Annotated in this window: 50 protein-coding genes and 1 pseudogene (2 of these 51 cut by a window edge); 37 read left to right on the top strand and 14 right to left on the bottom strand. The window is 53.1% G+C overall.

Going from position 1 to position 57671, the window contains the following annotated elements; genetic code table 11:
• From WC7_RS07400 to fucO, 7 genes are all read left to right on the top strand, one after another.
• A protein-coding gene (locus WC7_RS07400; protein WP_016154254.1) for a sugar ABC transporter ATP-binding protein crosses the window boundary here: on the top strand, positions 1–77 show its 3' end. 1423 nt of this gene lie to the left of the window's left edge; the window shows 77 of its 1500 coding nt (coding positions 1424–1500); the start codon falls outside the window, past its left edge; it ends in the stop codon at positions 75–77.
• A gap of 3 nt (positions 78–80) precedes the next feature.
• The gene (locus WC7_RS07405; protein WP_003034055.1) at positions 81–1064 is read left to right on the top strand and encodes an ABC transporter permease; all 984 of its coding nucleotides are present in this window, start codon (positions 81–83) and stop codon (positions 1062–1064) included.
• A 73-nt stretch (positions 1065–1137) separates the two neighbouring features.
• Complete coding sequence (locus WC7_RS07410) at positions 1138–2088, top strand: ABC transporter substrate-binding protein (RefSeq protein ID WP_016154253.1); 951 nt, start codon at positions 1138–1140, stop codon at positions 2086–2088.
• A gap of 53 nt (positions 2089–2141) precedes the next feature.
• Positions 2142–3722: an FGGY-family carbohydrate kinase gene (locus tag WC7_RS07415; RefSeq protein ID WP_016154252.1), complete on the top strand. Its 1581-nt coding sequence runs from the start codon at positions 2142–2144 to the stop codon at positions 3720–3722.
• Positions 3723–3788: 66 nt separating this feature from the next.
• Complete coding sequence (locus tag WC7_RS07420) at positions 3789–4787, top strand: LacI family DNA-binding transcriptional regulator (RefSeq protein ID WP_016154251.1); 999 nt, start codon at positions 3789–3791, stop codon at positions 4785–4787.
• A gap of 141 nt (positions 4788–4928) precedes the next feature.
• Positions 4929–5576 carry an L-fuculose-phosphate aldolase gene (gene fucA, locus WC7_RS07425; protein ID WP_003034062.1) on the top strand — a complete coding sequence of 216 codons (648 nt, stop codon included), beginning with the start codon at positions 4929–4931 and terminating at the stop codon, positions 5574–5576.
• Positions 5577–5603: 27 nt separating this feature from the next.
• Positions 5604–6752 carry a lactaldehyde reductase gene (gene fucO, locus WC7_RS07430; protein ID WP_016154250.1) on the top strand — a complete coding sequence of 383 codons (1149 nt, stop codon included), beginning with the start codon at positions 5604–5606 and terminating at the stop codon, positions 6750–6752.
• Between the two features lie 92 nt (positions 6753–6844).
• On the opposite strand, the gene xni is transcribed toward fucO, so the two are convergent.
• The 5 genes from xni to queF form a co-directional block, all read right to left on the bottom strand.
• Positions 6845–7600 (bottom strand): flap endonuclease Xni, encoded by a 756-nt coding sequence (gene xni, locus WC7_RS07435; RefSeq protein WP_016154249.1) that lies wholly within the window; start codon positions 7598–7600, stop codon positions 6845–6847.
• A gap of 137 nt (positions 7601–7737) precedes the next feature.
• Complete coding sequence (locus tag WC7_RS07440; protein WP_016154248.1) at positions 7738–9105, bottom strand: L-serine ammonia-lyase; 1368 nt, start codon at positions 9103–9105, stop codon at positions 7738–7740.
• Positions 9106–9158: 53 nt separating this feature from the next.
• Positions 9159–10448: an HAAAP family serine/threonine permease gene (locus WC7_RS07445; RefSeq protein ID WP_016154247.1), complete on the bottom strand. Its 1290-nt coding sequence runs from the start codon at positions 10446–10448 to the stop codon at positions 9159–9161.
• Between the two features lie 562 nt (positions 10449–11010).
• Complete coding sequence (gene ppnN / locus WC7_RS07450) at positions 11011–12375, bottom strand: nucleotide 5'-monophosphate nucleosidase PpnN (RefSeq protein ID WP_003840366.1); 1365 nt, start codon at positions 12373–12375, stop codon at positions 11011–11013.
• Between the two features lie 113 nt (positions 12376–12488).
• Positions 12489–13337: an NADPH-dependent 7-cyano-7-deazaguanine reductase QueF gene (gene queF / locus WC7_RS07455; RefSeq protein ID WP_016154246.1), complete on the bottom strand. Its 849-nt coding sequence runs from the start codon at positions 13335–13337 to the stop codon at positions 12489–12491.
• 68 nt (positions 13338–13405) lie between these two features.
• Between queF and syd the strand changes: the two genes are divergently transcribed.
• From syd to WC7_RS07495, 8 genes are all read left to right on the top strand, one after another.
• The gene (gene syd, locus WC7_RS07460) at positions 13406–13951 is read left to right on the top strand and encodes a SecY-interacting protein (protein ID WP_016154245.1); all 546 of its coding nucleotides are present in this window, start codon (positions 13406–13408) and stop codon (positions 13949–13951) included.
• Positions 13952–14582: 631 nt separating this feature from the next.
• On the top strand, positions 14583–14912 hold the full coding sequence (locus tag WC7_RS07465; RefSeq protein ID WP_016154244.1) for a YqcC family protein: 330 nt from the start codon (positions 14583–14585) through the stop codon (positions 14910–14912).
• The gene (gene truC / locus WC7_RS07470; RefSeq protein ID WP_016154243.1) at positions 14912–15694 is read left to right on the top strand and encodes a tRNA pseudouridine(65) synthase TruC; all 783 of its coding nucleotides are present in this window, start codon (positions 14912–14914) and stop codon (positions 15692–15694) included. Before WC7_RS07465 ends, truC begins: the two co-directional genes overlap by 1 nt.
• A 19-nt stretch (positions 15695–15713) precedes the next feature.
• The gene (locus WC7_RS07475) at positions 15714–16163 is read left to right on the top strand and encodes a flavodoxin (RefSeq protein ID WP_016154242.1); all 450 of its coding nucleotides are present in this window, start codon (positions 15714–15716) and stop codon (positions 16161–16163) included.
• Between the two features lie 365 nt (positions 16164–16528).
• Positions 16529–17881: a galactarate/glucarate/glycerate transporter GudP gene (gene gudP / locus WC7_RS07480; protein WP_016154241.1), complete on the top strand. Its 1353-nt coding sequence runs from the start codon at positions 16529–16531 to the stop codon at positions 17879–17881.
• Between the two features lie 2 nt (positions 17882–17883).
• On the top strand, positions 17884–19224 hold the full coding sequence (locus tag WC7_RS07485; protein WP_029139643.1) for an enolase C-terminal domain-like protein: 1341 nt from the start codon (positions 17884–17886) through the stop codon (positions 19222–19224).
• A gap of 20 nt (positions 19225–19244) precedes the next feature.
• Positions 19245–20585, top strand: coding sequence for a glucarate dehydratase (gene gudD, locus WC7_RS07490; protein WP_016154239.1), 1341 nt, complete (start codon positions 19245–19247; stop codon positions 20583–20585).
• An 81-nt stretch (positions 20586–20666) separates the two neighbouring features.
• The gene (locus WC7_RS07495) at positions 20667–21809 is read left to right on the top strand and encodes a glycerate kinase (RefSeq protein ID WP_016154238.1); all 1143 of its coding nucleotides are present in this window, start codon (positions 20667–20669) and stop codon (positions 21807–21809) included.
• 59 nt (positions 21810–21868) lie between these two features.
• Here WC7_RS07495 and barA read toward each other — a convergent pair whose 3' ends face one another.
• Entirely contained in the window at positions 21869–24616 is a 2748-nt protein-coding gene (gene barA / locus WC7_RS07500; RefSeq protein WP_016154237.1) for a two-component sensor histidine kinase BarA, read from the bottom strand.
• Positions 24617–24673: 57 nt separating this feature from the next.
• Between barA and rlmD the strand changes: the two genes are divergently transcribed.
• The 5 genes from rlmD to eno all read left to right on the top strand — a co-directional run bounded on the left by rlmD (position 24674) and on the right by eno (position 32477).
• Positions 24674–25972, top strand: coding sequence for a 23S rRNA (uracil(1939)-C(5))-methyltransferase RlmD (gene rlmD / locus WC7_RS07505; RefSeq protein ID WP_016154236.1), 1299 nt, complete (start codon positions 24674–24676; stop codon positions 25970–25972).
• Positions 25973–26072: 100 nt separating this feature from the next.
• The gene (gene relA / locus WC7_RS07510; RefSeq protein ID WP_016154235.1) at positions 26073–28307 is read left to right on the top strand and encodes a GTP diphosphokinase; all 2235 of its coding nucleotides are present in this window, start codon (positions 26073–26075) and stop codon (positions 28305–28307) included.
• Between the two features lie 130 nt (positions 28308–28437).
• Positions 28438–29229 (top strand): nucleoside triphosphate pyrophosphohydrolase, encoded by a 792-nt coding sequence (gene mazG, locus WC7_RS07515; RefSeq protein WP_016154234.1) that lies wholly within the window; start codon positions 28438–28440, stop codon positions 29227–29229.
• Positions 29230–29453: 224 nt separating this feature from the next.
• Positions 29454–31091, top strand: coding sequence for a glutamine hydrolyzing CTP synthase (pyrG, locus tag WC7_RS07520; protein ID WP_016154233.1), 1638 nt, complete (start codon positions 29454–29456; stop codon positions 31089–31091).
• 87 nt (positions 31092–31178) lie between these two features.
• The gene (gene eno / locus WC7_RS07525; RefSeq protein WP_003034129.1) at positions 31179–32477 is read left to right on the top strand and encodes a phosphopyruvate hydratase; all 1299 of its coding nucleotides are present in this window, start codon (positions 31179–31181) and stop codon (positions 32475–32477) included.
• Positions 32478–32532: 55 nt separating this feature from the next.
• Here the strand turns inward: eno and WC7_RS07530 are convergent, their stop codons facing one another.
• Entirely contained in the window at positions 32533–33357 is an 825-nt protein-coding gene (locus tag WC7_RS07530; protein WP_016154232.1) for a MurR/RpiR family transcriptional regulator, read from the bottom strand.
• 165 nt (positions 33358–33522) lie between these two features.
• Between WC7_RS07530 and WC7_RS07535 the strand changes: the two genes are divergently transcribed.
• From WC7_RS07535 to queE, 3 genes are all read left to right on the top strand, one after another.
• Complete coding sequence (locus WC7_RS07535) at positions 33523–35079, top strand: maltose/glucose-specific PTS transporter subunit IIC (RefSeq protein ID WP_016154231.1); 1557 nt, start codon at positions 33523–33525, stop codon at positions 35077–35079.
• Positions 35079–35768: an N-acetylmannosamine-6-phosphate 2-epimerase gene (locus WC7_RS07540; RefSeq protein WP_016154230.1), complete on the top strand. Its 690-nt coding sequence runs from the start codon at positions 35079–35081 to the stop codon at positions 35766–35768. Before WC7_RS07535 ends, WC7_RS07540 begins: the two co-directional genes overlap by 1 nt.
• A gap of 71 nt (positions 35769–35839) precedes the next feature.
• Positions 35840–36511 carry a 7-carboxy-7-deazaguanine synthase QueE gene (gene queE / locus WC7_RS07545; RefSeq protein ID WP_016154229.1) on the top strand — a complete coding sequence of 224 codons (672 nt, stop codon included), beginning with the start codon at positions 35840–35842 and terminating at the stop codon, positions 36509–36511.
• Positions 36512–36563: 52 nt separating this feature from the next.
• On the opposite strand, the gene WC7_RS07550 is transcribed toward queE, so the two are convergent.
• Positions 36564–38042, bottom strand: coding sequence for an FGGY-family carbohydrate kinase (locus tag WC7_RS07550; RefSeq protein WP_016154228.1), 1479 nt, complete (start codon positions 38040–38042; stop codon positions 36564–36566).
• Between the two features lie 26 nt (positions 38043–38068).
• Positions 38069–39367 carry an MFS transporter gene (locus tag WC7_RS07555; RefSeq protein ID WP_016154227.1) on the bottom strand — a complete coding sequence of 433 codons (1299 nt, stop codon included), beginning with the start codon at positions 39365–39367 and terminating at the stop codon, positions 38069–38071.
• Positions 39368–39685: 318 nt separating this feature from the next.
• Between WC7_RS07555 and WC7_RS07560 the strand changes: the two genes are divergently transcribed.
• From WC7_RS07560 to WC7_RS07580, 5 genes and pseudogenes are all read left to right on the top strand, one after another.
• Positions 39686–40471 carry an SDR family oxidoreductase gene (locus WC7_RS07560; RefSeq protein WP_016154226.1) on the top strand — a complete coding sequence of 262 codons (786 nt, stop codon included), beginning with the start codon at positions 39686–39688 and terminating at the stop codon, positions 40469–40471.
• A gap of 59 nt (positions 40472–40530) precedes the next feature.
• Positions 40531–41985, top strand: a complete 1455-nt coding sequence (locus WC7_RS07565) for an FAD-binding oxidoreductase (RefSeq protein WP_016154225.1) — start codon at positions 40531–40533, stop codon at positions 41983–41985.
• 45 nt (positions 41986–42030) lie between these two features.
• Positions 42031–43389: pseudogene (locus WC7_RS07570) on the top strand (MFS transporter); the annotation flags it as partial.
• The gene (locus WC7_RS07575) at positions 43367–44149 is read left to right on the top strand and encodes an adenine nucleotide alpha hydrolase family protein (protein WP_016154223.1); all 783 of its coding nucleotides are present in this window, start codon (positions 43367–43369) and stop codon (positions 44147–44149) included. The pseudogene WC7_RS07570 and the gene WC7_RS07575, both read left to right, overlap by 23 nt.
• Complete coding sequence (locus WC7_RS07580) at positions 44146–45000, top strand: FAD-binding protein (protein WP_016154222.1); 855 nt, start codon at positions 44146–44148, stop codon at positions 44998–45000. The genes WC7_RS07575 and WC7_RS07580 overlap by 4 nt, the downstream gene beginning before the upstream one ends.
• Before the next feature lie 50 nt (positions 45001–45050).
• Here the strand turns inward: WC7_RS07580 and WC7_RS07585 are convergent, their stop codons facing one another.
• The 4 genes from WC7_RS07585 to queD form a co-directional block, all read right to left on the bottom strand.
• Positions 45051–45626 (bottom strand): glycerol-3-phosphate responsive antiterminator, encoded by a 576-nt coding sequence (locus WC7_RS07585; RefSeq protein WP_016154221.1) that lies wholly within the window; start codon positions 45624–45626, stop codon positions 45051–45053.
• A 16-nt stretch (positions 45627–45642) separates the two neighbouring features.
• A complete protein-coding gene (locus WC7_RS07590; RefSeq protein ID WP_016154220.1) occupies positions 45643–45903 on the bottom strand; it encodes a ferredoxin family protein in 261 nt (86 codons plus the stop codon).
• Positions 45894–47165, bottom strand: a complete 1272-nt coding sequence (locus tag WC7_RS07595; RefSeq protein WP_016154219.1) for an FAD-dependent oxidoreductase — start codon at positions 47163–47165, stop codon at positions 45894–45896. The genes WC7_RS07590 and WC7_RS07595 overlap by 10 nt, the downstream gene beginning before the upstream one ends.
• An 81-nt stretch (positions 47166–47246) precedes the next feature.
• A complete protein-coding gene (gene queD / locus WC7_RS07600; protein ID WP_016154218.1) occupies positions 47247–47609 on the bottom strand; it encodes a 6-carboxytetrahydropterin synthase QueD in 363 nt (120 codons plus the stop codon).
• Positions 47610–47914: 305 nt separating this feature from the next.
• On the opposite strand from queD, the gene cysJ reads away from it, so the two are divergent.
• The 3 genes from cysJ to cysH are packed head-to-tail and all read left to right on the top strand — an operon-like array spanning position 47915 to position 52176.
• Complete coding sequence (gene cysJ / locus WC7_RS07605) at positions 47915–49714, top strand: NADPH-dependent assimilatory sulfite reductase flavoprotein subunit (protein WP_016154217.1); 1800 nt, start codon at positions 47915–47917, stop codon at positions 49712–49714.
• Positions 49714–51426: an assimilatory sulfite reductase (NADPH) hemoprotein subunit gene (cysI, locus tag WC7_RS07610; protein ID WP_016154216.1), complete on the top strand. Its 1713-nt coding sequence runs from the start codon at positions 49714–49716 to the stop codon at positions 51424–51426. Before cysJ ends, cysI begins: the two co-directional genes overlap by 1 nt.
• Before the next feature lie 15 nt (positions 51427–51441).
• Positions 51442–52176 (top strand): phosphoadenosine phosphosulfate reductase, encoded by a 735-nt coding sequence (gene cysH, locus WC7_RS07615; protein ID WP_016154215.1) that lies wholly within the window; start codon positions 51442–51444, stop codon positions 52174–52176.
• A 44-nt stretch (positions 52177–52220) separates the two neighbouring features.
• Here cysH and WC7_RS07620 read toward each other — a convergent pair whose 3' ends face one another.
• Positions 52221–53264: an aminopeptidase gene (locus tag WC7_RS07620; protein ID WP_016154214.1), complete on the bottom strand. Its 1044-nt coding sequence runs from the start codon at positions 53262–53264 to the stop codon at positions 52221–52223.
• Between the two features lie 254 nt (positions 53265–53518).
• On the opposite strand from WC7_RS07620, the gene cysD reads away from it, so the two are divergent.
• The 6 genes from cysD to ispD form a co-directional block, all read left to right on the top strand.
• The gene (cysD, locus tag WC7_RS07625; RefSeq protein WP_003034152.1) at positions 53519–54427 is read left to right on the top strand and encodes a sulfate adenylyltransferase subunit CysD; all 909 of its coding nucleotides are present in this window, start codon (positions 53519–53521) and stop codon (positions 54425–54427) included.
• Positions 54428–54436: 9 nt separating this feature from the next.
• The gene (gene cysN / locus WC7_RS07630; protein WP_016154213.1) at positions 54437–55864 is read left to right on the top strand and encodes a sulfate adenylyltransferase subunit CysN; all 1428 of its coding nucleotides are present in this window, start codon (positions 54437–54439) and stop codon (positions 55862–55864) included.
• The gene (gene cysC / locus WC7_RS07635) at positions 55864–56469 is read left to right on the top strand and encodes an adenylyl-sulfate kinase (protein WP_016154212.1); all 606 of its coding nucleotides are present in this window, start codon (positions 55864–55866) and stop codon (positions 56467–56469) included. Before cysN ends, cysC begins: the two co-directional genes overlap by 1 nt.
• A 47-nt stretch (positions 56470–56516) precedes the next feature.
• Positions 56517–56840 (top strand): DUF3561 family protein, encoded by a 324-nt coding sequence (locus WC7_RS07640; RefSeq protein WP_016154211.1) that lies wholly within the window; start codon positions 56517–56519, stop codon positions 56838–56840.
• Between the two features lie 215 nt (positions 56841–57055).
• Complete coding sequence (ftsB, locus tag WC7_RS07645) at positions 57056–57367, top strand: cell division protein FtsB (protein WP_003034163.1); 312 nt, start codon at positions 57056–57058, stop codon at positions 57365–57367.
• An 18-nt stretch (positions 57368–57385) separates the two neighbouring features.
• Positions 57386–57671, top strand: partial view of a 2-C-methyl-D-erythritol 4-phosphate cytidylyltransferase gene (ispD, locus tag WC7_RS07650; protein WP_016154210.1) — the 5' portion only. It continues 425 nt past the right edge of the window; the window shows 286 of its 711 coding nt (coding positions 1–286); its start codon is at positions 57386–57388; its stop codon lies beyond the right edge, outside the window.

Below are 57671 nucleotides of genomic sequence, written 5' to 3'. Positions count from 1 at the left end.
GACGTATTACCGGGGAGTTAGCTTCTGATGACGCCACACAAGAAAAAATCATGCAATATGCGACGTTAGAGGACTAATTTATGACTATCTCTGTAACCTCTTCAGACAGCAATAATAAGAAAATAAAAATTAACAAAGAACTTTTAATGCGCCTTGCGCCGCTTTTGAGTCTGATTATTTTAGTAATATTTTTTAGCTTTGGTTCGCCATTTTTCTTTAACACTGAAAACATCATGACAATCGCTCTGCAAACTTCAGTGATTGGCATTATGGCGATTGGCGTTACCTTCGTCATTATCACGTCAGGAATCGACCTTTCTCTTGGCTCGGTGGTGGCCTTTTCGGGTGTTGCGGTAGGCATCAGCGCCACGCTGGGATTGCCTCTGCCCGTATGTATTCTGGCCGGGGTGCTGGCCGGTGGATTATGCGGCTATATCAATGGTCTGCTGGTCACCAAAATGACTATCCCGCCTTTTATCGCCACGCTGGGCCTGATGATGTCCGTCAGAGGCATCAATATGGTGATGACAGATGGTCGTGCGATTTATTTCGCTGATTACCCCACCTTCAAAATGCTGGCCCAGGGACGTTTGTTCGATGTGTTGCCTTATCCCGTTTTTTACCTGGTGGTGGTGGCGCTAATCGCCGCCTACATCCTGAAGAAAACGGTGATTGGTCGCTATGTTTACGCTGTGGGTAGCAATGAGGTGGCCGCACACCTTTCCGGAATTAAAGTTCAACGCGTCAAAATTTTCGTCTACGCCTTTTGCGGTCTGCTGACCGGGATCGCCGGCGTTATTCTGGCCTCACGTCTGAACTCTGGTCAGCCAACGGTTGGCGTGGGTTATGAACTGGAAGCCATCGCAGCGGTTGTTATTGGTGGGACGAGCCTGATGGGGGGAATTGGCACCATCGGCGGGACTATCATCGGCGCATTCATTATGAGCGTGTTGAAAAACGGTCTGAACCTGATGGGGGTTTCCCAGTTCTGGCAAATGGTGGCCATGGGCGTGGTGGTCATTGCTGCGGTTTATCTCGATACATTACGCAAAAAAATTCGTTGATTTACGCTCCCGGAAGTCACGGGGCATCATAACCCTGACGTTTAGGGTGACTCACTCAGAACGGAGTAAAACAATGAGAACCAGGAATTTTGTCTATGCGTTATCCCTGCTGGCCTGTATGACATCCAGCGTAGTGGCTAAAGATATGAACCTTCCGGTGGTCAGTAAAGGTTTCCAGCATGAATTCTGGCAAACCGTAAAAATGGGGACGGAAGCGGCAGCAAAAGAGTCGGGTGATAAAACCAGCTATGTTGGCCCGGCGGATGAAACTCAGATTGCCGAGCAGATTCAGCTAGTTGAAAACGCGATGGCGCAAAAACCCAATGGACTATTGCTGGCAGCGTTAGATGCCAATGCGCTGGCGCCATTAGTTGAGACTGCAAATTCACGCGGCATTAAAGTTGTGACGTTTGACTCCGGCGTGAATTCCGATATCCCAGTGAGCTTTGTCGCCACGAATAACCGTAAAGCCGGTGCTGAAGCGGCGGAAGCACTGGCAGCGGAAGTGGGCAGCAAAGGTAAAGTGGGCATTATTGCGCACGTAGCGGGGACCTCCTCAGCGATTGAGCGTTCGGAAGGGTTTATTGCCCGCATGAAGGAGAAATACCCGGAAATCCAGGTGCTCCCGGTCCAGTACAGCGATGGCGATCCGCAAAAAGCGATGGATAAAACCATCGATATGATCCAGGCCAACCCTGATATTGCAGGGATTTATGGCACCAATGAAGGCTCAACGCTGGGCGTAGCAAACGCCATTGATAGTCAAAACCTGAAAGGCAAAGTGAAAGTGATTGGTTTTGATAGCACCGAGGCAATCATTGCTTTCCTGAAGTCTGGGGTCATTCAGGGCTTTGTCGTGCAGGACGCTTATCAGATTGGCTACCAGGGTATCAAGACACTAAATGCAGCGGTATCGGGTCAGTCTGTACCGAAAGAAATTGATATTCCGGTTAAATTCGTTAATGCGAAGAACATTGACACCCCGGAAATTGACAAGCTGTTACACCCATTCGGTAAAAAATAACACCGTTGGGGCGATGTGTTCGCCCCATCATTCGCCAGCGTCAGGGAGTTACTATGGGCAGTGGATATTTCCTCGGTGTGGATGTCGGTTCCGCCAGCGTCAGGGCTGGTGTCTTTGATGCCAGTGGCAAACGGCTGGCTTTTGCGACATATGCCATCTCGCAGTTTCGACCCGGTCCTAAGCGGGTAGAGCAGTCATCTGCAGAAATCTGGCAGCAGGTTTGCCATGCAGTGAAGGAGGCGGTGTCGTCATCCGGGGTTCGCATTGAGGAGATTCGCGCATTGGGATTTGATGCCACCTGTTCATTGGTGGCACTGGATGAACTGGGGCGGGGCCTGGCGGTTTCACCAGGCGAACCATCAGACCATAACATCATCATGTGGATGGATCATCGTGCGGCGCAGGAGACGCAACGTATAAACGCCACGCAGGATCCGGCTCTGCGCTACGTTGGCGGTGAAGTCAGCGTCGAAATGGAGCTTCCTAAAGTACTGTGGCTGAAAAACCATTTTCCAGCCACCTGGCAGAGTGCGCATCGCTTCTACGATCTGGCGGACTTTCTGGTCTCTAAAGCTACCGCCTGTGATGTTGCTGGTCTGTGCACGCTGACGTGTAAATGGAACTATCTGGCACATGAACAACGCTTTAGCCACTCTTTGCTTGACGCTGTTGAGCTAACGGATTTGTTGGGCAAAATCCCGTCGCGGATCCTGCCGCCAGGCGCCGCCGTTGGAACGCTTAGCACCGATGCGGCCCAGGCGCTGGGGCTGACGACTGCAGTGGTCGTCGCCAGCGGAATGATTGATGCCCATGCGGGCGGAGTAGCGCTTGCCGGTGTTGAGCCTGAGGGGACGTTGGCGTTGATCAGCGGAACGTCAAATTGCCATATGCTGTGCAGCGAGCAGGAAATTCATACACCAGGTGTATGGGGGCCGTACTGGTCAGCCATGCTGCCAGGCTACTGGCTGACAGAAGGGGGGCAAAGTGCCGCTGGGGCGTTAGTCGACTGGACGCTTCAGGAGTCAGGAGCCAGCGCGGCGCTATTTCACAAGGCTGAGGCGCGGGGTTGCCATCCCATCGTTTTAGTTAATGAATGGGTTGCCGCACTTGAGGAGCTGGAGTTAGAGCCAGGTCGTTATTTGCATGTGCTGGCCGATCATCACGGTAATCGTTCACCGCGCGCGCGACCCGATGCCCGGGGGAGTGTTTGCGGTTTGACTCTTGAGCGAGGCGAGATGCAGGTTGCTCGTCTGTACCTGGCGACATTACAGGCGATCGCCTGCGGTACGCGACATATTATGGAAGTGATGCGCGAAAACGGTCACACCATTTCCCGACTGACGCTGTGCGGCGGCGCAACGCATAACCCACTATGGTTGCGAGAATATGCCGATGCCACCGGATGCGATATTCATCTGATGCAGGAAGAGGATGCGGTGACGTTAGGGGCGGCCATCACTGGCGCGGTTGCCTGCGGCGCGTGGGAAAATATTCCATCTGCATGCCAAGCGATGGTTCGATCAGGCGAGGTGATTAAGGCTAACCCATCACGGCGGAACTTCTATGACCGCAAATATCAGGCTTATCTGATGATGTGGGATCAGCAGCAGGCGATTAACCAACTTATGCAGTAAGACAAAAGTTTAAAATACTTTTATGATTGTAGATTGACGTTTTTGGATGTGAACTGGGGCATATAAATGGCTAAAACAGTAGAACAGATAGCCAGCGATCTGAATTTATCGGTTACGACCGTACGACTGGTGCTGAACGGGAAAGCAGAGCAATATCGAATCAGTGTCAAAACCCAAACGCGTATTAATGAATATGTCGAGCGCTATGGTTACGTCATTAACCATTCAGCACGTAGCCTGAAATTGAATAAAACGGATACGTTGGGATTGATTGTGCCCAATATTTCCAACGTGTTTTTTGCTACACTCGCAGAAAAACTTGAGCAACGCTGTCGTCGTTCCGGTTATCAGCTAACGATTAGCTGTACCTATGACGATGTTGATTACGAAAATAAACTGACCAAAGCGTTAATAGCTCGCAATGTCGATGGCCTTTTTATTGTTCCCTCAACATTAGAGAATCAGCAGCACCATTTACGTCAGGTCAGAAAACCGATGGTGTTACTTGACCGTGATTTTAAGTATACCGATAACGCTCTGGTAGAAAGCCATAACATTTTGGGCGGCGAAAAATTGACGCAAAGTTTGTTTGACGCTGGAAAGTCGCCGATCTGGTTTTTGGTGGGAGATACCGGATTACCCAGCATCGGCGACCGTTTACAAGGTTATCTTAATGCATTGAACAATAATGGTATTTTGCATAGCGATTGGGTGCGCGAAGGTCCGGACAACACGCCCGAGGGGGGTTATCGACTGATGGATGAGTTGATCGGCGAACAGGGCTGCCCACAGGCATTTATCGCCTCATCATTACCCGTACTGGAGGGGGCCATTAACGCTATTCGTAATCGTTTTGGCACAATTCCACCTGAAATTAATATTGGGACATTCGATGAACACCCGATGCTGGGATTCCTCGCCAATAATGTCTGGTCAATGCAGCAGGATGAAAATGTTTGGGCGGAAAAAGCGTTCGATATGATGATGAGTGCTATTGATGACCAGCCAATTAAAGAAACTGTAAAAGTTGAGATGAAACTTATTAAGCGCGTAAGACAACCTTAATACGCCGCTATAAATAAATCGGCCTACTGAACCTGAATATATACGTTCAGTGGCTGCCTGTATCTGAAACCTGACCCGTCTTACTCTGCGGCTGCATTTTTCGCAATAAAGACGAGGGGAAACTGTACCCGGAGAATCATTATGGAAAGAATGCGTTTGTCGCGAGAAATCATTGAAACCTGCCTTGAAATGACCAGCCTTGGATTGAATCAGGGGACGGCGGGAAATGTGAGTGCGCGTTATGAAAATGGGATGCTGATCACGCCCAGCGGTATTCCTTACGAAAGACTTACTGAAAATATGATCGTGTATGTAGATAACGACGGGAAATATGATAAAGGACAATTACCCTCCAGTGAATGGCGTTTTCACCTGGCGGCATACCAGACGCGTCCGGATGCCAATGCGGTTGTCCATAACCATGCCGTACATTGCACGGCCGTTTCTATTCTTAATCGCCCTATCCCGGCAATTCACTACATGATTGCGGCGGCAGGGGGGAACTCTATTCCGTGTGCGCCTTATGCGACGTTTGGTACACGAGAGCTGTCAGAGCATGTGAGCGTCGCCCTGAAAAACCGTAAGGCAACGCTTTTACAGCACCATGGGTTGATTGCTTGTGAAGCGAATTTGGAAAAAGCACTGTGGTTGGCGCATGAAGTGGAAGTTCTGGCCCGCCTTTATCTGAGCACGCTGGCGATTGTTGACCCCGTGCCGGTGCTGGATGACGAGGAGATCGCCATTGTGCTGGAGAAATTCAAATCTTACGGATTACGCATTGAAGAGTAATTTCGCATAGCGAAAAGGAGAAATACGATGGCGAACAGAATGATTCTGAACGAAACGGCATGGTTTGGCCGGGGAGCTGTTGGTGCATTAACCGATGAAGTCATCCGTCGTGGTTATCGCAAGGCGTTGATTGTGACTGATAAAAATCTGGTGCAGTGCGGCGTTGTCGATAAGGTGACTTCCCGAATGGATGCTGCTGGTCTGGCATGGGAAATCTATTCAGGCGTTATTCCAAACCCAACCATTGCGGTGGTGCAGGAAGGGTTGGGTGTCTTTCAGCAAAGCGGCGCAGACTATCTGATCGCCATCGGCGGAGGCTCCCCTCAGGATACCTGTAAAGCGATTGGCATTATCAATAATAACCCTGAGTTTGCGGATGTACGCAGCCTTGAAGGGTTATCGCCAACACGCAACCCGAGCGTGCCGGTTATGGCTATCCCCACCACCGCGGGAACGGCAGCGGAAGTGACCATTAACTACGTGATCACTGACGAAGAAAATCGGCGTAAGTTTGTTTGTGTCGATCCCCATGACATCCCACAGGTAGCGTTCATTGATGCTGACATGATGGACGGCATGCCAGCGGCGCTAAAAGCCGCCACCGGAGTGGATGCCCTGACCCATGCTATTGAGGGGTACATCACGCGGGCGGCGTGGGCGCTTACCGATGCGCTGCACATTAAAGCCATTGAAATGATAGCCGGGGCATTACGTGGTTCCGTTGCGGGCGATACCCAGGCCGGGGAAGCGATGGCGCTGGGCCAGTACGTGGCCGGGATGGGCTTTTCCAACGTTGGTCTGGGATTAGTGCATGGAATGGCACACCCGTTAGGCGCGTTTTATAACACGCCGCACGGCGTAGCAAATGCCATTTTGCTGCCGCACGTGATGCGCTATAACGCCGAATTCACCGGGGAAAAATTCCGCGATATCGCCCGGGTGATGGGGGTTAAGGTTGAAGGACTGACGCTGGCAGAGGCACGTAAAGCGGCAGTAGATGCCGTCTTCGCCCTTAACCGCGATGTAGGGATCCCGCTGCATTTACGCGATGTTGGCGTACGTAAAGAGGATATTCCTGCGCTGGCGCAGGCGGCATTGGACGATGTTTGTACCGGGGGAAATCCCCGTGAAGCGAACCTTGGAGATATCGTTGAGCTGTACCACACCGCCTGGTAATTTTTCAGCGTGACGGCGTGAAAGCCTTATCCGGCCTACCGGGGGTGTTCGACGTGTAGGCCAGATAAGCACAGCGCCATTCGGCAACAGACCTATCGCACCAACCGTAATTGCTGCAGGTTTCCGTCGATATGTAAGTCCGTTTGCAGCCGTGCGATATCGCGACACAGAAACGCCATCTCCTGGTGCATCTCTAGTTTCTTGCGCCACTTGTCCGGTACTTCATCAAGATGCGCGTAAATGCCTTCCAGATGTTGAAACTGTACGAGCAACTGCGTGGCGCTTTTGGGACCAATACCTGCAACCCCCGGTACTTTCGAACTGCTGATCCCGGCCAGTCCCCAGTAATCAGGCAACTGCTGCGGCAGCACGCCAAACTCTTTCTCAATAAACGGTGCATCCAGCCAGCGCTTCTGGAAGTAGTCACGAATACGCAGCGTCGGGGAGAGCAACTGACAATAGCCTTTATCGGTTGAGACGATGGTAGCCTGATGTCCCGCCTGGCTCACTTTAACCGCCAGGGTTGCGGCTAAATCATCGGCTTCATTCCCGCTGGAGACCCAACAGCAGACGCCGCGCTGTTCAAAAGCAGCGCGTAAGGCGGGCATTTCCTGGTGCAATTCATCAGGCATCGGTGGGCGACCGGCTTTGTAGTCAGGCAACCGTTGGTGACGCCAGCCGCTGTTGCGCGCTTCATCATCGAATACCGCCACGGCGTGCGTAGGCTGACTGTGCACAATCAACTGATCGAGCGCGTGCTGGCACGTCTCTACGCAGGGTGAGCCCTGTACGGCGTGAATGCGGCGGATAAGGTTCAGTGCATCGACAATGAGCAGGTGGACGGCCACGGTGTTCTCCCTAACAAATAAGTTTGTAGGTTAACATTCACGGCGAGGGGAGGCGAGTGTTGCGAAATAGCGTTATCCGTAGGCCGGATGGCGGCGAGCGCCTCATCCGGCCTACAGATCCTGAAACGTGGTGGAACTTAATCGCAGGTGACAATCTTCATCGCCAGACCGCCGCGAGATGTTTCACGGTATTTGGCGTTCATGTCTTTACCTGTTTCGTACATGGTCTCGATGACTTTATCAAGGCACACGCGCGGTTCGCTGGTACGGCGCAGCGCCATACGTGCGGCGTTCACTGCTTTAACCGAAGCAATGGCGTTACGCTCAATGCACGGTACCTGCACCTGGCCGGCAACCGGATCGCAGGTCAGACCCAGGTTGTGTTCCATACCGATTTCCGCCGCGATGCACACCTGCATTGGGCTACCGCCCAGCAGTTCAGCCAGACCGGCCGCAGCCATGGAGCAGGCAACGCCGACTTCACCCTGACAGCCCACTTCGGCGCCAGAGATAGAGGCGTTCATCTTGTACAGTGAACCAATGGCGCTCGCGACCAGCATGTAGCGTGCCAGCGAGTTAGCGTTCACTTCGCGGATAAACTTGTCGTAGTACGCCAGCACGGCAGGAACAATCCCGCATGCGCCATTAGTTGGCGCCGTAACCACGCGTCCACCGGCAGCGTTTTCTTCGTTCACGGCCAGCGCGAACATGTTGATCCAGTCAACAACCGCCATCGGATCAGTGGTGGTTTTGTCGCTGCTGACCAGCATACGACGCAGCGCCGCCGCGCGACGTGGAACGCGCAGTTTGCCCGGCAATACACCTTCGGTGGTGATGCCGCGCTCAATCCCGCTGCGCATGACGTCCCAGACGTTGGCGAAGTGTTGTTCCAGCTCTTCTTTGCTGTGCAGCGCCAGTTCGTTTTGCATCATCAGACCGGAAAGCGACAGGCCGGTTTCCTGGCAATGACGTTGCAAATCAGCCGCAGATTTATACGGATACGGCACGTTTACCGGAGAGTTGTTCGGTAAACCAAAATGTTCTTCATCAACGATGAACCCACCGCCAATGGAATAGTAAGTCTGGCTATAAATGGCTTTTTCGCCCGCCAGTGCGGTAATACGCATCCCGTTTTCGTGCAGGGACAGATTGTCCGCATGGAAATTCATGCACTTGTCGACCGGGAACTCGACCTCATGTTGACCGTCCGCCAGCAGCAAACGTCCATGAGTATTCACATCCTGGATAAAGGCCGGGATGGCATCAATGTCTACGGTATCCGGCAGATTACCCGCCAGGCCCATAATAATCGCGATGTCGGTATGGTGACCTTTCCCCGTCAGAGACAAAGAGCCATAGACATCAACCACTACGCGGGTTACGTCAGTGAGAATTCCGCGTGCAATCAGGTCATCCGTGAATTGTTTGCCTGCTTTCATCGGGCCAACAGTGTGGGAGCTGGAAGGGCCAATGCCGATTTTGAAAATATCGAATACGCTAATCATGAGGCGTCCATTGTGTATCGAGGTGCGCCGCCCCGAGGAGCGGCGCAGGGGAATTAACTGAACAGAGAGTAGAAAATAGCGGAGATAGCGATCAGGCCCATAATCACAACGAAGACGTTGCTGATATGGCCGCTGTATTTACGCATTGCCGGTACTTTCTGAATTGCATACATCGGCATCAGGAACAGAATCATCGCGATGATTGGGCCACCCAGGGTTTCAATCATACCGAGGATACTTGGGTTCAGCGTCGCCACAATCCAGGTGGTTACCAGCATGAACAGCGCAGTGATTTTGTTCAGTTTGTTGATTTCGATGGTTTTGCCTTTGCCGCGCAGAGACTTAATCACCATACCGTTGAAACCTTCACGTGCGCCCAGGTAGTGGCCGAGGAAGGATTTGGTGATAGCGATAATCGCGATAATCGGTGCCATCCAGGCAATGATCGGCGCGTTAAAGTGGTTTGCCAGGTAAGACAGGATAGAGATGTTCTGCTCTTTCGCTGCGGCCAGATCCGCTGGGGTCAGGCTAAATACGCAGCTGAAGACGAAGAACATAACGGTCAGCACCATCATGATGTGAGCGAATGCCAGAATCTTAGAGCATTTCTTCTCAGCTTCATCACCGTATTCTTCACGCTTCGCCACGGCGAAGGAGGAGATGATTGGTGAGTGGTTGAAGGAGAACACCATTACCGGAATTGCCAGCCACAGGGTCAACAGCAGTCCGTTGCCGGTGGTTGCTGCAGAGTCAAAGGACAGGGTTTCCAGAACGGCACCGCTCCACTGAGGGATCAGGTACAGCGCCAGCAGCATCAGGGCGGCAACAAACGGGAATACCAGGATGCTCATCGCCTTCACGATCATCTGCTCACCGAAACGCACGATGGTCATCATGCCGACAATCAGGATCAGAGACAGGATTGCGCGCGGCGGCGGCGTAATTGCCAACTGGTGGGTCAGGAAGCTTTCGACGGTGTTGGTGATTGCTACGCTGTAGACCAACAGAATTGGGTAGATAGCGAAGAAGTAGAGCAGGGTAATCAGTTTACCTGCGCCTACACCAAAGTGTTCTTCTACAACTTCAGTAATGTCTTCACCCGGATTTTTACCGGACAGCACGAAGCGAGTCAGGCCGCGGTGTGCAAAGAAGGTCATTGGGAAAGCGAGGATTGCCATGATGATCAGCGGAATCATACCGCCTACGCCTGCGTTAATCGGCAGGAACAATACACCCGCGCCAATCGCCGTGCCGTAAAGGCCCAGCATCCACATGGTATCTGTCTTGCGCCATGCGCTGCGGGTCTGGCCCGTAACGATAGTGCTGGTTTGAGTGTTTTCCATCTATTTCTCCTGGAGGAAGCTTAAAAAGTCGGGTTTGGGGTCAATCCAATGAGAAAATACCCGACTGTAAATCGAAATTCGTTGAGCGATTTTTTATATAATTTTTCGCCGTAATAATTTGCGGGCGGAAAGATACATTTTAGTAATGAATGTATCAGTGATCGCGATCCCAAATGCAATAATCCACCTTTTATGTGGATAAATTTGGACCATTAATCTGTTAAAAAATAGTCAAAGCGAATTTACGGGCGCGAAGGCTAACATTAACGACATATATCATGAAAGCGAAGGCGCGAAGATACGAGCGTTACGCTGTAAAAACTGTTGTTTTTAGAGGATTTTGGCGACTAATAATAATTTCCTAAGATAAATCACGGTTGGGTTTTAAAGGTAATCGTTTGCGTAGCGCGCTATTTTTAATGAAACATCATCGGTATTTATATGATTGTCTGAGCTATGTGACTGGTATCACTAAAAAAAGCCGGGAGGCTGATGCGCCAAACCCGGCTTTGATATGGACAAAACTGTCACCGCGATAGCGTCTGCTGGCGGCTGTTGGAGGTTAGGCGCAAATCTCGTAGCAAGGGATATACGCGGAGCCTGGTAACTTCATACGATGCTGTGCAACAAAGCCCTGCAGGAGATCGTCCATGCGGCGCATCATTTCGCGGTCACCGTGGATTTTGTACGGGCCAAACTCTTCAATGGCGCGGATCCCGACCTCCTTCACGTTACCGGCTACAATCCCCGAGAACGCACGGCGCAGGTCTGCCGCCAGTACTTCCACGGGTTGATCCGGGTACAGCTTCAGGTTAGCCATGTTTTCATGGGACGGCTCGAACGGCATCTGCAAATCAGGCGCGATACGAATCGACCAGTTAAAGCTGTAGGCATCACCGGTGTCACGGCGGTTCTCTTTCACCAGCGGCATCGCTTTTTTCATCAGACGAGCCACTTCTGCTGCATCGTCTATGATAATGCGATAGTGGCGACGCGCATCTTCCCCCAGTGTGTGCACGATAAATTCGTCCAGCACGCGGAAGTAATCGGCGCTCTCTTTTGGTCCAGTCAGGATCAGCGGTAAAACCTGATCTTTGTTGGCCGGGTTCATCAGGATCCCCAGCAGATACAGCAGTTCTTCTGCTGTCCCTACGCCGCCTGGGAAGATGATTATACCGTGGGCGATACGCACGAACGCTTCCAGACGTTTTTCAATGTCCGGCATGATGATCAGTTCATTAACCAGCGGGTTAGGCGGCTCAGCGGCAATGATTGACGGTTCGGTCATACCGATAAAGCGGCTGTCTTTGTATCGTTGCTGGGCGTGACCCACCGCAGCGCCTTTCATTGGCGCTTCCATCGCCCCCGGACCACAGCCGGTACAGATGTTCAGTTCGCGCAGGCCCAACTGGGTACCAACGCGACGGGCGTACAGGTACTCATTTTCGTTGATTGAGTGACCCCCCCAGCAGACGACCATGTTCGGCGCTTCACCCACGTGTAGCGCCCGGGCATTGCGCAGGATCGAGAATACCAGGTTGGTAATATGCACCGAGCTTTCAAGATCCAGATGCTGAAAGCGACCGGCGTTATGGATCTGGCCATTGACGAACAGAATGTCGCGCAGCACGGCAAACAGGTTGGCCTGCAGTGCGCGAATAATGCGTCCATCAACAAACGCATCTTCAGGCGGGTTGATCAGTTCCAGCTTTACGCCCCGTTCGCGGCGCAGCACGTTAATGTCGAAACTTTCAAAGCGTGACAGCAGCTCTTTGCTGTTGTCGGTCAAACTGCCGGAGTTCAGAACGGCAAGCGAACAGTTACGAAACAGTTGATACAGGTCGCTGCTGGCCGTGCGTTTAAGCATATCGACTTCCAGCTGCGACAACATGTCCATTGAGCCAAGCGGGCTAATATGTGTAATCAAGTAAACTCCTTATGGGACGCAACACGTCATTCCCTGTTGATTACAATAGCCCTGGCTTATGACCTTTCACAACCTTGCGCGCGGAATCCGGCACGCAAAATTGAGAAAAAAGATTACTGACGTACCAAGCGCCCCGTTGCTGGGGTGAAATCGGTGTTGGTGCGCCATGGGTTAATGTCCAGGCCGCCACGTCGCGTGTAGCGCGCGTAAACGCTCAGTTTCTCCGGTTGGCAGAAGCGCAGAATGTCATTGAAAATGCGTTCCACGCACTGCTCGTGAAACTCATTATGGTGACGGAAGGAGACCAGATAACGCAGCAGCTTCTCGCGATCGATTTTCCGTCCGCGATACTGAATCTGTATGGAGCCCCAGTCCGGCTGGTGGGTGATCAAGCAGTTAGACTTCAGCAGATGGCTGACCAGCGTCTCTTCCACCGCTTTTTCACCGCCAACGGCATTTTCCAGATACTCTGTGCTGAACTGGTAGTTATCGATGACGATATCCTGATTGTCGATACAGGTGCCGTTAAAGTGGGCTATCGGTTGTCCTTCCAGTTCGTCAAGACGGTACAGCGCTACGCTGACATCACCCTGAGCACAAGCGCGCAGATCGTTTTCCAGCGTCTGGCGTACCGCATCCCAGGAATCAAAACGCGTCTGGTTAAAACTGTTCAGGTAAAGCTTAAAGCTTTTCGATTCGATCAGATTTACGCTGGTGTAATCCAGTTCTACATGACCGACCGCTACCTGCGGTAAACCATTGGCATTCAGCCAAGACAGTTCATATAGCGTCCAGATATCGGCACCGTGAAAAGGCAGATTATCGGCCTGTAAATCCAGCGGGTCGCGGTTCAGGCTGCGTGGAACGCCCTGCAGCAGGCTGGCATCGTAATTGTCGCGGTAATCTGTTGATTTACCGAGAGTCAGGCCGTCAAGCGCCTGATGATTTTCATAAGAGGACATGTTTCACCGTCATAAACCAGATACACTATGTGACAAGTGTATCCTGGCTTTTGTGAAGAGAGAAATCAGTGGACGAATTGACAGCGCAGGCGTTGACAGCCTTTACGACACGTTATTGCGACGCATGGCATGAAAAAAACAACAGCTGGCCTCTCAGCGAAGAGCTGTATGGCGTACCTTCTCCGTGCATCATTTCTTCCACAGGCGATGCGGTATTCTGGCAACCTCAGCCTTTTGTCGGCGAAAAAAACCTCAATGCGGTTGAACGCGCCTTTGATATCGTGATACAACCAGCCGTTCACGCTTTTTACACCACCCAGTTTGCCGGGGACATGCACGCGCAGTTTGCGGATGAAAAACTAACGCTGCTGCAAACCTGGAGCGAAGACGACTTCAGGCGCGTTCAGGAAAACCTGATTGGTCACCTGGTTACGCAAAAGCGCCTCAAGCTGTCGCCTACGCTTTTTATTGCCACCCAGGACAATGAGCTTGACGTTATTTCGGTGTGCAATCTCTCCGGTGAAGTGTGCAAAGAAACGCTGGGAACCCGTAAACGAACGGTGCTGGCGGACTCACTTGCGGAATTTCTCACTCAGCTTAAGCCAGTTCTGTAATCCAGATTGCCCTGAACCTTGTGAGAGATCTCTTACAAACCCTGTAGGACATTGCCAGGTAATAAGTAAAGACTTAATGAACGGATAAAATAATTACTCCTTATTATTCATAAAGTTAATGTTTTATTGTCAACTTTCATACGAAAATAATCTTAAGGGAGTGTCTGTAAGCATCTTGTAAGACAAGGCGAAACAGGCGATTCTATATCTGTCGACAAGGAGTCGCACAACGAAGAGAACATCAGGATGATGGCTCTTCGGCAGGACACACCAGGACGGTGTTACAAGGACAGGCTTCAGGATGAAGCAAAGCGGAAAGCGCTGGATGCGTTAAGGGACACCTCCAGGATGGAGAATGAGAGCCGGTCAGGATGTTCGGCGGGTCAGGATGGCCAGGACACTTCAGGATGAAGTTTTCACATCGGGGTGATGTGAGCAGGATGCACAAGTTCAGGATGAACAAGGTCGCAAGACCACAGGAAAAGTTGTCACGGATGAGCAGGGAGCACTAAAAGTAGCTGGAACGCTGCGAAACGAACCGGGAGCACTGTTTTTACAGTGCTCCCTTTTTTTATTTCCCTTCACTAGTGCTATTCTTCGCGCCAGATTTTTCATCATTGAGGTTAATTTCATGACGACTCATGACCGTGTGCGCCAGCAGTTACACGCGCTTGAAGCGCTACTGCGTGAACATAATCACTGGCGGTTGGATGAGCCTGCAGAGCATCTGTTTACCAGCACGCAGCCTTTTTGTATGGATACCATGGAGCCGGTTGAGTGGCTGCAATGGGTATTGATTCCCCGCATGCATACGCTGATTGATAACGCTCAGCCGCTTCCGCAGGCTTTTGCCGTCGCACCGTATTACGAAATGGCGTTGGCAGCCGATCACCCGCAACGCGAAATTCTGCTAACGGCATTGCAGGAATTGGATGCACTGTTTACAAGTGATAACGCCTGATGCTGGAGATTCTGTATCAGGACGAATGGCTGGTCGCAGTCAACAAACCTTCGGGCTGGTTGGTTCACCGCAGTTGGCTCGACCGGGATGAGAAAGTGGTGGTGATGCAAACGGTACGCGACCAGATTGGTCAGCACGTTTTTACCGCCCACCGACTCGACAGACCGACTTCCGGAGTACTGCTGATGGGACTGTCCAGCGAAGCCGGGCGGTTGCTGTCCCAGCAATTTGAACATCATCAAATTCAGAAACGCTATCATGCGATTGTGCGTGGCTGGCTGATGGATGATGCCGTGCTGGATTACCCGCTGGTCGAAGAACTGGATAAGATCGCCGATAAATTTGCCCGTGATGATAAAGGCCCGCAGCCTGCCGTCACCCATTATCGCGGTTTGGCGACGGTTGAGATGCCGGTAGCGACCAGACGTTATCCGACGACCCGTTACGGATTGGTGGAACTGGATCCTAAAACCGGTCGAAAACACCAGCTCAGACGCCATCTGGCGCACTTACGCCATCCAATTATCGGCGACAGTAAGCACGGTGATTTGCGGCAAAACCGCAGCGCCGCTGAGCATTTTGGCTGTCAGCGTTTGATGCTTCATGCCAGCCAGCTTGCGCTGATCCATCCTTTTACCGGCGAACCGCTGGTTATTCGCGCCGGGCTGGATGATGTCTGGATGCAGGCGCTATCACAGTTTGGCTGGCGTGGACTTCTCCCTGAGAATGAAAGGGTTGAGTTCAGCGGGCTGTCAGGTCAGGATGAGCAGATAGATTCTTAAGTCCCAGGAGATTACGGTTATGGCGGAAATTGGAATTTTTGTCGGCACGATGTACGGAAACGCGTTGCTGGTTGCCGAAGAGGCCGAAGCTATTTTGACGGCGCAGGGTCATAAAGCCACGGTGTTCGAAGATCCCGAGCTCAGCGACTGGCAGGCATATCAGGAAAAATATGTGCTGGTGGTGACCTCAACGACCGGACAGGGCGATCTGCCGGATAGCATCGTGCCGCTGTTTCAGGGGATCAAAGATAATCTCGGTTTCCAGCCAAATCTGCATTACGGGGTAATTGCGCTGGGTGACAGTAGCTATGTTAATTTCTGCAATGGCGGCAAGCAGTTCGATGCACTGTTGCAGGAACAAAGCGCCCAACGTGTAGGGGAAATGCTGCTGATTGACGCCAGCGAGCATCCTGAACCGGAAAGCGAATCCAATCCGTGGGTAGAAAACTGGGGAACCTTGCTTAAATAACCTTTCGCCCGGCAGCGCTTTGTTTGCACGGGCCTGTTACTCTCTTTTGGATCGTAGGCCGGGTAAGGCGTTGCTACCCGGCAACAAATCGCCCACCAAACGCCAATTTCGTGAAGCATCTTCCATTCCCTTAGGCTTATGCCATAAACAACCTCATTCACCTCCCACAATGTTGTGTTTTTGCACGGTGAGGGTAAGAGGCACTCCTTCATATACTTTTCCCGTCAGTTCCCGAAAAGGCAGCGAGTCAGAATAAAACGGCCCTGAGCTGTACCAAAACTGCCACACACTAACCTCTCATTCTGATCACCCTACAGGTGCTGTACAGAATGAACTGGCGAAAGCCAAGATTCAGGAGTGCAACAATGAGTTCATTAAGTCAGGCGGCGAGCAGCGCGGAAAAACGCACTAACGCTCGCTACTGGATAGTGGTGATGCTGTTTATCGTCACATCCTTCAACTACGGCGATCGCGCCACCTTATCCATCGCCGGCTCGGAGATGGCCAAAGATATTGGTCTGGATGCGGTAGGGATGGGGTATGTATTCTCCGCTTTTTCATGGGCCTATGTTATCGGTCAGATCCCCGGCGGCTGGCTGCTCGACCGCTTCGGTTCAAAACGTGTTTACTTCTGGTCCATTTTTATCTGGTCGATGTTTACCCTGCTGCAGGGCTTCGTCGATATCTTCAGCGGCTTCGGCATTATCGTTGCGCTGTTTACCCTGCGCTTCCTCGTGGGGTTAGCCGAAGCGCCATCCTTCCCTGGCAACAGTCGTATTGTGGCGGCGTGGTTCCCGGCGCAGGAAAGGGGCACGGCGGTCGCTATTTTTAACTCGGCGCAGTACTTTGCCACCGTGATCTTCGCGCCAATCATGGGCTGGTTGACCCACGAAGTGGGCTGGTCGCATGTGTTCTTCTTTATGGGCGGTCTCGGGATTGTTATCAGCTTTATCTGGCTGAAGGTGATTCATGAACCGAACCAGCATCCGGGCGTAAACCAAAAAGAGCTGGACTACATTGCCGAAGGCGGAGCGCTGATCAATATGGATCAGGCGGCAGCCAAAGCCAAAGTGCCGTTCAGCGTGAAGTGGGGGCAGATCAAGCAACTGCTGGGCTCACGAATGATGATCGGTATTTATATCGGCCAATACTGCATAAATGCGCTGACCTACTTCTTTATCACCTGGTTCCCGGTTTATCTGGTACAGGCACGCGGTATGTCGATTTTGAAAGCCGGTTTTGTTGCCTCGGTCCCGGCCATTTGCGGATTTGCAGGCGGCGTGCTCGGCGGCATTATTTCCGACTGGTTGATGCGCCGTACCGGTTCGCTGAATATCGCCCGTAAAACGCCAATCGTACTGGGTATGCTGTTGTCGATGGTGATGGTGTTCTGTAACTACGTCAACGTGGAGTGGATGATCATCGGCTTTATGGCGCTGGCCTTCTTCGGCAAAGGTATCGGTGCGTTGGGATGGGCGGTGATGGCCGATACTGCGCCAAAAGAGATTAGCGGTTTGAGCGGCGGTCTGTTCAATATGTTTGGCAACATCTCCGGTATCGTTACGCCAATTGCTATCGGCTACATCGTAGGTACCACTGGCTCGTTTAACGGTGCGTTGATTTACGTCGGGGTGCATGCGCTGATTGCTGTAGTGAGCTATCTGGTGCTGGTAGGTGATATTAAACGTATCGAACTGAAACCTGTCGCAGGGCAATGATGATGACAACACAATCGAGTCCCATTATTACCGATATGAAGGTCATCCCGGTGGCCGGTCATGACAGCATGCTGCTCAATATTGGCGGGGCGCATAACGCATACTTTACCCGCAATATCGTCGTGCTCACCGATAACGCCGGAAATACCGGCGTCGGTGAAGCGCCGGGCGGTGAAGTGATTTATCAGACGCTGGTGGATGCGATTCCACAAGTGTTGGGCCAGGAAGTCGCGCGCCTGAATAAGGTGGTTCAGCAGGTGCATAAAGGCAACCAGGCCGCTGATTTTGACACCTTTGGTAAAGGTGCCTGGACCTTTGAGCTGCGGGTTAATGCGGTGGCCGCGCTGGAAGCTGCACTGCTCGACCTGCTGGGCAAGGCGCTGAACGTGCCGGTCTGCGAACTGTTAGGGCCAGGCAAGCAGCGCGATGCGGTCACCGTGCTCGGCTATCTGTTCTACGTGGGAGATCGCAGTAAAACCGATCTGCCGTATCTGGATAGCACGCCGGGTAACCATGAGTGGTATCACCTGCGTCACCAACAGGCGATGAACAGTGAGGCGGTGGTACGTCTGGCTCAGGCTTCGCAGGATCGCTACGGCTTTAAAGATTTCAAACTCAAAGGCGGTGTGCTGCCTGGCGAGCAGGAAATCGACACCGCTCGCGCGTTGAAACAATGCTTCCCGGATGCGCGTATTACGGTCGACCCTAACGGTGCCTGGCTGCTGGATGAAGCTATCTCCTTGTGTAAAGGGCTGAACGATGTTCTGACCTACGCCGAAGATCCGTGCGGCGCAGAACAGGGTTTTTCTGGCCGCGAAGTGATGGCCGAGTTCCGCCGTGCAACCGGTCTGCCGGTAGCAACGAATATGATAGCCACCAACTGGCGTGAGATGGGCCATGCGGTGATGCTCAACTCGGTAGATATTCCACTGGCCGATCCGCACTTCTGGACCCTTTCCGGCGCGGTACGCGTGGCACAGCTATGCGATGACTGGGGACTGACCTGGGGCTGCCACTCTAACAATCATTTTGATATTTCCCTGGCGATGTTCACCCACGTCGGTGCCGCTGCGCCGGGCAACCCAACGGCGATCGACACCCACTGGATCTGGCAGGAGGGCGATTGCCGCCTGACCAAAAATCCGCTGGAGATTAAACACGGAAAAATTGCGGTACCCGACGCGCCCGGCCTGGGCGTGGAACTGGACTGGGATCAGGTACAGAAAGCGCATGAAGCCTATAAAGCGCTGCCCGGCGGCGCGCGTAATGACGCAGGCCCGATGCAGTATCTGATCCCTGGATGGACTTTTGACCGTAAACGTCCCGTTTTCGGCCGCCACTAATTTTGAATAAGGACTTAATTATGAGCGCACAATTTACTACCCCAGTCGTAACCGCGATGCAGGTGATCCCGGTTGCGGGCCATGACAGCATGCTGATGAATCTGAGCGGCGCACATGCCCCGTTCTTCACGCGTAATATTGTGATTATCAAAGATAACTCCGGTCATACCGGCGTGGGTGAGATTCCCGGCGGCGAAAAAATTCGTCAGACCCTGGAAGATGCCATTCCGCTGGTGGTGGGCAAAACGTTAGGTGAATACAAAAACGTACTGAATGCGGTCCGCAATACCTTTGCCGATCGTGATGCCGGTGGCCGTGGTTTGCAGACCTTCGATTTACGTACCACTATTCATGTGGTTACCGGGATCGAAGCGGCCATGTTGGATCTGCTGGGTCAGCATCTGGGCGTTAACGTCGCATCTCTGCTGGGCGACGGTCAGCAGCGTAGCGAAGTTGAAATGCTGGGTTATCTGTTCTTCGTCGGTAACCGTAACGCGACGCCGCTGCCGTATCAGAGCCAGCCGGATGAGAAATGCGACTGGTATCGCCTGCGTCATGAAGAGGCGATGACCCCGGATGCAGTGGTGCGCCTGGCGGAAGCCGCATATGAGAAATATGGTTTCAACGATTTCAAACTGAAAGGCGGGGTGTTGGCTGGGGAAGAAGAAGCGGAATCTATTGTGGCGCTGGCGAAACGCTTTCCACAGGCACGCGTCACGCTCGATCCCAATGGCGCGTGGTCGCTGAATGAAGCGATTAAAATTGGTAAATACCTGAAAGGATCGCTGGCTTATGCGGAAGATCCGTGCGGTGCCGAGCAGGGGTTCTCAGGCCGTGAAGTCATGGCGGAATTCCGTCGTGCTACCGGTCTGCCGACCGCCACTAATATGATCGCCACCGACTGGCGTCAGATGGGACATACGCTGTCGTTGCAGTCCGTGGATATCCCGCTGGCGGATCCGCACTTCTGGACTATGCAGGGTTCTGTCCGCGTTGCGCAGATGTGTCATGAGTTTGGGTTGACCTGGGGCTCGCACTCTAACAACCACTTTGATATTTCGCTGGCGATGTTTACTCATGTTGCGGCGGCGGCGCCGGGCAAAATTACCGCTATCGATACCCACTGGATCTGGCAGGAAGGCAATCAACGCCTGACCAAAGAGCCGTTTGAAATCAAAGGCGGCATGGTGCAGGTACCGGCGAAGCCGGGTCTGGGCGTGGAGCTGGATATGGATCAGGTTATGAAAGCTCATGAGCTGTATCAGCAACATGGACTGGGAGCGCGCGATGATGCCATGGGAATGCAGTATCTGATCCCGAACTGGACGTTTGATAATAAGCGTCCGTGCATGGTACGCTAAGCGAACTGGGACCGCTCCCACAAGGGAGCGGTTTTTCTCCTGGTGTATGCTTAACACAGTCAACATGCGTAAGGATGCTTTATGAAAATAGTAATCGCACCGGATTCCTATAAGGAAAGTTTGAGTGCGCTTGAAGTGGCAACGGCTATTGAGCTGGGATTTCGTGAGATCTGGCCTGAGGCGAATTACGTGAAGATCCCGGTCGCGGATGGCGGTGAGGGCACGGTCGAAGCGATGGTTGCCGCAACGCAAGGCCACCTTGTGCATGTTGATGTTACCGGCCCTCTGGGTAAAACGATTCAGGCATTTTATGGTTTATCCGGGGATGAGCGTTCGGCGTTTATCGAAATGGCGGCCGCCAGCGGACTGGAGCAGGTTCCCGCAGGTTTACGCGATCCGCTGAAAACGACCTCCTGGGGAACCGGGGAGCTAATCCGTCATGCGCTGGACGCGGGCGTTGAACATATCATTATCGGCATTGGCGGCAGCGCCACCAATGATGGCGGTGCCGGGATGGTGCAAGCGCTGGGAGCAAAATTACTGGATGCGCAAAATAACGATATTGCTCATGGCGGGACTGGCCTTGAATCACTCGCCCGGATTGATATTTCTCAGCTAGACCCGCGTCTTGCCGCGTGCCGTATTGAAGTGGCCTGCGATGTGACTAATCCGTTGACTGGTGAAGAGGGGGCCTCTGCGGTCTTCGGTCCGCAAAAGGGGGCGACGCCGGAGATGATTCTTCGTCTTGATCGGGCGCTCACGCATTATGCGCAACTCATTGCCCGCGATCTGGACGTCAACGTGCTGGAATTGGCGGGTGGTGGCGCGGCTGGCGGTATGGGGGCGGCACTGTATGCGTTTTGCGGCGCACAGTTACGCTGCGGTATTGAGGTCGTGACGGATGCGTTACACCTCGACGACTGCGTTGCGGATGCGGATTTAGTGGTCACGGGTGAAGGACGTATCGACAGCCAGACCATTCACGGTAAGGTTCCGGTTGGCGTGGCGAAGGTGGCAAAGCGTTACAACAAACCGGTTATCGGCATTGCTGGCAGCCTGACGGCTGATGTCGGTGTTGTACATGAGCATGGGCTGGATGCGGTTTTTAGCGTTATTTATACCGTTTGCACACTGGATGAGGCGCTGAAGAACGCGAGTGAGAACGTGCGAATGACGGCGCGAAACGTGGCCGCGACCCTGAAAGCAGGTCAGCAATTACGTTGAATGATGTGGCATGAAGGCCGGATAAGACGCGTGAGCGTCGTCATCCGGCAATCAGATCTTTACCCTAACAACTTCTTCGCTTCGCGCGCAACGTTATCCATTTCATCCAGAAGCTCTAAAAACTCAGGCTCCAGCTCTTCTTCTTTGCTCCCGCTACGTAATTGCTGCTCAATCAGCTGACACAGGTTTTTCATGCGGGGAACGCCGCTATAACCGCAACTGCCATGCAGTTTATGGATCATATCCACCAGTCCTTCAGGGTTTTCACCTACCAGCTGTTCTTCAATTTTGTTACGCACTTCGGGCAGAAAATCGAGCAGCATTTGCAGCATATCCCGCGCCAGATCGTTTTTACCGGCGGCTTGCCTTAACGCCAGTTGCCAGTCGAGCGTGGTATTCGGATTGACGACCGGTTCAACAGCGAGCGCCCTCAGCGATGTGCTCGCGCCGGGTTTGTAGCGTAACAGCAGATTATGCAGCTTATCTTCTTCGATAGGCTTCGCCAGGTAATCGTTCATCCCGGCGCTGAGCAGCTTCTCTTTTTGCCCGGCCATGGCATGCGCGGTGACCGCAATGACCGGCGTCTGTTGTTGATGAGGAAGCTGGTGGATCAGTTCGCAGGCGCGAATACCGTCCATGTCTGGCATCTGAATATCCATCAGGATGAGATCAAACTGCATCTGTTTGGCGCGATCCACCGCCTGATGTCCGCTGTCGCAGAGCACGACGTGCTGCACTTTATCTTCCAGCAGTGCGCCAATCAGCTTGAGGTTCGCCGGGTTGTCGTCCACCGCCATGACGGTCATCGCAATTTTGCTCTCGTCTAACAGCAGCGGAGCCGCGCTGTGGTTCAGTTGACAATACTCTGTCAACGCTGGCAGTAAGCGGGTTGAGGTTAGAGGTTTCAACAGGCACGCCGCCGCGCCGCCCTGCTTTAATTTCTCAGCGTTGATCTGCGCATGGCAAGGCAGAGCCAGTAACAAAAAGTCGGTCATCGCCGCTGCGCTTGCCAGCCGCTCATGCTGCATGGTGAGCGGTTCGCGTAAAGTGACCGGTATGCCAAGCAGCAGAATATCGTAGTGATCCTTCGGCAGCCCGGAGAATGAAGGGCTGTAAATCACCTCCAGCGGCGTTTCACTCAAGATATCTAACGTGCATTGCGCGGCTGTGGCGTTAGGTTCAACGTAGGCCAGCCGCTTTCCGGCCAGACAGTGCGTGGTTGAGCGATCCACGAGAACGTTAGGGTTGAGATCGAGGCTGATATGGAACCAGAACGTGGAGCCCCGGTTCGGCTGGCTGTGGAAGGAGATATCCCCGCCCATTTCATTGACCAGCTTTTGCGTAATGACCAGACCCAGTCCGGTCCCGCCGTGGCGGCGGGAAATACTGGCATCGGCCTGGCGGAAGGCCTGGAACAGGCGTGACTGATCGCGCTCAGGGATACCAATTCCGGTATCGCGGATTTGCACTTCAATTTGCACTTTCGTGTTACTGAGGGCGCGTTTCTCGACCAGAATGTCGATATTGCCGCCTTCGGTAAATTTGATGGCATTGCCAACCAGATTAGTGATTACCTGCTGTAAGCGCAGCGGGTCCCCGATGACGTTGTCCGGCACGTCATTCTTAATATTTAGCGTCAGCTCAAGCCCTTTATCATGGGATGAGTGCGCTAACAGCGTGACGACGTCATCCAGCGTGCTACGCAGCGGGAATGGGATGCTTTCCAGAATCAGTTTGCCCGCCTCAAGTTTGGAGAAGTCGAGCACATCATTGATGATGGCCAACAGATTGTTGGCCGAGCGTTCAATCGTATTCAGGTGATCGCGCTGCGTCGTGTTGAGCTCGGTTTTAAGCGTCAGGCGGGTGAAGCCAATCACGCCATTCAGCGGCGTACGCAGCTCATGCGACATGTTAGCCAGAAACTCAGACTTAATACGCGCCGCTTCCTGGGCGCGTTTCTTCGCCAGATCCAGTTCGACGTTCTGGATTTCCATCTGCTCCAACGTTTCGCGCAGGTCAGAGGTGGCCTGGTCGATGTTGTGCTGCATCTCTTCATGGTAGGCCGCAAGTGACATCGCCATCGAGTTGATGCCATTTTTGAGCATATCCAGCTCGCCCAACATGAAACCTTCGACGCGGCTGTCGAGCTGGCCTCTACGTATTCGGTCAACGGTATTCACCATATTGCGAATCGGGCCAGTCACGTCGCGCATCAGACGCCAGCCAAAAATTAACGCAATACCGATACAAAACAGCATCATTACGCTGGAGATAAAGATCTCTTTATACTGCTGCAATCTTACTGACTTGAGGTCCAGCTCAAGCGCCACATACCCCAGCATATTTTCCGTATTTTTGGCGTCGCTGACGGCAGATTCATCCGGCGAATAGCTTTCCGATATAATTGGCGTTCGCAGGATCATGATATCCCCGAGCCGGGTGACGCTCAGCTTACGGGGAAATGGTGAACCGGTTGCCAGCTGCATTTCAGACGGATCGAGATGAAAATTGGATGTGACAAACAGCCGATTATTCTCGTCATAGACAGAAATTGCCCGCACGATATCGGAATGGCGACGATGCAGCACGCTGATAAGTTGGCCGATGGATTCTCTGTTTTGCAGATTCATGCCATATTCGCTGGAGACCGCGAGTGGCTCAATGATGCTGGCGCCAGCATCTTCCAGTTGACGCTGCAAGTCGTTATAGCGATGCACAACAAAAAAGATACTGAGCAGCAAACCAATCAGGACGGTCGGGGCCAGGATCAGAATCATCATGCGTGCGCGCAGGCTGTAGTTGGTCATGGAGTTCCGTTATGGGACAATTAGGGTCACACTGTTAAATAGAGATATATCTCGTCGATGGCGCAATTCTACTCTGCAAAACGACGCGTGACGACGCGTCAGATCATAACCGTTACCGTCAATGACCTTGATCCTTTCGGCCAGGGCGTTGCTCGCCATAACGGAAAGGCGTTGTTTATACCGGAATTGCTACCTCAGGAAAGCGCCGAGGTGGTGATTACCGAAGATAAAAAACAGTTCGCCCGCGCGCAAGTAAAACGACGTTTAAACGACAGTCCGCAGCGTGAAGTGCCACGTTGCCCGCATTTTGGCGTGTGCGGCGGCTGCCAGCAGCAGCATGCCAGCATCTCGTTGCAGCAGCGTAGCAAAAGCGCGGCGTTGTCGCGTTTAATGAAATGTGAAGTGTCGGATGTTATAGCTGATACCCCGTGGGGCTATCGTCGTCGCGCCAGGTTGAGCCTGAACTATCGGTCAAAAGAACAAAAATTGCAGATGGGGTTTCGCAAATCCGCATCCAGCGACATTATCGATGTCAAACAATGCCCTATTTTGGTGCCCCAGCTTGAAGCGCTCTTGCCCCACATCCGGGCGTGTCTGGAAAGTCTGCAAGGGTTACGCCATCTTGGTCATGTCGAGTTGGTGCAGGCGGGGAGCGGAACCCTGATGATTTTGCGCCACACGGCGCCATTAAGTGCTCAGGATAAAGAAAAACTGGAATGCTTTTCGCATTCTCAGGGGCTGTCTTTGTTTCTGGCCCCGCAAAGCGAGATACTGGAATCAATATCAGAAGAGTCGCCCTGGTATGACTCAAATGGACTACGGTTAACCTTCAGCCCGCGTGATTTTATTCAGGTCAATGAAGGGGTAAACCAACAAATGGTGGCCCGTGCGCTCGAATGGCTGGATGTGCAACCTGAAGATCGCGTACTCGATCTGTTCTGTGGAATGGGTAATTTTACCCTGCCGTTGGCAACCCGGGCTGCAAACGTGGTGGGGGTGGAAGGGGTACCGGCGCTGGTGGAAAAAGGCCGGGAAAACGCGCTGAATAACGGATTACACAATGTGACATTCTTTCATGAAAACCTTGAGGAAGATGTTACCCGGCAGCCGTGGGCGAAAAACGGATTCGACAAAGTATTGCTCGATCCTGCGCGTGCGGGGGCTGCAGGTGTGATGCAACATATTATAAAATTAGAACCTATACGCGTTGTTTATGTATCCTGTAACCCGGCAACGCTGGCTCGTGACAGCGATGCTTTGCTCAACGCGGGATATGCCATACGGCGACTGGCGATGCTTGATATGTTCCCGCACACTGGACACCTGGAATCAATGGTCCTGTTTGAGCGTATGTAATAAATTTTGTACCCATTGGATTTCGGGTGGTAATACAGCGTGAAAGACAATGGGTATGGCTTGTCGACTTCGACAGGCCAGGCCCCTTAAGGAGAGGACAATGGTTGCGGTAAGAAGTGCACATATAAATAAAGCTGGTGAGTTTGATCCAAAGAAATGGATCGCGAGTCTGGGGATCTCCAGCCAGCAGTCGTGTGAACGCTTAGCCGAAACCTGGGCGTACTGCCAGCAGCAGACACAGGGGCATCCGGATGCGGATCTGCTGCTGTGGCGTGGCGTAGAGATGGTAGAAATACTCTCCATGTTGAGCATGGATATCGACACGCTGCGCGCAGCAATGCTGTTCCCTCTGGCAGATGCTAACGTGGTCAGTGAAGACATCCTGCGCGAGAGCGTGGGCAAATCCATTGTTCATCTTATCCACGGCGTGCGGGATATGGCGGCAATACGCCAGCTTAAGGCCACTCATACCGATTCAGTCTCATCCGAACAGGTCGATAACGTTCGCCGCATGCTGCTGGCTATGGTGGATGATTTCCGCTGTGTGGTCATCAAGCTGGCGGAGCGGATTGCACATCTGCGTGAAGTGAAGGACGCTCCAGAAGATGAACGCGTTCTGGCGGCAAAAGAGTGCACCAATATCTATGCGCCGCTGGCCAACCGTTTGGGTATCGGGCAATTAAAATGGGAACTGGAAGATTACTGCTTCCGTTACCTGCACCCGGCTGAATACAAACGTATTGCCAAGCTGCTGCACGAACGTCGCATCGATCGCGAGCATTATATTGATGAGTTCGTCGGTCATTTGCGCTCAGAGATGAAAACGGAAGGCGTCAAAGCCGAAGTGTACGGACGCCCGAAACACATCTACAGCATCTGGCGCAAAATGCAGAAAAAGCAGCTGGCCTTCGATGAACTTTTCGACGTGCGCGCGGTGCGTATCGTGGCGGAGCGCTTACAGGACTGCTATGCCGCGCTCGGGATAGTGCATACTCACTATCGCCATCTGCCGGATGAGTTCGATGACTATGTCGCTAACCCGAAACCCAACGGCTATCAGTCAATTCATACGGTTGTGCTGGGACCGGGCGGGAAAACCATTGAAATTCAGATCCGTACGAAACAGATGCACGAAGATGCCGAACTGGGCGTTGCGGCACACTGGAAGTACAAAGAGGGCACCGCTTCAGGCGTAGCGCGCTCTGGTCATGAAGATCGTATTGCATGGCTGCGTAAGCTGATCGCCTGGCAGGAAGAGATGGCGGACTCTGGCGAAATGCTGGATGAAGTCCGTAGCCAGGTCTTTGATGACCGAGTGTACGTCTTTACGCCAAAAGGCGACGTTGTGGACTTACCTGCGGGCTCCACACCGCTCGATTTTGCTTATCATATTCACAGTGATGTGGGGCATCGTTGCATTGGCGCGAAAATTGGCGGGCGCATCGTACCGTTTACCTACCAGCTGCAGATGGGCGATCAAATTGAAATTATCACCCAGAAACAGCCCAACCCAAGCCGCGACTGGTTGAACCCTAACCTCGGCTATGTCACCACCAGTCGGGGGCGTTCGAAGATCCACGCCTGGTTCCGTAAACAGGACCGCGACAAAAACATCCTTGCTGGCCGCCAGATCCTCGACGATGAGCTGGCGCATTTAGGCATTAGCTTGAAAGAAGCGGAAAAGCACCTGCTGCCGCGCTACAGCTTCAATGAGCTGGATGAGCTGCTGGCGGCGATTGGTGGGGGGGACATTCGCCTCAACCAGATGGTGAACTTCCTGCAGGCGCAGTTTAATAAGCCAAGCGCAGCCGAACAGGATGCCGCCGCGCTGAAACAGCTTCAGCAGAAAACGCAGGCGCCGCAGAGTCGCCGTAAAGACGATGGTCGCGTGGTGGTGGAAGGGGTGGGTAACCTGATGCACCACATCGCGCGCTGTTGCCAGCCGATTCCAGGCGATGAAATTGTCGGGTTTATCACTCAGGGCCGCGGTATTTCCGTGCACCGGGCGGATTGCGAACAGCTGACCGAGCTGCGCTCCCATGCGCCGGAACGTATTGTTGATGCGGTTTGGGGCGAAAGCTACTCGGCAGGATATTCGCTGGTGGTTCGCGTCCAGGCCAACGATCGCAGCGGCTTATTACGTGATATCACCACGATTCTTGCCAACGAAAAGGTGAACGTGCTGGGGGTTGCCAGCCGGAGTGATACCAAACAGCAACTGGCTACCATCGATATGACCATCGAAATCTATAACCTGCAGGTGCTCGGGCGCGTGCTTGGCAAGCTGAACCAGGTGCCGGATGTGATCGACGCACGTCGTCTGCACGGTAATTAATTATTTAATAGGCCAGATAAGTTTGCATGCCTGGTGAGGCGCGTTAGCGTTGCCATCAGGCATTGCCATGTTGCCGGATATCGGCTGTCGTCTTATCGGGCTTCGCGTATTGAAATTTCAGGATATTCCAATGAATCAAATCGACCGACTGCTCGGTATTATGCAGCGCCTGCGCGACCCGGAAAACGGTTGTCCCTGGGATAAAGAGCAGACATTCGCCACTATTGCCCCTTACACCCTCGAAGAAACCTATGAAGTGCTGGACGCAATTGCGCGGGAAGACTTCGACGACCTGCGTGGAGAGCTGGGTGACTTGCTGTTCCAGGTGGTGTTTTACGCCCAGATGGCGCAGGAAGAAGGACGTTTCGATTTCAATGATATTTGCGCCGCCATCAGCGATAAGCTTGAGCGTCGCCACCCACATGTTTTTGCTGATGTTTCTGCCAGTAACAGCACTGAGGTGTTGACCCGCTGGGAGCAAATCAAAAGCGAAGAACGCGCCCAGAAGGCGCAGCATTCCGCGCTCGACGATATTCCCCGTAGTTTACCGGCGTTAATGCGCGCCCAAAAAATCCAGAAACGCTGCTCTAATGTTGGCTTCGACTGGAAAACATTAGGACCGGTTGTCGACAAGGTTTACGAAGAGATCGATGAAGTCATGTTTGAGGCGAAGCAGGCTGTTGTCGACCAGGCTAAACTGGAGGAGGAAATGGGCGACCTGCTGTTTGCGACGGTCAATATGGCTCGGCATTTGGGCACTAAAGCAGAGACCGCATTGCAAAAAGCGAACGAGAAATTTGAGCGCCGTTTTCGTGAGGTTGAGCGAATTGTAGCGGCCCGGGGTCTGGAAATGACTGGTGTTGATCTGGAAACTATGGAAGAAGTCTGGCAACAGGTAAAACGGCAGGAAATTGATCTCTAAGGGATTTCGTCGGTCAAGGGCGATTTGTGTGATTTTTTAAATAACAAGCGCTTGATTTACGTCAAAAACATTTACCCCAAAGGGGCTATTTTCTCACTCCCGATGTTTATGTGAGCCTGGTGAAGAGGAGGAATAATGAAAGTTTGTGGCGCTCGTCATGTTCGGGTATACTACTTTCCCGTCTTGGTAATTCCATCGTTTCACCCTAACTTCTCAGGTCCAGCATGACAACGAACTATATTTTTGTGACCGGCGGGGTCGTATCCTCTCTGGGTAAAGGCATTGCCGCAGCCTCCCTGGCAGCCATTCTAGAGGCTCGTGGCCTCAACGTGACCATGATGAAACTGGATCCGTATATCAACGTCGATCCAGGTACTATGAGTCCAATCCAACACGGGGAAGTGTTCGTTACTGAAGACGGCGCTGAAACCGACCTGGACCTGGGTCACTATGAGCGTTTCATTCGTACCAAAATGACTCGCCGCAATAACTTCACTACCGGTCGAATTTACTCCGATGTCCTGCGCAAAGAGCGCCGTGGCGACTATCTGGGTGCAACCGTACAGGTTATCCCGCACATCACCAACGCGATTAAAGAGCGTGTCCTTGCCGGTGGCGAAGGTCATGACGTCGTTCTGGTTGAAATCGGCGGTACGGTCGGTGATATCGAATCCCTGCCATTCCTGGAAGCGATTCGCCAATTAGCGGTGGATATCGGTCGTGAACACGCGCTGTTTATGCACCTGACTCTGGTTCCTTACCTGGCCGCTGCCGGTGAAGTCAAAACTAAACCGACTCAGCACTCGGTAAAAGAGTTGCTGTCTATCGGTATCCAGCCTGACATTCTGATCTGTCGTTCCGATCGCGCGGTTCCGGCCAACGAACGTGCAAAAATTGCATTGTTCTGTAACGTGCCAGAAAAAGCCGTTATTTCAATGAAAGATGTCGATTCCATCTATAAAATTCCAGGCCTGTTGAAATCCCAGGGCCTTGACGATTATATTTGTAAACGATTCAGCTTGAACTGTCCGGAAGCTAATCTGTCAGAATGGGAACAGGTTATCTACGAAGAAGCGAATCCGGCAGGCGAAGTGACTATCGGTATGGTTGGCAAGTATATTGAACTGCCGGATGCCTATAAGTCAGTTATCGAAGCATTGAAGCACGGTGGTCTGAAGAATCGTGTCACCGTCAACATTAAGCTGATCGATTCGCAAGATGTCGAAACGCGCGGCGTTGAGATCCTGAAAGGTCTTGATGCAATCCTGATCCCTGGCGGCTTCGGCTACCGTGGTGTTGAAGGTAAGATCGCGACAGCGCGCTTTGCGCGTGAAAACAATGTTCCTTATCTGGGTATTTGCCTGGGTATGCAGGTTGCGTTGATTGAGTTTGCACGTAACGTAGTGGGTATGGATAACGCCAACTCCACGGAATTTGTGCCAGACTGTAAGTATCCGGTGGTGGCCCTGATTACCGAATGGCGCGATGAAGACGGCAACGTTGAAGTCCGTACCGAGAAGAGCGATCTGGGCGGCACAATGCGCCTTGGCGCCCAGCAGTGTCAGTTGAGCGACGATAGCCTGGTTCGTCAGCTGTACGGCGCGCCGACAATTGTTGAACGCCATCGCCACCGTTACGAAGTCAACAATATGCTGTTGAAACAGATTGAAGCTGCGGGTCTGCGTATTGCAGGCCGTTCCGGTGATGATCAGTTGGTCGAGATCATTGAGGTACCGAATCATCCGTGGTTCGTGGCCTGTCAGTTCCACCCGGAATTTACTTCCACGCCACGTGATGGGCACCCGCTGTTTGCCGGCTTTGTGAAAGCCGCCAGTGAACATCAGAAGCGTCAGGCGAAGTAAGAAGTAAAAAAGTTAGAACGGCAATGCACCCATCCGGGTGCATTGTTTGTCTGGAGTTTTAGTTTAACTTGTACTGAGGAAAATCTAATGTCCAAAATCGTTAAAATCATCGGTCGTGAAATCATCGACTCCCGTGGTAACCCGACTGTTGAAGCCGAAGTACACCTGGAAGGTGGTTTCGTTGGTATGGCAGCAGCTCCGTCAGGTGCTTCTACTGGTTCCCGCGAAGCACTGGAACTGCGCGACGGCGACAAATCCCGTTTCATGGGTAAAGGCGTACTGAAAGCTGTTGCAGCTGTTAACGGCCCAATTGCTCAGGCTCTGCTGGGTAAAGATGCTAAAGATCAGGCTGGCATCGACAAGATCATGATCGATCTGGACGGTACTGAAAACAAATCCAACTTCGGTGCAAACGCCATCCTGGCTGTGTCCCTGGCGAACGCCAAAGCAGCAGCTGCTGCTAAAGGCCTGCCGCTGTATGCACACATCGCTGAACTGAACGGTACTCCGGGCAAATACTCCATGCCGGTTCCGATGATGAACATCATCAACGGTGGTGAGCACGCTGACAACAACGTTGACATCCAGGAGTTCATGATTCAGCCGGTTGGCGCTAAAACCCTGAAAGAAGCCGTACGTATGGGTTCTGAAGTGTTCCACAACCTGGCTAAAGTTCTGAAAGCTAAAGGTATGAACACTGCAGTGGGTGACGAAGGCGGCTACGCGCCGAACCTGGGTTCCAACGCTGAAGCTCTGGCTGTAATCGCTGAAGCGGTTAAAGCAGCTGGCTACGAGCTGGGCAAAGACATCACCCTGGCGATGGACTGTGCAGCTTCTGAATTCTACAAAGACGGTAAATACGTTCTGGCTGGCGAAGGCAACAAAGCATTCACCTCCGAAGAATTCACCCACTTCCTGGAAGAACTGACCAAACAGTACCCGATTGTGTCCATCGAAGATGGTCTGGACGAGTCTGACTGGGACGGTTTCGCATACCAGACTAAAGTTCTGGGCGACAAAATCCAGCTGGTTGGTGACGATCTGTTCGTAACCAACACCAAGATCCTGAAAGAAGGCATCGAAAAAGGCATCGTTAACTCCATCCTGATCAAATTCAACCAGATCGGTTCTCTGACCGAAACTCTGGCTGCGATCAAAATGGCGAAAGACGCTGGCTACACCGCTGTCATCTCTCACCGTTCTGGCGAAACTGAAGACGCTACCATCGCTGACCTGGCTGTTGGTACCGCTGCAGGCCAGATCAAAACCGGTTCTATGAGCCGTTCTGATCGCGTTGCTAAGTACAACCAGCTGATTCGTATCGAAGAAGCTCTGGGTGAACAAGCACCGTACAACGGTCGTAAAGAGATCAAAGGTCAGGCGTAATCCTGTTCTTTAACTCTTAACGTAAAAACCCGCTGCGGCGGGTTTTTTTATGCCGCTAAAGCAGTAGCGGTAAGGTCGCACTGGCGGTTTTCTGGCTCACATCACTGTACTTTTCATCCAGCGCAATCAGTGAAGTGGTGAGCAGTTCTACCAACAGCATCACTCCCACCTTGGCGTTTAGCGCACCAGCACTCAACGGACCTTCTGGTTTGGCTGCGACCAGTTGAATATCACTCAGCGAAGCCAAAGGACTGCGCGGCGTATTACTTAACGCCAGTACGCGCGCGCCTTGCTTACGCGCCAGTTTAACGACATGCAGCAGATCGCGCGTGGAGCCTGAGCTGGAAATCGCCACCACGAGCGTGTCTTTGCTTAGCGTTGTGGCGTTCATGGCTGCGCGATGCATATCGCTGAACATTTGTGCGGGTTTGCCCAAGCGCAGGAGTTTGTAATGTAAATACTCCCCCAGAATGGCGCTGGCCGCTACGCCATAAATCTGTACCGACTGCGCCTGATGCAGCGCAAAAGCGGCTGCTTCAAGTAATGCTCTGTCGAGTAATTTTGCGGTGTCCTGCAGTGCTTGCACGGATTCATTGACCACATTGTCAATTTCATCCCCGCTGTGCTCTACCGGCTGTTCTTGCTGGAGATCGAGTGCCAGCGCCATTTTGAACTCGTTATAGCCCTTACACCCCAGCGTACGGCACAGCCGTGTGACGCTAGCTTCGCTGGTGTCGCTTTCACGCGCCAGTTCGGTAATCGTCAGGTAGACAACTTTTGCCGGATCGCTTAGCACAAACTCTCCCAGCTTCTGTTGTGTTCGGCTATATCCGTCAACGCTCTGGCGCAATCTCAGCAGCAGGTTTTCATTTTCTGACATGCAAAATCCTTAATGCGTTTCTCTGCTGATAGTGTGGCGGAAAGCAGGGGAGAGATGCCAGTCATTTTAAAAAAGTATGATCGGCTTCCTGGTTTTTGATGATAATTTTCATTTATAAAAATAATTATGGTAAAAATTTTCATCACTAGTCGGGGAGATGAAAAAATGATGCAAATGTTTAGCGGCGCCTCATCGGGTGCATGGTTTGAAAAAGCGCAGCGCTTCGGCAAATCCTTCATGCTGCCGATTGCGGTATTGCCCGCCGCGGGACTGTTGTTAGGGATTGGCGGCGCACTGTCGAATCCAAACACATTGACGGCTTATCCGTTTTTGGATGTCGACTGGTTGCAGGCAATCTTCACAATCATGACCAGCGCCGGTTCTATTGTGTTTGCCAATCTTTCGGTGTTGTTCGCAGTGGGTGTCGCTGTAGGACTGGCGAAAACGGATAAAGGTACCGCCGGGCTGGCGGCATTGCTGGCATTTTTGGTGATGAATGCCACTATCAATGCCTTATTGACCCTCAACGGGACACTGGCGCACGAGAACCCGGGTGCCGTTGGCCAGGGGATGACGCTGGGTATTCAGACGCTGGAAACGGGCGTGTTTGGTGGGGTGGTTATTGGTCTTGTCACCTGCGCGTTGCATAGCCGTTTCAATAAAGTCTCACTACCTCAGTTCCTTGGTTTCTTCAGCGGCTCGCGCTTTGTACCAATTATTAGCTCCCTTGCCGCGATTGTTGTGGGGGCTGTCATGACAGTGGTTTGGCCGCATTTCCAGAAACTCATTTTTGGGCTGGGTGGTCTGGTGGATGCGACGGGTTATCTGGGGACACTGTTGTACGGCTTCATCCTGCGTATGCTTGGCCCACTGGGTTTACACCATATCTTTTATTTGCCGTTCTGGACGACGGCGCTTGGCGGTAGCGAAATCGTCAACGGCCAGTTGGTTGAAGGTACGCAGCGGATTTTCTTTGCCCAACTTGCCGATCCGAATACGCAGCAGTTCTATGCGGGCACCTCGCGCTTTATGTCCGGGCGATTCATTACCATGATGTTTGGCCTGCTTGGCGCATGCCTGGCGATGTATCACACTGCCAAGCCGGAGAACAGAAAGCTTGTCGCCGGCCTGCTGTTGTCGGCAGCCCTGACCTCTTTCCTGACGGGGATCACTGAGCCTATCGAGTTCTCCTTCCTCTTTGTGGCTCCCGTGTTATATGTCATTCACGCCTTCTTCGATGGCCTGGCGTTTATGATGGCTCATATTTTACATATCACTATTGGGCAAACCTTTTCGGGTGGGCTTATCGATTTCCTCCTCTTCGGCGTCTTACAGGGGGAAGCCAAAACCAACTGGATGTACGTTCCCATGGTGGGGATACCGTGGTTCTTCCTTTACTACTTTACCTTCCGCTATTTGATTAACCGCTTTGGCTGGCTGACACCTGGGCGTGAAAACGTAACCCCAATTGAATCCGGTCTGCCTCAAAGTGAACGCGCAGCGGCAGTCATCTCTGGGCTGGGAGGCAAAGAGAATCTGGAAGAGGTGGACTGTTGCGCCACACGCTTACGCGTGACGGTGAAAGAGAGCAGCAAGGTAGATGAAGCGGCGCTGAAAGCGACCGGAGCACGTGGCGTTATTATTCGCGGTAACGGTGTTCAGGTGATTTATGGCCCGCATGTCACCATCATTAAAAACGAAGTCGAAGAGACCTTATCGTAATGAAAACTGTACTGGATTGCCTGAAAGGTAAATTAATCGTCTCCTGTCAGGCGCTGGAAAATGAGCCTCTGCACAGTCCATTTATTATGTCGCGTATGGCGTTGGCGGCAGCACAGGGCGGTGCGGTAGGTATCCGTGCGAACAGCGTGGTGGATATTCGCGCTATCAAAGAGATCGTCTCACTGCCGGTGATTGGGATTATCAAGCGCGATTATCCGGGTAGTGATGTGTTTATCACGGCCACCCTGCAGGAAGTGGATGAGTTGATGACCGTTGAGCCGGAAATTATTGCTCTGGACGCGACAGCGCGCCCGCGCCCTGGTGGGCAAACGCTGGAAGAACTGGTCGCACAAGTCCGCGCTCGCTACCCGTCCGTACTGCTGATGGCGGATATCGCCACTGTAGACGAGGCGGTGACCGCCGAGCGTCTGGGGTTTGACTGCGTGGGCACTACGCTCTACGGCTATACCGCTGACACTGTCGGGCATGTGCTGGCGGAAAACGACTGCGGTTTTTTACGTGAGGTGTTGGCTGCGGTCAGCATACCGGTCGTGGCGGAAGGAAACGTCGATACCCCGGAACGTGCTGCACGTTGCCTGGCATTAGGTGCCCATACCGTGGTGGTTGGAGGGGCTATCACGCGTCCGCAGCAGATTACGGCACGCTTTGCCGCGGCGATCGCCGCGTAAAGCATCGATGGGGCATGATACTTTGGCGGGGATCTGCGATAATTATCGTTTATCCCCATATTGAGAGCGCTATGCAGTACCCGATTAACGAGATGTTCCAGACCCTGCAAGGTGAGGGTTACTTTACCGGCGTCCCCGCCATTTTTATTCGTTTACAGGGATGCCCGGTTGGCTGTGCCTGGTGCGATACCAAACACACCTGGGATAAGCTTGAGGATCGGGAAGTTTCCCTGTACAGCATCCTGGCTAAGACCAAAGAGAGCGATAAATGGGGGGCGGCGAGCAGCGAGGATCTGCTGGCGGTCATTGTGCGTCAGGGCTATACCGCCCGTCACGTGGTGATAACCGGTGGCGAGCCCTGCATTCATGACCTGATGCCGCTGACAGACCTGCTGGAAAAGAACGGCTTTAGCTGCCAGATTGAAACCAGCGGTACCCACGAAGTGCGCTGTACGCCGAATACCTGGGTGACCGTATCGCCGAAGGTGAATATGCGCGGCGGTTATGATGTGCTGTCGCAGGCGCTGGAGCGTGCGAATGAAATCAAACATCCGGTTGGTCGCGTTCGCGATATTGAAGCGCTGGATGAACTGCTGGCTACGTTGAGCGACGACAAACCGCGTATCATCGCCTTACAGCCAATCAGCCAGAAAGAAGATGCCACGCGTTTGTGTATTGATACCTGTATCGCGCGGAACTGGCGTCTGTCGATGCAAACCCATAAATATCTGAATATTGCCTGATGATAATGGGTTTATCGGCCTGCATTGAGTGCTACATGCAGGCCGGACAACCTTATGCGTTCGACCAGCTCTGAATCGAATTGACGTTATTCAGGCCGCCATGCAGTACTTCATACGACTTTTTCAGGATCACATCGGTGTGCTGGGTTAAATCGCGGAAAATCCCTTTGTTCAGCGCGTCATAGCGTCTGGCGTTGCTTTCTATTGGTGTGAATACATCTTTCACCCGAACCATTTTTTCTATCGCGGTCTCATAGTTCGGATAGAGACCAAGCCCTACCGCCGTGTTAATGGCCGCGCCCAGGCTGGCGCAACCGTTAATGGCATTCCGTCTTGCTGGAAGATTGAACACGTCGGCAAAGATTTGCATGAATAGATCGCTGTTTGAACCACCGCCAGTGATGATCACCTGTTTAGCAAAGTGGTTCATTTCATTACACATATTGTCGTAATTGTTTTTCAGCGTCAGCGCAACGCTCTCCAGAATAGAGCGGTAAATCCAGGCGTAGTCCATGCTGGAGTCAAAGCCAATCATGATCCCACGTTTGAACGGTTCCCACGGGTTGGTCAGCCAGTCCAGGACGGTCATCAGGCCATTGCAACCGGGTGGTACGCTGGCCGCTTTCTTGTTCAGCAAATCTTCCGGCGACAGATCCTGCGCTTTCGCATCCTGGATCAGCGATTCCCCCAACATATCCCGCAGCCAGCTGACCGTCCACATCCCTTTGCGAATGCCATAGCCTTCGTATAGCAGGGTTTGCGGAATCGAAGACATAATTGGCCAATAAGCGACGGGATCTTTGGGCAGGGCTTTGCCGTTCATCATCAGGGCGATATAGGTGCCTAATGAGATCACCGCGGTTTCGTCGTCCAGCAATCCTGCGCCCAGGGCCTCTACCGGTTTGTCGCTGGTGGTGCAAACCACCGGTAATCCGGCGGGGAAGCTGGTCGCTTTCGCCGCTGCATCCGTCAGGTGCCCGAGCACGGTTCCCGGCATCTGCACCTCGAACAGCATCCTGCGCGGGATATTGAATTTCTTCACCACCTCCGGGTCGTCGCTCCATGTCCAGGTTTTGTAATCCACCGGCCACTGACCAAAGTAGTTGGCGATATTGTCTTTAAATTCACCGGTTAAGCGATGTGACAAATAACCTGAAAATGAGGTGACGTAAGCCACATCAGGATTGGCGTGCTCATAGGGGCGGGTGACGCGCGCGTCCTGCCAGCTGATCAATGGCGCAGCGGGCGTGCCGTCTGCTTTGAGCAATGCGCGACAGCAGCGAATGGAGCCCAGACCAATCCCGACAATGTCTTTTGGATCTCCCGCGAACTGGCTCATTAAGTCTTTGCCAGCAAAACACAATGAAGCCCATAAATCGTCGTCCGGATGCTCTGCCGTATCGGCGTCGGGAGTAAACATCGGTTGCAGGAGACCTTTTCCTTCACACACCACGTTACCTTCCAGATCGTACATCACAACCTTGGTACTTTGACTTCCGCCATCAATTCCAATGATGTATTTCTTTGACATTGTCATTCTCCTTTAATTTTCCATCTTCACTCGCCGGAGGTTTCTGCGGCCAGTGAGGTTATCTTTTCCGGTGCGGCGTTGTTGGTGCGAATTTTGCGAAACAATAAGAACGTGAAGAGGATGACCATGCACAGCGCCGCCAGTCCCATCAGCCACATATTGCGATAGGCTTGTGCCGCCGGGAGCGTATCCTGCCAGTGGCCGACAATCGGATAGACGAACACGTCGGGCAGAAAACCGATCACCGAGCAGATCCCTACGGTGGTTCCCATGATGTAAGAAGGGGTTCTGGCCTCGCCGGGACAAGCCCAGTAAAGCCCGCGCGAGGCGTAGCAGGTGAAGCCCAGCAGCAGAATCAGGCCGATCCCCATAACCACGGACTGCGGATTTGAGTTCGTCACCAGCAGGGCAATCAGCGCAGCGGCGCCGACAATTGAAAGCAGTTGTACCACGCGCGTTGGCGACTTAATTTTGCTGTAGGTGGTGATGATGCCGCCCAGCGGCCCACAGATAGCCCGGAAGATCTTGTTGATGACGATCCCCATGTAGCTCGCCGCGACCAGCGACATGCCGTACATTTCAGTCAGATAGTTGGTGGAGTAGCTGAGAATGGCGTAGATCGTAAAGACGCCAAAAATAACCATGCTGCAATACCAGGTGGTGCTGATACGCAGCACGGCGATGATATCTTTGAGCTGAAACGCCTGCTTATCCTCCTTCGCACCGTGGTTGCGGCTGTTGCCATCGTTCACGAAGAACCAGCACAAAATTCCCAACAGGATGTAAACCACGCTATAAATCAGGATCACGGCCTTCAGGCTGTTGCTGTCGTCCGGTGCGAAGCGAGAAAAGACCCACATGGTAAATACCGCCAGCGACATGACGCCGACGCCGCGCAGGCCTTCCATCCAGCCCATGATTTTCCCTTGTTCACTGTGATCCCCCAGCAGCGAGGCGGCTTTAATTGATACCGACCACAGCATCAGGATTGTCGTGATGGCAAAGGCGACCTGAATACAGAGCATGACCCACAACGGTGGATAGGTCATCATCAGCAGACCGAGCAAGCCGGTAATTATCATGGCTGAGGTAATCATTTTTCGATGGGAGAATTTATCGGCAATAACCCCGCTGGGCGCATACAGAATAATAGCGGCAACGCCAAAGGTACTCATTATTAATCCAATTTCGGTATTGCTAAATCCCATGAATTTTGCCATGGGAATTTGATAGATATAACGTAAATAGGCTAAATCAAAACTAACGCCACCACTGAAACTAATAATGGCGAGTGTTATCCAACGGCGATATGAGGATTGTTGCATATCGGGCTCTCATTTTATGCAGACAAAAAAAAGAGAAAAGTAAACCGCCCTTTCAGGTGGATTACTTTTCTCAGGTCTCTAGTAATTGCGCTTAGAAATAACATGGAAGTGTGGGTTATAGTGTGAGAATAATCACGCTTCTTGTTTTTAGTCATCAATACAGAATGAACAAAGCATCTGTGATTTTGATCACGTTAGATATTTTCTCGTTATGCTAAAAATTCATTCCAGTTACCAGAGATAATGAGAAAGGTGACTTCCCTCTAGCGGGGGAAGTTGCCTTTCTTTTTTTTTGCCTAAAGGAATTTGGAGCCAGCTATGTCAATCGAATCTCTCAATGCATTCTCAATGAATTTTTTCTCCCTGAAAGGGAAAACGGCGATCGTAACGGGCGGCAACAGCGGTCTGGGTCAGGCTTTTGCGATGGCGCTGGCGAAAGCCGGGGCGAATCTGTTTATCCCAAGTTTTGTAAAAGATAACGGTGAAACGAAGGAAATCATTGAGAAACAGGGTGTTGAAGTTGAATTCATGCAGGTGGATATCACCGAGAAAGGTGCCCCGCAGAAGATTATTGCCGCCTGCTGCGAGCGTTTTGGCACCGTTGATATTCTGGTGAACAATGCCGGAATTTGTAAGCTGAATAAGGTACTGGACTTTGGTCGTGCGGACTGGGATCCGATGATTGACGTCAACCTGACGGCGGCGTTTGAACTGAGCTACGAAGCGGCAAAAATTATGATTCCGCAAAACAGCGGTAAAATTATAAATATCTGTTCTTTGTTCTCTTATCTTGGCGGACAGTGGTCTCCGGCTTATTCAGCGACAAAACATGCGCTTGCCGGTTTTACCAAGGCGTATTGCGATGAATTGGGGCAATATAATATTCAGGTTAACGGTATCGCACCGGGATATTATGCAACGGATATTACGCTGGCTACGCGCAGCAATCCGGAAACGAATCAGCGCGTATTGGATCATATCCCGGCTAATCGTTGGGGCGATACCCAGGATTTAATGGGGGCTGCGATATTCCTTGCCAGTCAGGCTTCTAATTATGTTAACGGTCATTTACTGGTCGTCGATGGCGGTTATTTAGTTCGCTAATATCAACCTATAGTTTCTGTATTATTAATTGTTCTGCTAATTATCAGGAAGGAATAGCTATGCCTTTATCTCGCGAAGCGATTGTTGACCAGTTAAAAGAAATTGTTGGGTCCGAACGCGTAATTACCGATGAAACGGTATTAAAGAAAAACAGTATTGACCGCTTTCGTAAATATGCCGACATTCACGGCGTTTACACGCTGCCCCTTCCGGCGGCAGTGGTAAAACTCGGTTCGACAGAGCAGGTTTCCCGCGTTCTGGCGTTTATGAATCAGCATAAAATCAATGGAGTTCCGCGTACCGGCGCATCCGCGACGGAAGGGGGGCTGGAAACGGTGGTTAAAGACTCCGTGGTGCTGGACGGGGCAGGGATGAACCAGATCCTGAGTATTGATATTGAAAATATGCAGGCGACCGCTCAATGCGGCGTGCCGCTTGAGATTCTGGAAAATGCATTGCGCGAAAAAGGGTATACCACCGGGCATTCGCCGCAGTCTAAGCCGCTGGCGCAGATGGGCGGCCTGGTTGCAACCCGCAGCATCGGGCAGTTCTCCACTCTTTACGGTGCCATTGAAGATATGGTCGTGGGGCTGGAGGCGGTGCTGCCGGACGGCACGGTAACCCGCATCAAGAACGTGCCACGCCGGGCTGCCGGGCCGGACATTCGCCACATCATTATAGGGAACGAAGGCGCACTGTGCTATATCACTGAAGTAACAGTGAAAATCTTCAAGTTCACGCCGGAAAATAACCTTTTTTACGGCTACATTCTGGACGATATGAAAATCGGTTTCGATATCCTGCGTGAAGTGATGGTGGAAGGCTACCGTCCTTCGATTGCACGCCTGTATGACGCCGAGGATGGCACCCAGCACTTCACTCATTTTGCTGACGGGAAATGCGTGCTGATCTTCATGGCTGAGGGCAATCCGCGAATGGCGCAAGCCACTGGCGAGGGCATTGCGGAGATCGTCGCGCGTTATCCACAGTGTAAGCGTGTGGACAGCAAGCTGATTGAGAACTGGTTTAACCATCTGAACTGGGGCCCGGAAAAAGTGGCTGCCGAACGCGTACAGATCCTGAAAACCGGCAATATGGGCTTTACGACGGAAGTTTCCGGCAGCTGGAGCTGCATCCATCAAATTTACGAAAACGTGATCCATCGTATTCGTACTGAATTCCCACACGCGGATGACATCACCATGCTGGGCGGTCACTCTTCCCATAGTTATATCAACGGTACCAACATGTACTTTGTGTATGACTACAACGTGGTGGACTGCAAGCCGGAAGAGGAGATTGATAAGTACCACAACCCGCTTAACAAGATTATTTGCGAAGAGACGATCCGTCTTGGCGGCTCAATGGTGCATCACCACGGCATCGGCAAGCATCGTGTTCACTGGAGCAAGCTGGAACATGGCAGCGCGTGGCCGCTGCTGGAAGGTCTGAAACGTCAGTTTGATCCAAACGGCATTATGAACACGGGAACGATCTACCCGATTGAGAAATAAACATCAGCTGGCTTCCTGATCGGGAAGCCACAATTTTACCGGACAGGGGTAGAAATGAACACTTCACCGGTGCGAATGGACGATTTACCGCTTAACGGTTTTCACTGTCGTATTGCCGCCTTGACCTTTGGTGCTCACCTTACCGACGGCTATGTTCTTGGCGTTGTCGGCTATGCCATTATTCAGTTAACACCTGCCATGCAGCTCACGCCGTTTATGGCCGGGATGATTGGCGGCTCGGCGCTGCTCGGGTTGTTTCTCGGTAGTCTGGTGTTGGGCTGGATTTCAGACCACATTGGTCGACAGAAGATCTTCACTTTCAGCTTTGTGTTGATCACCATCGCCTCTTTTTTACAGCTTTTCGCCACCTCGCCGGAACAGCTTATTGGTTTACGTATTCTGATTGGGATTGGGCTGGGAGGCGATTATTCCGTAGGGCACACTCTGTTGGCCGAATTTTCTCCACGACGACATCGGGGAGTGTTGCTGGGGGCTTTTAGCGTGGTATGGACCATCGGCTATGTGCTGGCAAGCCTGGCGGGGCACTATTTTATTACCGAAAGCCCGGATGCCTGGCGCTGGCTGCTGGCGTCGGCGGCGCTGCCCGCACTATTGATTACCCTGCTTCGCTGGGGGACGCCGGAATCGCCTCGCTGGCTGCTGCGCCAGGGGCGTTTCGCGGAAGCCCACGCTATTGTTCACCGCTATCTTGGGGCGCACGTATTGCTCGGCGACGAGGTTTCTGCGGCGTCCGGGAAACATATCAAAACGCTCTTTTCCCCTCTCTACTGGCGGCGAACCGCGTTTAACAGCGTGTTTTTTGTTTGTCTGGTAATCCCGTGGTTTGTTATCTACACCTGGCTGCCTACCATTGCCGGGACCCTCGGCCTGGAGGATGCGCTCACCGCCAGCCTGCTGCTGAATGCGTTGTTAATCGTTGGCGCACTGCTGGGGCTGATATTGACACATCTGCTGGCGCACCGTCGGTTTCTGCTTGGGAGTTTTTTTCTGTTGGCTGCCACGCTGGTGGTGATGGCTTTTCTGCCGTCCGGTAGCTCGTTAACTTTGCTGCTTTTTGTCCTGTTCAGCACCACAATTTCTGCGGTCAGTAATCTGGTAGGGATCCTGCCTGCTGAAAGCTTCCCGACGGATATCCGTTCGCTGGGCGTGGGTTTTGCGACGTCGATGAGCAGATTGGGCGCAGCAATCAGCACCGGCCTGCTGCCCTGGACGCTGGCGCAATGGGGGATGCAGGTCACGCTGCTGCTGCTGGCTGGCGTGCTCCTCATTGGATTTGTGGTGACCTGGCTATGGGCACCGGAAACGAAGGCATTGCCGTTGGTGGCGGCCGGAAGCGTGGAGAAAAGACAGGGAGGAGCAAATGAACATTCTGTTCGCGTTTAAGGCCGAACCTGACTCCGGCATGTTGGCGGAAAAAGACTGGCTGGCGGCGACGGAAGATACCCGTGGCCCGGACACCGCGCTGCTGCGCTGTTCTCCTGGTGCCGATGAGCAGGCGGCTGCGGCATTACTGCTGGCGCAACGTCGTGAAGGTTGTGATATGACGTTAACCGCGCTAAGCATTAGCGATGAGCGTGCTATTCATTGGTTGCGCTATTTTGCCGCGCTGGGTTTTGATAAGCCGGTGTTGCTGGAAACGACGGCGGATCTGCGCTTTGCGCCGGAATTCATTGCCCGGCAAATAACTGACTGGCAGCGTCATCACAGTGCGGATTTGATTATCACCGGCTGTCAGAGTAGCGAAGGGCAGAACGGGCAAACGCCATTTCTGATGGCTGAAATGTTGGCCTGGCCCTGCTTTACCCAGGTGGAGCGTTTTACGCTGACGCCGCCTTTTGTTGTTGTCGAGCAACGAACGGCGACCGGGTTGCGCCGCTGCCGGGTGCGGCTTCCGGCTGTAATTGCCGTCAGGCAATGTGGTGAAGTTGCGCTTCCCGTCCCCGGAATGCGTCAGCGTCTGGCGGCGGCAAAAGCGGAGATTGTGCGCCAGCCAGCCTCTCATGATGTCCCCCCGTATGTGCAATGTCAGAAGCTGGCGCGACCGGCGCAGCGGCGCAGCGCCACGCTTATCGACGGCGCGACGGCGCAGGAAAAAGCGCGGATATTGTGGAATGATTATTTGCGCCAGAGGATGCAGCCATGAAGATCGTTGTGATTACGGAATCGGGTGAATGCGCTGCACTGGCAGGCTGGATTGCAGAAAACGCGCTTAATGCAGCAGAACTGGAACGCTGGACTCTCGACCCGATGCCGGACGTGGCGGAGCAGGTGCTGGACGCGCTGGCGGCGCAGTGGTTGCTGACGCCAGCCGACATCCTGATTTTTCCGGCGGGTGCGCTGGGGGATGAGCTTGCGACGCGGCTGGCCTGGCGTCTGCATGGCGGCAGCGTTTGCCAGGTGCAGACGCTGGATGCGCAACAGGGGCTGGTGACGAAATCCCACTGGGGGAATGCGCTGACGGCCCGGCTACAAATCACCGCGCGTCCCTTGTGCCTTTCACTGGCGCGACAACCGGAAACGGGCGCGTCGGGCAACGTGCTGCCAGCGATGGTGGAGCGCCGGATTGCCCCCACCACACCTCCGGGCTGGCTGGATAGCGTAGAAAGCATCGACCGTGTTACAGCTCATCCTTTGTTGCAGGCCGGGCGTGTGCTGGTGGTAGGGCAGGGAAGAAGTGACGCCGATGCCGAAAAAATTACTGCTCTTGGTAAGGAGTTTGGTGCCGAAGTGGGATACAGCCGTGCACGGGTGATGAATGGTGGCTTTGATGCTGAGCGCGTGATTGGGATATCGGGGCATCTGCTTGCGCCGGATGTCTGCATTGTGGCGGGAGCGTCCGGCGCGGCGGCGCTAATGGCCGGGGTTCGTCAGAGCCGGTTTGTGGTGGCGATAAACAGTGATGCCAGTGCGCCTGTCTTCTTACAGGCGGATGTCGGGATTGTGGATGACTGGCTGCCGGTGCTGGAGGCGTTGGCAGCCATCGCAGAAAATTAATTCAGGGGGAGGCCGGATCAGGTGTTTACACCGCTATCCGGCACCTCGGGTTAATGCAGCTTTTTCGCTAACGTCCAGACATCGGTGTTGGTAGTTGAAAGCGCCGCCACACCGGCTTTCATCGCATTGCGGGCGTCCTCTTCATCGCAAACCAGACCACCGGCAATCAACGGCTGGCGTATTTTTTCCGTCACCCATCCCAGCACTTTCGGCATGCATCCCGGTAGTATCTCAATACAGTCCGGGTTTGACTGTGCGACCTGCTTATCAATGTTGTGAAAGGAGATGGAGTCGACGATAAACAGGCGATGAATACAGAAAAAGCCCTCTGCCCGCGCGGCTTTCAGCATCGACGCTTTGGTACTGATGATGCCGTCGGCCTCGGTGACCAGCTTCAGAAACTGGATCACCACCTCTTTATTAGACGCGCCCTCCAGCAGATCAACGTGGATAAATGCGTATTTACCGGCAGTTTTAATCTTCTTCACGATATGGCTGATGGTGCAGATATTGCCGTACAAAACAGAGATGAACTGGCATTCGGAATCGATGGCTAATTGCAGACTGGCGTTGTCTTTCACCGCGGCAATGACCGGATTCTGGCGGAGCAGGTGTAACAGGGGCATAAATTATCCTATTAAATTATCCAAATCGGTAAGTGATGCCAAAGCCGGACGCGGGGTAGCGCCACTGTTGCAGCGTTTTTTCATCACACAGCAGTCGACAGGTGCCGCACTCCAGGCAGCCGCGAAAGTTGACCCGTAGCTCACCTTCCGCCGTAAGAGAAAACAGTCCGGCGGGGCAGGATGCGATCAGCCGTTGTGCCGTTTCGCTGTCAACAACGGTCGCAGGAACAATATGTGAAATGTCGGCGGGACGCCAGACGTTACGGGCTACAGACATCGTAAGCTCCTGATGATATCGCCTGCCAGATGACGCAGGCCGTGACGACGAAACTGACGCCAGACAATCTGGCGCAGCGGGGCTACCGGGCGGTCGCCCTGATGCCAGATTTCATGGGAAATAGCCTCCATCAGCATGGGCCATTGACGATACCATCCGGGGCGCTGGAGCAACGCCGGAACATCCCGGTAACGTTGCAGAACGTCCCACAGCAGGCTGTGCTGGATGTCGTGGTGATAAGCCGGAAACAGATTTTGCGGCTCGCGTTTCCGGCAGGCGTTAATCAATGTTTGCGCCGCCGCCTGAGCGCCAATGAGCGCCATATCCATGCCGCGAACGGAGAAACCGGTATTCACACAGCTGCGCAGGGCATCGCCCACCAGCAGCCAGCCTTCTCCGGCGTACTGTACGGGCAGGCTGTGCAGGCCGCCTTCTGGTACCAGATGTGCGCCATATTCCAGCGTTTCGCTGCCTCTGAGCAGCGGATGTAATGCCGGATGCGTCTTGAGCCGCTCCAGCAGTTCAGCCGCCGGGACATCGCTTTGTGCCAAAGAGGAGAGCGGACAAACCACGCCCAGAGAGAGCGTCTCCTGATTGGTATAGAGAAACGCGCCGCCGGGAAGTTCGCCACAAATATTGCCACTGAACAGCATTGCCGCGCCTTCGTCATTGGATAAGCGGAAACGTTCCTCAAGTAACGATTTATCCAGCGCCAAAGTCTCTTTAATGCCTAATGCCATTGCGGTTGTCGAGGGACGCGGCAGGAATCCGTAGCGCTCGGCCAGTACGCTGTTTGCCCCTTCCGCCAGTACCACATAACGGGCGTGCAGCGTCTCGTTATCGGCAATAACGCCGCAGACTCTGCCCTCTTCGATATGGAGCGCCTCGACCGTCACACCGCTGATAAACTGTACGCCTTCGGCCTCGGCCTGGGCGACAAACCACGGGTCGAAGCGGGCGCGCAGCAGGCTCCATGAGTCTCCATCCGGTTGCAGGCTGGAGTACGTCGTTGCGCCATCGCGAGTTAACAGCGAGAGATTTTCCTGGGTAATTCGGCGTTCAAGTGGGGCTGAATGTTGGAAGTGGGGAAGAAGTTCACCGAGCGCGTGAGTATACAGACGCCCGCCTGAAAGGTTTTTACTGCCGGGAAGCTCGCCGCGTTCAATAAGCAAAACTGACAGTCCTGCTCGCACGCAGCGTAAAGCACAAGCGGTGCCCGCTATCCCTGCACCGATAATAATAATATCGAAATCGTCAGACATGTTGTGCTCCAGATATCCAGAGCACATAACCCTAACAGAGTGTTAGTTAAGGAAAATTGACCGTCGCCACAGACGATACAATCATTCCCCGCGATACACGCAGCCTGCTGTGCAGGTCTCTTTCACCATTACGGCACTCAGCAGAGGGACAACCGGTTTTACCTGATCCCAAATCCATTTGGCCAGAACTTCACTGGTTGGGTTTTCTAAGCCAGGAATATCGTTCAGATAGTAGTGATCGAGTCTGTTGTAAGTTGGCTTAAACGCGGCTTTTAACTCAGAAAAATCCATGATCCAACCGGTATGCGGATCGACTTCACCGGTAATTTCAAGACGCACCATAAATGAGTGACCATGCAGGCGGCCACACTTATGCCCTTCCGGTACATGCGGCAGGCGGTGAGCGGCTTCGAAGGTGAAATCTTTAAACAAGGTGGTGGACATTTTTTACTCTCAAGAATGCGAAAAACCGCCGTAGGGTACCGTAAAGAGCGAATTTTATCATTAGTTAAAAGGGCGCTGAGTATCAGAACGACCTATTCATGATGGTAATATTTAATAATTATTGATATATCATATGGTTATCCAATCTGTTTTGCTGTTAATAACTATAACTAAAACAGGTTAGTTCATTTGGTTATTTGTTATTTCTATCCCTTCTTTAATTGTTACTATCCCCGCCGTTAACCTTATCTTCAGTTTGGGTTTTATTGCTGAAATCCGCTTTGCTTACTGGAACATGACAACGCATGACGACACAGGCCCCACCTTCCGCTCTGCTACCGCTAAACCCGGAGCAACTGGCACGCCTTCAGGCGGCCACGACCGATTTCACTCCCGCACAGCTTGCGTGGGTTTCTGGCTATTTTTGGGGCGTGCTGAATCAGCAGCCAGGCAGCAATGCGGCGACTCCTGCGCCTGCTGCTGAAATGCCTGGCATTACGCTTATCTCCGCCTCGCAAACCGGTAATGCGCGTCGTGTGGCGGAAGCCCTGCGCGATGATCTGATCGCTGCAAAGCTCAACGTCACTCTCACCAATGCTGGCGACTATAAATTCAAACAAATCGCCAATGAGAAATTGCTGATCGTAGTGGCGTCGACGCAAGGGGAAGGTGAACCGGCGGAAGAAGCCGTAGCGTTGCATAAATTCCTGTTCTCGAAAAAAGCGCCGAAGCTTGATAACACCGCTTTTGCCGTGTTTGGTCTTGGTGACACTTCTTACGAGTTTTTCTGTCAGTCAGGAAAAGACTTCGATGCAAAACTGGCTGAGCTGGGCGGTGAACGCTTGCTTGACCGCGTGGATGCCGACGTCGAATACCAGGGCGCGGCAGCCGAATGGCGTGCCCGTCTGGTTGATGTCCTGAAAGCGCGTGCGCCTGCGGCATCGTCTGTGCAAGTTGCTGCGAGCGGTGCGGTAAATGAAGTACACACCAGCCCGTACACCAAAGAAGCGCCGCTGACGGCGTCGCTTGCGGTGAATCAGAAAATCACTGGTCGCGACTCGGAAAAAGATGTGCGCCATATTGAAATCGATCTCGGCGATTCCGGCCTGCGCTACCAGCCGGGCGATGCCTTAGGAGTCTGGTATCAGAACGATCCTGAGCTGGTCAAAGAGCTGGTTGAATTGCTGTGGCTGAAAGGAGATGAGCCGGTCACGGTTGACGGCAAAACCCTGTCGCTCACCGAAGCGCTGCAGTGGCATTTCGAGCTGACGGTTAACACCGGCAATATCGTCGAGAACTACGCCACTTTAACCCGTAGCGACTCTCTGCTGCCGCTGGTGGGCGACAAAGCGCAATTGCAGCATTACGCCGCAACCACGCCAATCGTCGATATGGTGCGTTTCTCCCCAGCGCAACTGGACGCCCAAACCTTGGTTGATCTTCTGCGCCCGCTGACGCCGCGTTTGTATTCTATTGCCTCTTCCCTGGCGGAAGTGGAAAGCGAAGTGCACGTCACCGTGGGCGTGGTGCGTTATGACATTGAAGGTCGTGCCCGTGCTGGTGGCGCGTCCAGTTTCCTCGCCGATCGCGTGGAAGAAGAGGGCGAAGTGCGCGTGTTCATCGAACACAACGATAACTTCCGCCTGCCGGCTAACCCGCAGACACCGGTGATTATGATTGGACCAGGCACGGGGATTGCGCCGTTCCGTGCATTTATGCAGCAGCGTGCGGCTGACGGAGCCGAAGGCAAAAACTGGCTGTTTTTTGGCAATCCACACTTTACCGAAGATTTCCTGTACCAGGTGGAATGGCAGCGTTACGTCAAAGAGGGCGTACTGAGCCGCATCGATCTCGCCTGGTCGCGCGATCAAAAAGAAAAAGTCTACGTACAAGATAAACTGCGCCAACAAGGTGCGGAACTGTGGCGCTGGATAAACGACGGTGCCCACATTTATGTCTGCGGCGACGCCAATCGCATGGCGAAAGACGTTGAGCAGGCTTTGTTGGAAGTGATTGCCGAATTCGGTTCTATGGATATCGAAGCGGCGGATGAATTTTTAAGTGAGCTGCGCATTGAGCGCCGTTATCAGCGAGATGTCTACTAATGAGCGAAAAATACCCAGGACCATTGGTGGTCGAAGGCAAGCTGTCCGACGCTGAGCGTATGAAGCTGGAAAGCAACTATCTGCGCGGTACGATTGCCGAAGATTTAAACGACGGCCTGACCGGCGGCTTCAAAGGCGACAACTTCCTGCTGATCCGTTTTCACGGAATGTACCAACAGGATGACCGCGATATCCGCGCCGAACGAGCCGAGCAAAAGCTGGAGCCGCGTCACGCGATGCTGCTGCGCTGCCGTCTGCCGGGTGGGGTGATCACCACCAAACAGTGGCAGGCGATCGACACGTTCGCCCATGACAACACGATTTACGGCAGCATTCGTCTGACCAACCGTCAGACCTTCCAGTTTCACGGCATTCTGAAGAAGAACGTTAAGCCGGTACACCAGATGCTGCATTCGGTCGGGCTGGACGCGCTGGCGACCGCCAACGACATGAACCGTAACGTTCTGTGTACCTCTAACCCGTACGAGTCCGAGCTGCACGCCCAAGCCTATGAATGGGCGAAGAAGATCTCCGAACATCTGCTGCCGCGTACTCGCGCCTATGCAGAAATTTGGCTGGATCAGGAGAAGGTAGCGACCACCGACGAAGAGCCGATCCTCGGTCAAACCTATCTGCCGCGTAAGTTTAAAACCACGGTCGTAATCCCGCCGCAGAACGACATCGATCTGCACGCTAACGATATGAACTTCGTGGCGATTGCCGAAAACGGCAAGCTGGTGGGCTTTAACCTGCTGGTCGGCGGTGGTTTGTCGATTGAGCACGGCAATAAGAAAACCTACGCCCGCACCGCGAGCGAGTTCGGCTATCTGCCGCTGGAGCACACCCTGGCGGTAGCAGAAGCTGTGGTGACAACGCAGCGCGACTGGGGTAACCGTACCGATCGTAAAAACGCCAAAACCAAATACACGCTTGAACGCGTTGGTATCGACACGTTCAAAGAGGAAGTGGAGCGTCGTGCTGGTATTAAATTTGAGCCGATCCGCCCGTACGAGTTCACCGGTCGCGGCGATCGTATTGGTTGGGTAAAAGGGATCGACAATAACTGGCACCTGACGCTGTTTATTGAAAACGGCCGTATCCTGGATTATCCGGGCCGTCCGCTGAAAACCGGCCTGCTGGAGATCGCGAAGATCCACAAAGGGGATTTCCGCATCACCGCCAACCAGAACCTGATCATTGCTGGTGTGCCGGAAAGCCAAAAAGCGAAGATCGAGAAGCTGGCGCGCGATCACGGATTGATGAATGCGGTGAAGCCGCAGCGTGAAAACTCGATGGCCTGCGTGTCGTTCCCGACCTGTCCGCTGGCGATGGCGGAAGCCGAACGTTTTCTGCCATCGTTCACTGATAAAGTGGAAGCTATTCTCGAAAAACACGGCATTCCTGACGAGCATATCGTGATGCGCGTAACAGGTTGCCCGAACGGCTGCGGCCGCGCGATGCTGGCGGAACTGGGCCTGGTGGGTAAAGCGCCCGGGCGCTACAACGTACACCTTGGCGGTAACCGCATGGGCACGCGCATTCCGCGTATGTATCGCGAAAATATTACGGAATCGGAAATTCTCGACTCCGTTGACGAACTGGTTGGGCGCTGGGCGAAAGAGCGCGAAGCGGGTGAAGGCTTCGGTGATTTTACGGTGCGTGCGGGCATCATTCGCCCGGTGCTCGATCCCGCCCGGGATTTCTGGGAGTAACCACGAGAGGTAATTATGTCCGTACTCGATCTAAACGCCCTTAATGACCTGCCAAAAGTCGACCGCATTCTGGCGGTGGCGGAAACCAACGCACAGCTCGAAAAGCTGGACGCCGAAGGGCGCGTGGCGTGGGCGCTGGAAAACCTGCCTGGTGAATACGTGCTCTCATCGAGCTTTGGTATCCAGGCGGCAGTAAGCCTGCACCTGGTGAATCAGGTTCACCCGGATATCCCGGTGATCCTCACCGATACCGGCTATTTGTTCCCGGAAACCTACCAGTTTATTGATGAGTTAACGGACAAACTCAAGCTTAATCTGCAAGTCTACCGGGCGAAGGAGAGCGCGGCCTGGCAGGAAGCGCGCTACGGCAAACTGTGGGAGCAGGGCGTTGAAGGCATTGAGAAATACAATGAGATCAACAAAGTCGAGCCGATGAACCGCGCGCTTAAAAAACTCAATGCGCAAACCTGGTTTGCCGGTCTGCGCCGCGAACAGTCGGGCAGTCGGGCGCATTTGCCGGTGCTGGCTATCCAGCGCGGCGTGTTTAAAGTGCTGCCGATCATCGACTGGGACAACCGTACCGTTTACCAGTATCTGCAAAAGCACGGCCTGAAATACCATCCACTGTGGGATCAGGGCTATCTGTCAGTTGGTGATACCCATACCACCCGCAAATGGGAGCCGGGTATGGCGGAAGAAGAGACGCGGTTCTTCGGATTGAAGCGCGAGTGCGGATTGCACGAAGGGTAAAAGATAAAAGCCCGGTAATGATTACATATTACCGGGCTTCTTCGTCAGGATTTACCCGCCTTTGCCAGTTCTTTCACCAGCGGGAGCATAATGCGTACCACGTCGCGGCTACGGTGCTCTATTCTGCCCGGTAAGGCTTTATCGATATGCTGCTGGTTATCCAGTCGCACATCGTGCCAGCTGTTGCCTGCCGGGAACGAGGCGCTTTTGGCGCGCTGTTGATAGCCATCTTTCTTGCCCAGACTCCAGTTGGTTGCTTCAACGGAGAGCACGGCAATGCCTGCGTTGTCGAAGACCTCTGCGTCGTTACAACATCCAGTACCTTTCGGATAGTTTTTGTTCTGTCCTGGATTGGTGCTGGCTACGATACCGCGGCTGTGCGCGATGGCCAGCGCCCGGTCGCGCGTCAATTTTCGCACCGCTTCCGGGGTTTTCTTACCGCTATTGAAATAGAGCTTATCGCCGACGATCAGGTTATCGAGGTTGATAACCAGCAGCGTATTTTTCTTCTCGGCGGCGCTCATTCGCTTCAGGATGTTCTCCGCGCCCAGTTTGCCTTCTTCCTCGCCGCTGGTGGCGATAAATCGAATGCCGTACTGCGTCGGCACGTCTTTGAGTTTTTCCGCCAGTTCCAGCATCACACCAAGTCCTGCGGCGTTGTCATCAATACCTTGCAGGGTCAATCCACCCAGATTGGCATCGGAATCAGCGTCGCTCTGTGCGGCGTAGGTGTCGAGGTGCGCCATGATAATAATCTGCTGTGGCGCTTTACCCTCATGTGCAGCAATAACGGTACTTCCCGTGACGTTATGCCAGTTTTTACGGTTATTTTTGGCGGTATAAACATAACGGCTATTAAACGTTCGAATATCACTGCTGTAGCCCATCTGCTGAAATTGCTGGCGAATATAATCAGCAGACAACATTTCTGCCGGAGAGCCCGTTACGCGGCCTGGGAAAAACGTTGCGATATATCGAGCCTGGGTATTTGCGATATCTCCAGGTTTGGAAGATGTTGCCTGTGCGGGAAGGATAAAGCACGCGCCGAGCGCCAGGATTGCAAGAAGGGGGCGCGTTGCGGAAAACATAATGAGTCCTTAAATACCAAGCAGAAATTTTTAGCCGCTAGTATGAAACCGTGATCGAGGTAAAACAATTTCATTTGCTCCTAAATGCCCTAAATTCGGTAGCTTAAGCACTTTTTGATATTTGCTTTTCCGGATCGTTATTCCTTTGAGGAACTACTCATTCCAATTCGTAATTTCATTCGCCCTCTTGCCCTCCCTATAGTCAGGTTATCTGAGCATCGTTAGCAAAATAACGGCATTACATAGGAACGGTTATGGATCAAAAACGACTTACCCACCTGCGGCAACTGGAAGCGGAAAGCATCCATATTATTCGTGAGGTGGCCGCCGAGTTTTCGAATCCGGTGATGATGTATTCCATCGGCAAAGATTCCAGCGTAATGCTGCATCTGGCGCGTAAAGCGTTTTATCCTGGCACGTTGCCGTTCCCTCTGCTGCACGTTGATACTGGCTGGAAATTCAGCGAGATGTACGAGTTTCGTGACCGTACGGCGAAAGCCTACGGTTGTGAACTGCTGGTGCATAAAAACCCGGAAGGGGTGGCGATGGGCATCAACCCGTTTGTTCACGGTAGTGCCAAGCATACCGATATTATGAAAACCGAAGGGTTGAAGCAGGCGTTGAACAAATACGGTTTCGACGCCGCGTTCGGTGGCGCTCGCCGTGACGAAGAGAAATCGCGTGCCAAGGAGCGCATTTATTCTTTCCGCGATCGTTTTCATCGCTGGGACCCTAAAAATCAGCGTCCGGAACTGTGGCATAACTACAACGGACAGATTAACAAAGGCGAAAGCATTCGCGTATTCCCGCTCTCCAACTGGACTGAACAGGATATCTGGCAGTACATCTGGCTGGAAAATATCGACATCGTGCCGCTGTACCTGGCGGCGGAGCGTCCGGTGCTGGAACGCGACGGCATGCTGATGATGATTGATGACGACAGAATCGATCTGCAACCGGGCGAAGTGATTAAAAAACGCATGGTGCGTTTCCGTACGCTCGGCTGCTGGCCGTTAACAGGCGCGGTGGAGTCGAATGCGCAGACGCTGCCTGAAATCATCGAAGAGATGCTGGTCTCAACCACCAGTGAACGTCAGGGCCGCGTGATTGACCGCGACCAGGCGGGCTCCATGGAGCTGAAGAAACGTCAGGGGTATTTCTAAGGAGCCGCCATGAACACGACACTTGCACAACAAATTGCTAATGAAGGCGGCGTTGAAGCCTGGATGGTCGCCCAGCAACACAAAAGCCTGCTGCGTTTTTTAACCTGCGGTAGCGTGGATGACGGGAAAAGCACCCTGATTGGTCGCCTGCTGCACGACACGCGTCAGATTTATGAAGACCAGCTTTCATCGCTGCACAACGACAGTAAACGTCACGGTACTCAGGGCGAAAAGCTCGATCTGGCGTTATTGGTTGACGGCTTGCAAGCCGAGCGCGAGCAGGGCATCACCATCGACGTGGCTTACCGTTATTTCTCTACCGAGAAGCGTAAATTTATTATTGCGGATACTCCCGGCCATGAGCAGTACACTCGCAACATGGCGACCGGTGCGTCGACCTGCGACCTGGCGATCCTGCTGATCGATGCGCGTAAAGGCGTGCTGGATCAGACCCGTCGTCACAGCTTTATCTCCACGCTACTTGGGATCAAACACCTGGTGGTGGCGATCAACAAAATGGATCTGGTGAACTTTAGCGAAGAGACATTTAACCGCATTCGCGAAGACTATCTTACTTTTGCTGAACAGTTGCCGGGCAACCTGGATATCCGGTTTGTGCCGCTCTCTGCGCTGGAAGGCGACAACGTGGCTTCACAAAGCGCCAGCATGTCGTGGTACAGCGGTCCGACGCTACTGGAAGTACTGGAAACCGTTGAGATCCAACGCATAGTTGATACTCAGCCGATGCGCTTCCCGGTGCAATATGTGAACCGACCGAATCTGGATTTTCGTGGTTATGCCGGGACGCTGGCCTCCGGTAGTGTGAAGGTAGGGCAACGCGTCAAAGTGCTGCCATCCGGCGTTGAGTCGAGCGTGGCGCGGATCGTAACCTTTGATGGCGATTTACAGGAAGCACATGCGGGTGAAGCGATCACCCTGGTATTGAAAGATGAGATCGATATCAGCCGGGGCGACCTGCTGCTTGATGCCGGTGAAGCGTTACCTGCGGTACAAAGCGCTGCCGTTGATGTGGTGTGGATGGCGGAACAACCGTTGTCGCCTGGACAGAGCTACGACATCAAAGTCGCCGGTAAGAAGACCCGCGCACGCGTTGATAACGTGCAGTACCAGATTGATATTAATAACCTGACCCAACGTGATGTTGAAGCGTTGCCGCTAAACGGCATCGGTCTGGTTAATCTGACTTTTGATGAGCCGCTGGTGCTGGATACCTATCAGCAGAATCCGGTTACGGGCGGGCTGATTATCATTGACCGCCTGACCAACGTTACCGTTGGCGCGGGGCTGGTACGTGAGCCAATCGTCCAGGAGCACACCGCGGCTTCTCAGTTCAGCGCGTTTGAGCTGGAGCTTAATGCGTTAGTGCGTCGCCATTTCCCGCACTGGGGCGCGCGCGATCTGCTGGGAGGAAAATAATGGCGCTGCATGACGAAAACGTCGTCTGGCATGCCCATCCTGTTACACCGCAACAGCGGGAACAACGCCACGGTCATCGTGGTGTTGTGCTGTGGTTTACCGGGCTGTCTGGTTCCGGTAAATCCACGGTAGCAGGAGCGCTGGAAGAGGCGTTGCACAAGCTGGGAGTGAGTACCTATTTGTTGGATGGCGATAACGTGCGCCACGGCCTGTGCAGCGATCTTGGGTTTAGCGATGCCGATCGTAAGGAGAATATTCGTCGGGTTGGCGAGGTGGCTAACCTGATGGTGGATGCGGGTCTTGTGGTGTTGACCGCCTTTATCTCTCCACATCGCGCCGAACGCAAAATGGTCCGTGAACGCGTTGGTGAAGGGCGTTTTATTGAGGTTTTTGTCGACACGCCGCTGGCAACGTGCGAATTACGCGATCCAAAAGGGCTGTATAAAAAAGCGCGGGCGGGTGAGTTGCGTAATTTCACCGGAATTGATTCGGTATACGAAGCGCCTGAATCGCCAGAGATTCACCTTGATGGTGAACAATTGGTAACAAATTTGGTACCCCAATTATTAGACCTGCTGAAGCAGGAAGATATTATCAGATCCTGAGACACCCGAGCTTGTATGCCCGGTCAGTCACGGTCACAGGATTAGATATGCGTAACAGCCATAACATTACTATTACAGAGTCAGATACCTTCGCCGCCGACGATGAGACCACCTGGTCACTACCGGGTGCCGTGGTCGGTTTTATCGCGTGGCTGTTGGCGCTGGGGATTCCGTTTCTGATTTATGGCCCTAACACACTCTTTTTCTTCATTTATACCTGGCCCTTTTTCCTCGCATTGCTGCCCGTGGCGATTGTCGCGGGTATTGCGCTGCATTCCCTATTGAAGGGGCTGTTGCTGCTGAGCATTACCTGCACCCTGCTGGTGGTTGGGGCGATGTTTGGCGCGCTATTTCTGTGGTTGTTGGGTTAGGCAAACGCCTTTTTTTAACAATCGCTGATGTTGTTCACTCTCTGGTCATAATTCAAACCGTAACCAACAATGAGATTATGTTCTCCTTACACGGGGTATACGTAACAACGGGCAAATGTGGTACATTTGCCCGCGTTGTCGCGGCATTCCCGACCGTTGATGTAAAGTTGTCTGCGGAAGTTATGGGATGTTAATGCCGTTTTTCAGGGGGCAGGATGGGTAAACTAACGCTGCTGTTGCTGGCTTTATTGGTCTGGCTGCAGTATTCGCTGTGGTTCGGTAAGAACGGCATACATGACTATAGTCGCGTCAACGATGATGTTGCTGCGCAGCAAGCTACGAACGCGAAACTTAAAGCACGTAACGATCAGCTCTTTGCCGAAATTGACGATCTCAATGGTGGACAAGAGGCTATTGAGGAGCGCGCGCGCAACGAACTCAGCATGACTAAGCCGGGCGAAACCTTTTATCGTCTGGTGCCTGACGCGTCTAAACGCGCTCAGACTGCAGGGCAAAACAATCGATAAACCGTCCAGGGATTTAACATGGCAGCCACTTTATTGGACGTTTGCGCCGTGGTGCCGGCTGCCGGGTTTGGCCGCCGAATGCAAACAGAGTGTCCTAAGCAGTACCTCTCTATTGGCAATAAAACCATTCTTGAACACTCGGTTGATGCGCTGCTGGCTCATCCCCGGGTGACGCGAGTCGTTATCGCTATCAGCCCAGGCGACAGCCGCTTTGCCCAACTTCCACTCGCCGCGCATCCGCAAATTACCGTAGTGGATGGCGGCAACGAGCGTGCCGATTCTGTCCTTGCCGGTTTGCAAGCCG

It is taken from the genome of Citrobacter sp. KTE151 (assembly GCF_000398845.1).
In the GTDB taxonomy this organism is placed as follows: domain Bacteria; phylum Pseudomonadota; class Gammaproteobacteria; order Enterobacterales; family Enterobacteriaceae; genus Citrobacter; species Citrobacter braakii.
The sequence above is the reverse complement of the archived record's forward strand: the minus strand, read 5'-3'. Positions and strand labels throughout refer to the sequence as shown.

Coding starts and splice junctions, on each gene's coding strand:
- WC7_RS07405 (WP_003034055.1), top strand. CDS start 81: ATGACTATCTCTGTAACCTCTTCAGACAGCAATAATAAGAAAATAAAA.
- WC7_RS07410 (WP_016154253.1), top strand. CDS start 1,138: ATGAGAACCAGGAATTTTGTCTATGCGTTATCCCTGCTGGCCTGTATG.
- WC7_RS07415 (WP_016154252.1), top strand. CDS start 2,142: ATGGGCAGTGGATATTTCCTCGGTGTGGATGTCGGTTCCGCCAGCGTC.
- WC7_RS07420 (WP_016154251.1), top strand. CDS start 3,789: ATGGCTAAAACAGTAGAACAGATAGCCAGCGATCTGAATTTATCGGTT.
- fucA (WP_003034062.1), top strand. CDS start 4,929: ATGGAAAGAATGCGTTTGTCGCGAGAAATCATTGAAACCTGCCTTGAA.
- fucO (WP_016154250.1), top strand. CDS start 5,604: ATGGCGAACAGAATGATTCTGAACGAAACGGCATGGTTTGGCCGGGGA.
- WC7_RS07440 (WP_016154248.1), bottom strand. CDS start 9,105: ATGATTAGCGTATTCGATATTTTCAAAATCGGCATTGGCCCTTCCAGC.
- WC7_RS07445 (WP_016154247.1), bottom strand. CDS start 10,448: ATGGAAAACACTCAAACCAGCACTATCGTTACGGGCCAGACCCGCAGC.
- queF (WP_016154246.1), bottom strand. CDS start 13,337: ATGTCCTCTTATGAAAATCATCAGGCGCTTGACGGCCTGACTCTCGGT.
- WC7_RS07465 (WP_016154244.1), top strand. CDS start 14,583: ATGACGACTCATGACCGTGTGCGCCAGCAGTTACACGCGCTTGAAGCG.
- truC (WP_016154243.1), top strand. CDS start 14,912: ATGCTGGAGATTCTGTATCAGGACGAATGGCTGGTCGCAGTCAACAAA.
- WC7_RS07475 (WP_016154242.1), top strand. CDS start 15,714: ATGGCGGAAATTGGAATTTTTGTCGGCACGATGTACGGAAACGCGTTG.
- gudP (WP_016154241.1), top strand. CDS start 16,529: ATGAGTTCATTAAGTCAGGCGGCGAGCAGCGCGGAAAAACGCACTAAC.
- WC7_RS07485 (WP_029139643.1), top strand. CDS start 17,884: ATGACAACACAATCGAGTCCCATTATTACCGATATGAAGGTCATCCCG.
- gudD (WP_016154239.1), top strand. CDS start 19,245: ATGAGCGCACAATTTACTACCCCAGTCGTAACCGCGATGCAGGTGATC.
- WC7_RS07495 (WP_016154238.1), top strand. CDS start 20,667: ATGAAAATAGTAATCGCACCGGATTCCTATAAGGAAAGTTTGAGTGCG.
- barA (WP_016154237.1), bottom strand. CDS start 24,616: ATGACCAACTACAGCCTGCGCGCACGCATGATGATTCTGATCCTGGCC.
- rlmD (WP_016154236.1), top strand. CDS start 24,674: ATGGCGCAATTCTACTCTGCAAAACGACGCGTGACGACGCGTCAGATC.
- relA (WP_016154235.1), top strand. CDS start 26,073: ATGGTTGCGGTAAGAAGTGCACATATAAATAAAGCTGGTGAGTTTGAT.
- mazG (WP_016154234.1), top strand. CDS start 28,438: ATGAATCAAATCGACCGACTGCTCGGTATTATGCAGCGCCTGCGCGAC.
- pyrG (WP_016154233.1), top strand. CDS start 29,454: ATGACAACGAACTATATTTTTGTGACCGGCGGGGTCGTATCCTCTCTG.
- eno (WP_003034129.1), top strand. CDS start 31,179: ATGTCCAAAATCGTTAAAATCATCGGTCGTGAAATCATCGACTCCCGT.
- WC7_RS07530 (WP_016154232.1), bottom strand. CDS start 33,357: ATGTCAGAAAATGAAAACCTGCTGCTGAGATTGCGCCAGAGCGTTGAC.
- WC7_RS07535 (WP_016154231.1), top strand. CDS start 33,523: ATGATGCAAATGTTTAGCGGCGCCTCATCGGGTGCATGGTTTGAAAAA.
- WC7_RS07540 (WP_016154230.1), top strand. CDS start 35,079: ATGAAAACTGTACTGGATTGCCTGAAAGGTAAATTAATCGTCTCCTGT.
- queE (WP_016154229.1), top strand. CDS start 35,840: ATGCAGTACCCGATTAACGAGATGTTCCAGACCCTGCAAGGTGAGGGT.
- WC7_RS07550 (WP_016154228.1), bottom strand. CDS start 38,042: ATGTCAAAGAAATACATCATTGGAATTGATGGCGGAAGTCAAAGTACC.
- WC7_RS07555 (WP_016154227.1), bottom strand. CDS start 39,367: ATGCAACAATCCTCATATCGCCGTTGGATAACACTCGCCATTATTAGT.
- WC7_RS07560 (WP_016154226.1), top strand. CDS start 39,686: ATGTCAATCGAATCTCTCAATGCATTCTCAATGAATTTTTTCTCCCTG.
- WC7_RS07565 (WP_016154225.1), top strand. CDS start 40,531: ATGCCTTTATCTCGCGAAGCGATTGTTGACCAGTTAAAAGAAATTGTT.
- WC7_RS07575 (WP_016154223.1), top strand. CDS start 43,367: ATGAACATTCTGTTCGCGTTTAAGGCCGAACCTGACTCCGGCATGTTG.
- WC7_RS07580 (WP_016154222.1), top strand. CDS start 44,146: ATGAAGATCGTTGTGATTACGGAATCGGGTGAATGCGCTGCACTGGCA.
- WC7_RS07585 (WP_016154221.1), bottom strand. CDS start 45,626: ATGCCCCTGTTACACCTGCTCCGCCAGAATCCGGTCATTGCCGCGGTG.
- WC7_RS07590 (WP_016154220.1), bottom strand. CDS start 45,903: ATGTCTGTAGCCCGTAACGTCTGGCGTCCCGCCGACATTTCACATATT.
- WC7_RS07595 (WP_016154219.1), bottom strand. CDS start 47,165: ATGTCTGACGATTTCGATATTATTATTATCGGTGCAGGGATAGCGGGC.
- queD (WP_016154218.1), bottom strand. CDS start 47,609: ATGTCCACCACCTTGTTTAAAGATTTCACCTTCGAAGCCGCTCACCGC.
- cysJ (WP_016154217.1), top strand. CDS start 47,915: ATGACGACACAGGCCCCACCTTCCGCTCTGCTACCGCTAAACCCGGAG.
- cysI (WP_016154216.1), top strand. CDS start 49,714: ATGAGCGAAAAATACCCAGGACCATTGGTGGTCGAAGGCAAGCTGTCC.
- cysH (WP_016154215.1), top strand. CDS start 51,442: ATGTCCGTACTCGATCTAAACGCCCTTAATGACCTGCCAAAAGTCGAC.
- WC7_RS07620 (WP_016154214.1), bottom strand. CDS start 53,264: ATGTTTTCCGCAACGCGCCCCCTTCTTGCAATCCTGGCGCTCGGCGCG.
- cysD (WP_003034152.1), top strand. CDS start 53,519: ATGGATCAAAAACGACTTACCCACCTGCGGCAACTGGAAGCGGAAAGC.
- cysN (WP_016154213.1), top strand. CDS start 54,437: ATGAACACGACACTTGCACAACAAATTGCTAATGAAGGCGGCGTTGAA.
- cysC (WP_016154212.1), top strand. CDS start 55,864: ATGGCGCTGCATGACGAAAACGTCGTCTGGCATGCCCATCCTGTTACA.
- WC7_RS07640 (WP_016154211.1), top strand. CDS start 56,517: ATGCGTAACAGCCATAACATTACTATTACAGAGTCAGATACCTTCGCC.
- ftsB (WP_003034163.1), top strand. CDS start 57,056: ATGGGTAAACTAACGCTGCTGTTGCTGGCTTTATTGGTCTGGCTGCAG.